Raw genomic sequence first — 57,671 nt, forward strand, 5'->3', positions numbered from 1 at the left:
AGAAAGCTGAGCGAAGCCTCCATAATAATCGTTGTTGCTACATTCATCCCCGAAATAACAATGAACGAGGATAGAATATTCGGCAGAATATGCCTCACGATAATTCGTCCATGGCTAGCCCCTACCGCTCTGGCCGCCTTCACGAAATCCCTCGCCTTAATACTCAGTACTTCTCCGCGGACGACCCGGGTATAGGACACCCAATTGGTAACGCCAATGACAAAAATCAGCGTCGTCATCCCGGGGCCCACAACGGCGAGTACAACGAGCATGAATAAAATCGTGGGGATGGCCATAAAAGCATCGGCAATGCGCATAATGACAGCATCCACCCATTTACCGTAATAACCCGAAATAAGGCCAAGAACTGCGCCGATCATCCCCGATACCAACACGGCACCTACCCCGACAAGAAGGGATACTCTCGAACCGTATACGATTCTGCTCCACATGTCCCGGCCCAAATTATCCGTACCCAGCCAATGCTCCGAGGTACCCCCTTCCATCCATACCGGAGGCTTGAGCCGGTTGAGCGGGTTCACTGCATTCGGATCATGCTCAGTGAGGAGGGGAGCCAGCAGCGCCAGCAAGCATACGATGATCACCAGCACGGCGCCAAGTGCTCCCGTCTTGCTTCTCAGCAGGCTTTTAGTCAGCATGCCCACCCCCGCCGCTCTTTGTCTTTGATCCTGCGCCTGATCCTGCGGCGCGGGCGTCAAGGACGGCATGTCATTCATCACAGCCATATCGCTTCTCCCTTTCCTAGTCGTATTTAATGCGTGGATCCAGCAGACGGTAAGCCACATCCGTTAAAATATTTGTTATGACTACAATAAAGGCAATGACAAAGACCGCCGCCTGTACAATAGCCATATCGTGCGTATTGACCGCGACAACAAGCAGTTGTCCAAGTCCTGGCCAGGCAAATACCGTCTCCGTAATCAATGTGCCACCGATCAGACTGGTGAACTGTAAGCTCATTATTGTCACGACTGGAATCATCCCATTGCGAAACGCGTGCTTGCCGATCACCCATATCTCGCGAATTCCTTTACTGCGGGCGGTGCGGATATAGTCCTGATTGAGAATATCCAACATGCTTGAACGGATTAATCGCGTCATTTGCGCCGCAAGCCCCACACCCAGTGTAAACGCCGGCAAAATAAGGTGGGACAGACCACCTCGCCCCGACACGGGCAGGACGCCCCATATGACCGAGAATAGTAAAATCAACATAATTCCCATCCAGAAGTTAGGCATCGCCTTGCCGATGACCGAAATGCCGGATATAAGCAGATCGACGAACGTATTGCGCTTGACCGCAGAGGCTACCCCCAGCGGCACAGCCATCAATACAGCAAACAGCATAGCCGCGGCGGCCAACTCAAAACTCGCCGGCAGCCGCTCCAGCACTAGCGGCAGCGCAGACTCGCCATAACGGAACGACTTGCCGAAGTCACCCTGCAGTGCACTGCCCAAAAATTTCAAATACTGCACATATAGCGGCTGATTCAGTCCCAATGCCTCGGCAAGCACCGCCCGATCTTCCGCGGTCGCCGTCTCCGGCAGCATAAGAGCAACCGGATCCCCCGTCACCCTGACCAGAACGAAGACGATGATGGAAACGATCAAGAGGACAGGAATGACCTGCAACAGCGATTTGATGATGTATTTTCCCATAGCAGCATTCACCTTTCGTAGCCATTCGCGGGCCCTGCCTCCTCAACTCTCAAGCAGTTCAGCCCGATTTAACAAAGCACGGCCGGAACGAAACCACCGTCCCCGCCGTCCTCCGTTATTGATTTAATCTAGTTTCTGCAACAGGTTACTGCGCTGCCGGTGTAATTTCCTCCGCATAGAACAATTCATCACTGCGCGGCTGGAAGTTAACACGTTGATCTACGCCAAACACCCCTTCCATTTGGTACAAATACACCGCAGGGCGATCTTCAGCGAAGATTTGCTGAACCTGCTGATACTCTAACTCTCGAGATGCCGGATCCATATTCACCAGAGCCGACTGCAGCAGTTGCTCGACCTCTGGATTATCGTAATCAGTCTCATCCTTGGCTTCCTCGAACAAGTAACGGTTGTAGTTATTCGATGCGTCGAACAGCGAGTTGCCAATGCCGATCATGAAAATTTCTTTAAACGATTTGGAGCTGTAGCGTTCACTGAACGCGCTCGGTTCAAGCACATCCAGATTTACTTTAAAGCCAACCTGCTCCAGCATGGCCGCCACGACTTCCGACTGCTCCTTGTACTGGGATGACACGGAAATCGTCAATTCCGGGCCTGCGTCGGCATAACCAGCTTCTTTCAGCAATTCTTTAGCTCTCTCTTGATCGTATAGCGATTGCTTGTAAAGCGATGGATCGGCTCCAAAGTTGCCTGGAGTTACTGACGTACGCGTAACGACTCCTGCTCCACCCGCAATGCTGTCTACAATTCCTTGCTTGTCGATTGCTAAATCAATCGCTTCTCTGACCTTAGGATCAGAAGTGACAATACCTTCGGTATGACGCAGAATCAATTGCAGCACCCGCTGTGTGGGGGCTTTGACAATTTTCTTGCTGTCTGCGTTTTGAATACGATCGATATCGGTGGACGGAATACCGGATGCCACATCAATGCCTCCGGCGAGCAGCTCCGACACGCGCGTCGACGCTTCCGGAATTACGCGGAATACAACCTGATCCCATTTCGGCTGACCTTCATAATAATTCTCGTTCTTCACCAGCTCCACGCGATCATCCTTAATCCATTTACTGAATTTATAAGGGCCTGTACCCACCGGCTCTTTCAAAAATGCTTCGACACCCTTGTCCTGGATATATTTGGACGGTAGAATTCCCGCTCCCATTTTAGACAGCCGATTCAACAATAGCGGATCAGGTTCGCTAGTCACAATATCCACGGTATGCTCATCCACGATGTTCACTTCTACGATATTTTTAAAATATGAGTTCTGTTTCAGCGCTCCATCCTTAGCTACCCGCTCAATCGTAAACTTCACGTCTTCCGCAGTAAAAGGATCACCGTTATGGAAGGTAACACCTTCCCTCAGCTTGAATTGCCAAGTCGTCTCATTCACCTGCTCCCAAGATGTGGCCAAACCGGGAACCTTGTTTTGCTCGCTGTCGTTTTTTAGTAAATAGTCGAACACATTCACGATAACCGCTTCACTGGCCGTATTGTTATTGTTATGAGGATCAAAACTTTCGATATCAGTACCAACGCCAAATGTCAGTGTTTGACTTTTTGTCGCCTCGTACTCAATCTTCTCATCTGCGGATGTGTTAGCACCAGCACCCGTATTCCCGCCTCCGCACGCGGTAACTAGAACCATCGCTGCCAGTAGTGTCATCCATATACCTATCCATTTCTTTCTTTGCATCTCTTCCACTCCTCTAATGATTAATTTCTATTTAAAAATTCAATAGCAATAGCTGATAGCATGCTTACGCCGTAAGGCATTGCTGCTTCATCCAGATCGAATAAGGGGTGGTGCAGTGGATACTGCGTCCGCTCCTCGCCACAATCCGATCCAAGCCGGAAAAACACGCCGGGAACGCGGCCGGAATAAAATGCGAAATCCTCTCCTCCCGTGGAGGGCTTTAAATAACGCCATGTCTTGGTGCCGTATAATTGCTCGCTAACCTCTGTCATAAAGTCAACCATCGCTGGATCATTGATAACAAGAGGATACCCTTCCCCATGCTCGATTTCATACCCAGCCCCGAAGGAGGTGCAAATCCCGCTGACCACTTGCTCAATCAGCCCAGGCAGCTGCTTTCTTACCTCTGGGGATAAGGTACGAACGGTTCCCGTCAGCTCTACCTCGGGCGCCAGCGCCGTTCCCATATAACCGCCGGAAATTTTGCCGATCGTAATGACGGCCGGTTCGAGCGGATCAACCATGCGGCTTGTAATGTTCTGCAGCGCGGTAATAATTTGCGCGGATACAGCAATGGCGTCGATCCCTTCATGAGGGCGCGCAGCATGCCCGCCTCTACCGAGTACCTTAATCTTAAGGGCATCGGCCGAAGCAAAAGCCGCCCCCTTGGTTACGCCAAGCTCGCCTGTCTTCAGCCCGGGATAAATGTGCAGACCTGCCATCGCATCGACCACCGGATTTTCCAGGACACCGTCCTCGATCATTGCTCTCGCGCCTGCCAAGCCTTCTTCCGCAGGCTGAAATATAAATTTGATGTTACCTGCTTTGGGACGCCCAAGACTTGACAGCAATTGAGCTGCTCCCATCAACATGGCCGTATGGGCATCATGACCGCATAAATGAGCTTTGCCTGGGATTCGCGAGCAATAGTCCGATGTCTTCTGGTCTTGGATCGGCAGAGCATCCATATCCGCCCGTAAACCAATCGTCGGTCCCGGCGCATGGCCTTTAAGCAGCCCCACCACTCCGGTTTGTCCTATATTTCTTGTCACCTCTAGCCCCAGACTCTCCAAATGCCTAGCTACGATTTCTGCCGTTCGGAATTCCTCATACCCTGTTTCAGGGTGACGGTGAAAATCTCTCCGCCATTCGGTAAGCTGTTGCTGAAGCGGCTTTGCCAAGTCTAAAAGTTCTTTAATGTCCATAAATCCTGCATTCTCCTTCCTAATCCGCCGCAACCACTCTTTCATAAATAGCCTCTGCGGAGAACCCGGTGTGACGTCTCATCACTTCGCGCGACTTGATGCTGTCATGGGCCTTCAGCGCTGTCAGAATTTCTGTATGCACTTCGTAGTTGATCTTCCGGACTTCCTCGTTATAGGGCATTAGATCGAGAGCTGGGTTAATCTTCGTCCGAATATGCCGCACCGCGGACTCCAAGTAGGGATTTCCCGAAGCTTTGGCAATCGCAAGATGGAATTTGACATCCAGTGCCCGAAACCATTCGCGTGTACATTCCGGTTCCAGGCTCTGATCCAGGTAGTTTTGAAGCAGCTCAAGCTCACCTGCGGTGATTCGTTCAGCGGCCAGAAAAGCTCCCTCCGGTTCAATAATCTTCCGGTACTCAAACACCATCAGCATCTGTTCCCAATCCCGTTTAATCTCCTCTGCCGTCCGTTTATGGGAATTAGCCGTCACTGGCTGAATAAAAGTCCCTCCCTTTGCCCCAACCCGCTTCTGAATCAGCCCCTTACTCTCCAATTCAGCAAGCGCCTCACGCACCGTGATTCGACTGGCATTGAAAATTTCCGCTAGTTCTCGCTCAGATGGAAGCTGTTCCCCGCTCATAAGCTCCTTAAGAATAATCGCTTCTTCCAACTGCTCTCTAATAAATTCACTGACCTTTTTCGTCGATACCTTTTCAAAATGGAGGGGAAAATCAGTAGACATGACAATTCATCACTCCGAATATTTATGGTCTAGACCTTATACCATTACTATAATACCAAGTAAACTTATATGCAATATGTTTATTTATCCGTAGCTCTCCTAATCTTGTTACCACAACATCGTTAATACCCTGAATTCATAGCCCCATGGTCAAAATCGGATTCGACTTAACGAGAATGCATTACTGTAGGAATGGCATGCAAGCGTGTAAGTGAATCGAAAAATAGCGTACGCCCCGTAACTTGGGACGTGCGCTATTGTCATTCAATATGTAACCCCCAGGCAACTAATCTAAGGTCAGCATCCGCCTTAATTGCAATTTGGTGCATTCCAGCGCCTATCCAGGGGAACCTCATCTCCTTATGATGGTCACTCAGAAGACTGCGATGCGGATGCCTCCCGAAGCTCCAAGCTTCTCTACAGTCATCTCCGGCGTAAGCGTGGAATACGGGGAAATAAGCATTACAAATCTTTCGAAAATATTTCTTTTGCAACTGTAATGGCAGACATTGCTTTCGGCCAGCCAGCATAAAAAGCCAGATGAGTAATAGTTTCAATTAACTCCTCTTCCGTGAGACCATTTTGTATTGCATAGTTTAAGTGAAAATTCAGTTGCTCCGTATTTCCCCCAGTAACTAAGCTAGCTACAGTGATTAAGCTTCGATCACGTGGAGAAAGTTCTTTACGTTCCCAAACATCTCCAAACAGAACGCTATCAGTAAGTTCAACTAGTTTAGGCGCAAAGTTGCCGATAGCATTCTGAGCAGCGGTTTGCTCTTTTGAATTTGACATTTAAAGCTCTCCTTTCGATTATTCTAAATCTTCTCCATTGCTGCTAATTACCTTTTTATACCAATAAAAAGATTTTTTCTTACTACGCTTCATTGTGCCATTCCCATCGTCATCTTTATCCACATAAATGAAACCGTATCTTTTACTCATTTGTCCAGAACTAGAGCTTACTAAATCAATGCAGCCCCAGGTAGTATAGCCTAACAAATCTACGCCATCTTCTTCTACGGCCGCTTTAAAGGCGACGATATGTTCACGAAGATACTCGATTCTATAATCATCTTCGATATGTCCATTTTCATCAGGCGTATCTACAGCTCCCAAACCATTTTCAACAATAAAGAGCGGTTTTTGATAGCGGTCATATAATGCGTTCAATGTAATCCTTAACCCAAGGGGATCTATCTGCCATCCCCATTCGCTTGTTTTTAAATATGGATTTCGCAATGTTGGAAACAGATTAGCGGCGGTTTGTGTATTCACCTCGGGGTCAGCGCTTGTTAAGCGAGAACCATAGTAACTAAATGAAACAAAGTCAACAGTATTCTTCTTTAAAAGTTCTTCATCGCCGTCCTCCATTTTCAACTTAATATTCATTCTTTCAAACATTTTTTTCGCATAATTTGGATATTCTCCGCGGGATTGCACATCAACAAAGAAGTAATGTTCCCGATCCCTTTCCATTGCTTTCCATACGTCTTCGGGAGCACATGTATAAGGATAAGTGCTGGCACCCGCTAACATGCATCCAATCTTAAATTCGGGATTTATCTTACGGGCAATTTCAGTTGCTTTTGCACTTGCGACTAATTGGTAATGGGCGGCCTGATACTTCACTGCTTCTTCATTTTCACCTTTTTCAAACACTAAACCGGAACTCCCAAATGGCAGATGCAATAACATATTGATCTCATTAAAAGTCAGCCAATACTTTACTTTATCTTTATAACGAGTAAAGATGGTTTCACAGAGTCTTTCATAATAATCAATCATTTTACGGCTTCTCCAGGAACCAATTGTCTTTACTAAATGCAATGGCACATCAAAATGAGTGATTGTTACCAGAGGTTCTATACCATATTTTAAACATTCATCAAAAACATTTTCGTAGAATTTCAAGCCCTCTTCATTTGGTACCGCATCATCACCATTAGGGAAGATTCGTGTCCATGCAATAGAAAGGCGGTAGCATTTAAAACCCATTTCAGCAAATAAAGAAATGTCTTCTTTATAACGATGGTAAAAATCAATTGCTTCATGACTTGGATAAAAATACTGATCATTGCATTCCAGCATTTTCATTTTGCCTTTCATTACAGAAACGCGATCCCTTCCCGCTGGAATAACATCAACTGTAGATAATCCCTTATTCCCTTCCAAATATCCCCCTTCACATTGGTTTGCAGCAGTTGCTCCTCCCCAGAGGAAATCTTTTCTTAATGCCACAGAAACATTCTCCTTTAATTAAATATTGTTATGCTTTTAAAACTAGCAACTCATTATTAAAATCAACTTGTTGAATATTATGATTTGGTATGATGTCAGAATATTTATGCGTATTGGCAACAATGACAGGCGTTTGAGTTACATAACCCTCTTGTTTTATGTTCTCCAGGTCAAACACCAGCAATGTCTGTCCTTTGGCCACTCTTTGCCCTTCTTCAACGTGAGCTTCAAAATATTTCCCATTTAGTTTCACTGTATTCAATCCAACATGGATGAGTATTTCAGCACCATCATCGGATAGTAAACCTAATGCATGTTTTTTAGGAAATAATGAAACCACTTTGCCATCAAAAGGAGCAATCACTTTTCCTTCACTTGGTTCAATGGCAATTCCCTTCCCCATTGCTTCGGAGGCAAAGGCTGTATCTTCTACATCCTTTAGCGGAATCATCTTCCCTTGGATTGGACTTGTAATGACAATATCTTCAATTGCAATCTCTTCGTTATTTGTAGTTATTTTGTCTGCATCGCTACTATGATTTTGCTGAGGCAACTCTTTTTCGAATTTCAGACTTAAGAGATAGGTAAGCACTGCAGTTACGATAGCTGAAATTCCTAGTGCAATCAGGATGTTATAGAGATTCCAAATGTTTTCTCCGATATATAGTGGAATAGCTGGAATACCTGATGCACCAGTCGCATAACGTGAGACTCCCATTAATCCAGCGTAAAGACCACCAAATGCGCTACCAATCATTGCAGCAATAAGAGGGTATTTTTTAGGTAAATTAACCCCATAAAGAGCTGCCTCTGTAATCCCCATTAATCCGGTTATACCACTGGAGGTCGAGATTTGCTTAAATGATGAATCTTTCGTTCTCCAGCCTACAACTAAAGCTGCAGCACCTTGAGAAATATTAGATATAATTGCTCCAGGACCTAAAATATTCTCATATCCTAAAGTAGTTATTTGAGCTAATGATAATGGAACAATATTATGGTGTAGACCAAACATAACTAGTAATGGCCAAAAAGTTGCAATAATGAAAATGATTAACCAAGCTCCCTGAGACCCTAAAAAGTCAAATCCCATGGCTAAATAAGTTCCGAAAAATGATCCTAGCGGTCCTAATGCAGTTAAAGAAATAATACCCATAACTAAAATTGTAAACATAGGAACAAAGATGATTTTTACAGCGTTTGGTATGATTTTTTTAAAGAATGATTCAATGTAAGATTGCGCCCAAATACTTAATAAAATGGGAACAACAGATGAACTATAAGAGACAAGTGTCAACGGAATTCCGAAAACGCTTACATCTTCGCCGGCTGATCGTAATGCAATCAGGTTCGGATGGAGCAAAATCCCGGCAGTTACCAACGCAAGTACGGGGCTACATTTTAATTTGTTAGCTGCTGAGAATGCCAATAAAAACGGTAAAAAATAGAAGATAGCGTCGGACATGAAATTAACTACATAGTAGGTTTGCGACTCTCTGGACACCAAATTGAATAATAGAAGGATCGCCAAAAGTGCCTTAATCATTCCTGCACCAGCAATAGCTGGTACGATTGGACTGAATGTACCGGAAATGAAATCGATTAATTTGCCGAATACTCCTACTTTTCTATCATCTGAAGAACTCCCATTTGAATGGTTTATAGGGTTTAGATGCTTGATAACCTCTGTGTACACCTCTTCAACATGTGTTCCGATAACAACCTGAAACTGTCCACCACTTTGGATCGCATCAATAACACCATCTAAAGCTTTAATCGCTTGCTGATCGGCCTTCTTATTATCGTTCAGTGCAAATCTAAGTCTGGTCATACAATGGGTTAGTGTAGATACATTTTCACTGCCACCAATTTTATCAACAATTTCCTGAGCTAATTTGTCATATTTTCTGCTCATACAATAAATGACTCCCCTCTTGATTAGTCTAGACATTCTGCTGGGAAAAATAAAAGATAACAATACAAATATTGAAGCTTTCGAAAGCGCTTAATAAAAATAAATAGTCGCTTCCCCCTTATACCTTGTGCACCTCCATAGAATAAATACTTTAATAATTTTCTTACAAAATAAAAAAGTTATTTATCAGCGATAATTCAAAGGTTCATTCTCGTTGACACCTTTATACTATCACCACATAAATAACTATATCCAATACCTATAATTCATACTTTATTATGCCTGCAAGGCATCTCTAATAAATTGTATAAAGCGAGCAGAGGTTTGGCTCAAGATCTTATGTTTTTTCCAAACAATTATAGTTCCGAAATTGAGTTCAGGATAAAATGGTCTGAAACAAAGTTGATCTGAATCCCTTATCCCAAGAGCACCTTCAATACATATTGCAGTTCCCATACCATTTTCTACAAGATTAACTATATTGGAAATCAAATTATAAGTAGCTACAATATGCAAATTAACATATTCATCAGCAAACCAATTAGCTATTTCATGTTGAACTACAGGCCGGCTAGAAATGATTAAGGGCACCCCAACAAGATCCTGGGGAGTCACATTTTCTTTTTTTGCTAGAGGAGCAGATGCCTTTGTAAGAATTCCCCATCGTTCCTTTTGTGGCAATCTGATAAAATCGTATTTTTCAAAATTTATAGGTTCTAGTAGAATTCCTACCTCAAGCAATCCTTTATCTATTCTTTCCTTTATATCATCCCCTGTTCCGCTAAAAATATGATAGCTGACCTGTGGATATTCAACGTAAAATGCTTTTAACAATTTAGCTAACACTTGCGAAGTCAGTGATTCTACACTGCCTATAAATATTGTTCCTGCTACTAAGTTTTTCTGATCTTTAAATTCTTTCTCCGTCTTATCCACAATGGTAAGGATTTCTTCTGCTCTCTGACGCAAAAGCATACCGGCATCCGTTAATGATATCTTTCTTTTTCCGCGTATAAGTAGTTGAGTTCCTAACTCTTTTTCTAAATCCGCCAGTTGTCTGCTTAACGTGGGCTGTGTTACATGTAATATATTAGCCGCATGAGTAATACTTTCTACACGTGCAACTGTAAGAAAATACCGAAGTACCCTTAACTCCATATTTGCCCTCCATTTTTGTGTTCAATATATAAATTTAGTTTATCATGACCTCTTAAAAAAAGAATCTTTGCTTATTGAAAACGTAGACGCGAAAAAGGACAAGGATAACCACCAATTCCATCGATTTCCCCCTCCACAGCCTTAAGGCAAATGGGTGCCGGCTGGAATTTGGTAACACATTGGATCCTATTCCGACGGAAGGATCTTGGAGTCCTCCTGTAAGTTAGACGGATCTGCTATCACTTTAAAGAGAGAGTATCTCTCTGTCCGCATCCGTGATTTTGGCGTTCAAACAACGCTTAGATTCACATTTACCAGAGGTGCAGACCAATTATTGGACTTCATTAAGTATAAAACGCCGGATTTGGCCACAACAGAAATAACGATTGTAAAATTTCTTTTGACTTTCTCTATTCTTCCGCCAAAAAAAAGCAGGGGCCCCATGGCCACCTGCTTCTGAATTTAAGTGCTCACAATTGCTCTCTTGTCTTCTTTGCGTTGTTTAGCATATTCGGCAGTCGCCGTAAATAATACGTCTGAGGATGAATTCAGTGCCGTTTCGAAAGAATCCTGCAAAACCCCGATAATGAAGCCTACGCCGACGACCTGCATGGCGATATCATTTGATATGCCGAACAAGCTGCATGCTAGCGGAATCAGTAGCAGAGATCCACCGGGAACGCCCGAAGCTCCCGTCGCAGCTATAGCGGATAGGACACTGAGAATCAGCGCTGTGCCGAAATCAACTTGAATGCCGAGCGTATGAACGGCCGCAAGGGTTAAGACGGAAATCGTAACCGCCGCACCTGCCATATTGATCGTAGCGCCTAATGGAATGGAGACCGAATAGGTGTCCGGATTCAGCTTTAATTTTTCGCACAGTCTCATATTAATCGGAATGTTGGCCGCGGAACTGCGTGTGAAAAATGCCGTTATCCCGCTTTCCCTCAAACAGCTAAATACAAGAGGGTAAGGATTTTCACGAGTGTTCAGGAATACGATCAATGGATTAACGACAAGGGCTATAAATAGCATACATCCGATCAGGACGAAAAGTAACTTTCCGTAATCGAGCAGTGAGATAAGCCCATTAGTTGTAATCGTCTCGAATACAAGCCCCATAATTCCGAACGGCGCAAATTGAATGACCCAAGTGACAATTTTGGATATGGCGTCCGAGAAATGAGTGATTAAATTCTTCGTAGTATCATTAACCCCTTTTAAAGCAAGCCCAAGCAGAATCGCCCAGGCGAGAATACCGATATAATTAGCGCTTAGCAAGGCATTGGCTGGATTGTCCACAACCTGAAACAGCAGGTTCTTCAACACTTCAACAATGCTTTCAGGTGAAGTCATTTCAGCGGTCTCCGTAACTAGCGAAAGGCTAACCGGAAAGATAAAGCTAGCTCCGACGGCTACAAACCCCGCCAGAAACGTGCCAATGCCATACAGAACGATAATTTTCTTCATGTTCGTCTGAATCCCTTTTTTATGATTGGATATGGTGGACATGACGAGAAACAAAACTAATATGGGGGCGACTGCCTTAAGCGCGGACACAAACAATGATCCGAAAATAGCAATGCCTGTTGCTTTAGGAACAACTAACGCCAAAATAACCCCAAGTATAATTCCCGCGAAAATTCGTTTTACGAGACTTATCTTGTTCCACTTGAGTATGATTGTTTTCATGATTATTCCTCCGGACAGCATGTTATATTTATGCAACGCCTCGACGCTTTAACGAGACATAGCGATAGTTTATCACGCACATCGCCTTTTGTGAATCCATGTAAAGAAGTGTGCAATAAATTTCACAACTCCTCTTTTACAGGTTATGGCCCTATCGCTCCTTCCACCTTGTAATCGTCCAAGGCAATATCGAGATTCATCCCAAGAACCAGCTTGGCCAGTTGACAGCCGATATAAGGACCCATGGTTAGCCCCGATGACCCCAAACCATTGGCAACAAAGATGCCTTTCCAGCCCGGTAAAGCACCGATCACCGGAAGAAAGCCTGGGGTAAACGGGCGAAAACCGACCCTTGCCTCCAAAAAACTACCGCTGGCTAGTCCCGGCGCATACGCTAATGCCTTACTGATCACCTCGTGCAGGCCTCCTGCCGTAACACGGGTATCGTAACCTTGCGGATCATTTTCATGGGTTGCACCAATCACAATTCGACTGCGGTCAAAAGACAGGATATACTGGTCACCTGGCGGTATGATAACAGGCCAACTGCCCGTATCCATACCCGGCAAGGCCAGATGGACGATCTGTGCTTTTTGGAATGTCGCTCTGAAATCCACGCCTAACGGTGCAACCACCGGATTGATCCATGCGCCAGTACAAACGATAACTGCATCGGCAAAAATCATTTCATTCCGTACCCTTACGCCTGTAACCTTATCGCCGTCATGGCACAGATCTGCTTCTCCATCCAGAAGCGTTGCGCCTTTTCGAATCGCAGCGCGAAGCAACGCCTCTCGAAGAGCGCGTCCATCGACGCGGGCAGCCCCGGCAACATGCAGCGCGGCGTAATCATCGGCAAGCGGAGGAAACAATCGCTTCACCTCACACGGAGTGAGCAGCGTAATGTCGCCCATCTCCGGGGCATCCTGCTTGCGCTGATTGGCGCGCTTTTCCAGCTCAATAAGCTTGTCCGTTTCCCGATGGATACGAAGTGCTCCAACTCGCGCGTATCCAGTTTCGGTTTCCCCGTCCTTTTCCAGCTCCTCAATCAATGCGGGATAAAAGCTGGCCCCTTCCCTGGCCAGTCTGTACCAGGCTTGATTGCGTCTCTGCGAAAGCCAAGGGCAAATGATCCCAGCCGCAGCATCTGTTGCCTGTCCTTTGTCCCTTCGGTCAACAATGATGACTTCTGCTCCGTTGTTGGCCAATTGATATGCCGTAGAAGCACCTACTATCCCCGCACCTATCACAATATACTTTGGCATGCTACAACTTCCTTTTGTTTGAGGTCAATGTGTAATTTAGATGTATTTCTAGTATCTATTCTACCTTAAAGACAGTAATCGCAAAAAAAGCTGGATTTCATGTATCTAAAACTTGGTTTTCAGCTATGTTAGCCTTGAAGCCTTAGTTTAAGGACATGAAATCCAGCTATTTGTACATTCAGCAATTGAACGTAGATTTTAAATACAACGGATCCATTTATCAGGTATATTTACATTTTCTGAACCCCTGCATTTAGAGCTTCTACACTTTCAAGAAACCCCTACACCTCCAGAGAGTGCTACGCTCAGAGGAGCTCCTACATCGCCAGAAAATCCGCTCACGGGAACTCCTGCATCGTCAGAGCATCCCACATTTTCAGGTTACCCCACGCCTCTGCAGTTCTATTCCCAATCACCCAGGGAGCGTTACACCTATTTCGGCTGAATATAGCCTTCTGCTTTAAGCAGCTCTGCGATCAGTACAGCGCCCCCGGCCGCTCCGCGCAACGTATTGTGGGATAAGCCTACAAATTTATAGTCGTAGAGCGAATCTTCGCGCAATCTACCCGTCGAGACGCCCATGCCCCGCTCGATGTCACGGTCGAGCCCGCTCTGTGGTCTGTTTTCTTCTTCAAAGTAGGTAATAAACTGCTTCGGTGCGCTTGGCAGATCAAGCTCCTGCGCTCTTCCTCTAAATTGCTGCCAACGAGCAATGATTTCCTCTTTGGAAGGTTTCTTCTTAAAAGATACAAATACAGTCGCCAAATGTCCGTCCGTTACAGGGACGCGGATACATTGCGTCGTAATCAGAGGCGCGCTTGCCTTAATAACCTGGCCATCCTCAACACGGCCCCAGATGCGCAGCGGCTCCTGCTCGCTCTTTTCCTCTTCCCCACCAATATAAGGAATAACGTTGTCCAGCATTTCTGGCCAATCATTGAAATTTTTGCCCGCTCCGGAAATGGCCTGATACGTCGACGCGACCACCGTTGTCGGTTCAAAATCCAATAGAGCATGCAAAGCTGGAACATAACTCTGAATGGAGCAATTGGGTTTAACGGCGATAAACCCGGTCTCCGTTCCGAGCCGTTTGCGCTGAGCAGCAATGACCTCGAGATGCTGCGGATTCACTTCAGGAATGACCATCGGTACATCCGGCGTCCAGCGATGAGCCGAGTTGTTGGAAATGACCGGGGTTCCCGTTTTTGCATAAGCCTCTTCCAAAGCCTGAATTTCAGCTTTTTTCATATCGACCGCACAAAAAACAAAATCAACTTCAGACGTCACCTCTTCTACTTTCGCTGCATCCTGAACAACGATATTCTTCACTCCATCTGGTATTGGCGTAGACAGCTTCCATCTGCCCTGTACGGATTCCTCATATGTTTTCCCGGCAGAGTTCGCGCTAGCTGCAATCGCCGTTACTGTAAACCAAGGGTGCCCATCCAATAACTGCACAAAACGCTGACCGACCATTCCCGTACCGCCAATAATGCCTACTTTTAATTTTTCACCCATCTTTTATCCTTTCCTTTCTACAAGTTTATTTGCCTGAACCTCGAACGAACCTCGCCTATTTGTCTTTTTGAATAAAAAAATCCCACCCCCAAGACTTCTGATCCGTCTTGGGGGCGAGATATGTATGCCCGCGGTACCACCCCAACTTCGTTAATATGTCGCCATATTAACCTCTTCAAGTACAGCATGCCATTTTGCACGCTTATACTCTAGCTCTGTAACAGGAGCTCCTGGCACACCATCCTGACCAATATCATTCCGATGTGCTGCTCAGAGTCTTTTTTCAATAAAGAAATGCTTTGCTCCTTTTCAGCGAACGGAGCTCTCTGTAAAAGATTTCATTTATCTACTCTTCTCATCATCGCATTTAAATATTGCGATTATATTACCAAATAACTGCCCGAACGTAAAGCCATTTATAAAATTTAGGCCTGTTTAGTGCTAAAAATAAAGTGAAAAGGGCCCACTATAAATAATCCAAGCTATTATAAATAAGAATAAGTCCCACGATACACAGCACCCAGGACAGGGCTGAACCGGATGACTTGGCGATTCTCATCTGAAGCTGTTCCAACGGCCTGTGCATCATTCGCCCAAATAACAAATACAGCAGATATAGAATCAACGGAGGCAAAACCATAATGAAATTATATCCAGCCATCACAGGCAGCCACTGATAAGGAATCAAATCAGCCGTCGTCATCAGACCAATGGCAGCAAAATAAGGAAACGCCGTCCCCACCTCAACTAATGCTGTTGTAAAGCCCAATGCAACCATCGAAAATCGGCTTTTGGACTTCGGACGGGGCAATTCCCTTTCACCTTTTTGCGGAGTATAAAAACTGGCTATAAACAAGCCTACCCCAATGATGAAGATGACCCAGCTCACTACCCTGCTCTGGAAAAGAGAAGCCACCGATTCCAGCAGTACCCCCATCCCCAGCATCAGCATAACTCCTACCGAAAAATAAAATCCGGCGACCGTCAGCAAATAAATCAGCAGCCTTGAAGCTAGGTGTTTGGTTTCCGTTAACAGCAAATATACCGTAACTCCTATAGTAGCGGGGCTCAATGTATCCAGTAAGGCCAGTCCACCTATCGAAAGCAGCAGCTCTATGCTCACACTTCTTCCTCTCCCTGATCATGTTGAGGAGCCAACCCTTCTGTCAGCAATGATATATGGTATTCATAGGCTTGCTCCATAAATTCGAGTACATCCCGGTCGATCGGATAAAGTCCAAGCTCTTCCGATTGAGTGGGTGACATCCTTGCGTCCCATAATTTTTGAATAAACTCATCCTCACCCGAAAAATTCTCCTCCTGTTTTTCAAGCATACGTCGGATGATCTGCTGCACTTTGGGGGACGATACGCCCTGCTTCATATGCTGCTTAAGTTGACCTAACAACGCTATCCATTCCAAAGAGTCGGGATCATCTCCACTCATACTCGGAACCTTCTGCAAGAGCTCCAATTCTTTATCGTTAAACAGGCTCTCTTTAAAAATATGTCGCCTTCTCTTATCCTGACTAGATAATTGAATGAACTTCTGAATCGCAAGTGCATCCTCTCCTCCCTCCACAACAAGCCCGCTAATTAGTTCACGCAGGCCCTGCTCGATTACTTTAAGCCTTGACTGCTCCTCCATGATATAAGCCAATTGGGCCTTCAAGCTGGTTGACCAATTCCACTTGGGGTCGGCAAGCATTTCTTTTATATCCTTCAGACTGTACCCGACCCCTTTAAAAAACTGGATCTGTTGAAGCTTGCGCAAATCATTATCTGTATAAAGCCGATGTCCTCCTTCCGTTTTGGACGAAGCTGCCAGTAATCCAATCTGGTCATAGTAACGCAGTGTCCTTACCGTAACTCCGGTCTGTTTTGCCACCTTTTGAATCGGAATCAATCTCAGACACCTCCCCACCATCCGTTTATTCTTCTTTATCCTTATACAAAGCCTGCTTGATCAGATACCCTACGCCTAAACCGACCAAGACGCCAGGAAACGCTTGATGAAAAATCAATCCGATTCCTGCTCCTATAATGACGCACGCATAAATTATAATATCCCCTTTGTTCACATCACTCTCTCCTTCATCCCAGCGGTTTTCCATCTGCCAAGACATGAGCATTTTAATTGAAGCAATGTTGATACATACTGCATAACGGTCAGGTACATTATACAAAATGACGTAACGTCACTTTCAAGCCTTTTTCAAAAACTACTTGAAACTGACGCCGCGTAACCTTATATCGCTGCGGGGACGAGCAGCAAGACAGCAACAAATCGACTGAAGGACTTAAGGATAACGGATCCTTTGAGGTAAATAGTGAAACGCGTTCAGGAAGGATAAACATTAAGGAGTAATGCAGCAGACATAAATTCGTAAGCGAAGCAATACTACAGGGGGATGATAAGAAAAAAAAGAGCCTGCCCTGGGCAGACTCTTGGATCGGACTTGGAACAGGCGTGAAGCCGATCTCTCCGCGCTATTCCTGAATTATACTTTCAGCAATCGTGACGAGATCTTCTTTCGTTAAAGGACTTTTCCTATAGGTAGCAATCTCGTATTCTAGTTGGTTCTCCGCATCCTCCCAGATTAGCTTGGTCGAGTAGACAGCATTTGAACCCGTAGAATAGATCGCTTCGATCCCGTCTATACTCACCTTTTCAAATTTCTCGCCCTTACCTGGTACCCGGGTGCTCTCTGTAATCAGCGGCTGAATTCTTTTGGCACTGATCCGAATGATGTCGTTCCCTTTCGCGTAGACAATGGCCGTTTCCCCCGCTTCGCTCCAATTTACTTTTTTAGCGTAATATTTTTTCCCTTTTGCTTCCGCTTTGAGTTCATCTAACAAAATTTGATACCCTTCACTAAGAAAATGGAAGCATGGAGGTATGATTTCCCCCGACTGAAAAACATATCCTTCCGGAAGCCATTCCGGCTGCTGTAAATCCGGCGCTTTATGTTTGATGGACAGCTGTGTATATTCTTCGTGATCTAAACTCGTTATGGAGCGGTACGTATAATTTAGTATATTGTTAACTCCGTCATACATGACCCTTAAACCGCCTTGCTCATCAACTTTTCTGTATATTGCTTCCGCCTCTTTTTTCTGCCGCTCAAGATTGTTTTTGCTCGAAGCTGCCTGTGTCGCAGGCTTTTTCACCGGTTTGGCAGCAGCTTCGGCAGTAATTACGCTTGCTGAGCTTAGCGCAAGCAGGATGCTTGCAGTGGCGATCATCGTTTTTGTCGTAAGATTCATGAATAAATCTCCTTTCGGCCAATAGGCACTATGTTTGGTTTACTTGTATAACGCCTGATCTTACAGAAAAGGGACACTCCTGCACGAAGTTATTTCACCATGCTCTCGACGATACGAATAAATTCAGACTTGGATAGAGTAGTCCCCGGGTTATCGTAAACGGAATAAAAGACCTCAGCCTCCTCATCCAGCCATTCCAATTTGTGCTTGTAGTAGTCAGCCTCATCCGCCGCCTCTGCCTCCATATAAACCATCTCTTGCCCGCCTACCGTCAGTTTCTCGACGATCACATCTTCAGGATGCATCGTTGTTACCGAAGATGTGCCCTTTTTTCGTACATAAGCATTGATATTGATCATGTCCTCTCCATTGGCATACCTCGCATTTGCACTGCCCGCTATATTCCAGGACAACGGTTTGAGGAACAATTTAGAGTCACTGGCGGAGGACTCGGCCGTACGGATAAACTCCGGCTCCAGCTTTTTCAGATTCTCTAGGCTGGCCTCTCCTTCCATCACACTTGGGAATACCCTTCCCGATTCAAATGAGAGCCCTTTAGGCAAATACTTAGGTTCCACAAATAATGGCCCATTCGTCGCTTCTAGTTGCTTCGCAAATTTCTCGTAACGGCTATGCTCGATCGGCTTATATACGGTTTGAACCATATTTCCTGTGTCATAAGCATTCAGCATATCGTCATCGACATAGTAAGCAACGAGTTCACCCGGCTGAAGCAGTGCTAAGACATGCTCCTTGTAGGCAGACCTCATTTCGTAATAAGTCTTGGCATGGGGAGTATAAGCATCTTCCCTGATTTCCTTCGTTTCAACGATCACTTCGCCCTTGGGGTTCTTAATTTGCACAAATCGCGTTGCCGCATAGCCTGTTAAGGAGGATAGTACAAGAATGAAGCAGATGATCGCGACAATAGCACTGGTGCGTTGTCGGGAAATTTTTTTACCGCTATTTTGTTCATGAATTTCCCTGACCCGGTTCATAACGCTCAGCCGTACATCGATGATTCCCGGCTCATCCTGGATGACAAATTCCTTTATCGTATCATCATGAAGTGTGATTTTGGCCTTTCGCATACTCCGCTCCCCCCTTCTGCTCCATCAGTCTCTGCAGCTTCAGCTTCAACCGGCCGTATTTCTTCTTGACCGCTTCCATGCTTTTCCCTGAAATTTCTCCAATTTCAGCAAATGATTTTTCTTCAAGCGCCCGTAATATCAGTAGACTTCGCTCCTCCGCGCTTAAAGATGTTATGGCGGACGCGAGCGGCTCTCCGAATAATTGGCTCATCATCGTTTGCTCCGCGCTTTCGGTAACAGCGTCCTGACGGAACCAACTCTGAAATTTACGTTGGACACTGCGTTTGCGAAGCAAATTCAAACAATGGTGGTGGGCGATCTTATATAACCAAGATGAAAAGCTGCCGTTCGGTTCAAATAGCTCTATTTTTTCGAACGCTTTGACCAGAATGTCCTGCACCGCATCCTCCGCTTCTTGCCGGTTTGAAAGCATTCGGCTGCAATAGCGGAACATCGGAGCCTGGAAGGCTTCGACGATATGTACATACTGATTGATTTCGCCCGCTTTGACTTCCATGACGCATTTTTCCACAAACTCCATGTAAGCAGCTCCTCCTCTCTATCTACTGTATAAACACTTAAGCAACAGTAAAAGGGACACTATTAGCAAAAACATTTTTATAAAGAATCCTCCTGACTTCCGGGGTTTATTGACTAACATTTTATTAATTGGTATATTTTACAATAATTCTTCAATTGCAGCTGGAGAAATACTTGTTGGTAAAGCTTGTGACTACATGCTCAATAGAGTGATAAGTTCTCAAATCAAAGGTATTCATTTATATCTATTTGGAGGTAATGTTTATGGGTTCTGCTCAATCCGTTCAGTCATTGTTTAAACCATTTTCCTTCGGGGATACAATCTTATCGAATCGCATTGTGATGGCTCCGATGACAAGACAATTTTCTCCCGGTGGGACTCCGGGCCCGGACGTGGCTGCTTATTATCGTCGCAGGGCTGAAAACGCTGTAGGGCTTATCATTACCGAAGGTACAGTGATAAATCATCCTGACGCATCCAATCAAAGCAACGTGCCGCACTTTTTTGGCGCAGATGCCTTGGACGGTTGGGCAAACGTAGTCACTGAAGTACATAACGCAGACGGGAAGATTGTACCTCAGATATGGCATATGGGTGCTCGAGGCCATGTCAATGATTACTCCGTATCGGATATTGAAGTAATAATCCAAGCCTTCTCTCAAGCAGCATTTGAAGCGAAGCGTTTAGGATTTGACGGTATCGAACTTCACGGCGCACACGGTTATTTAATCGACCAATTTTTCTGGAAGGAAACAAATCAACGCACGGATCGATACGGAGGGGACTTCGTAGGACGTACCCGGTTTGCGACTGAGGTCATCTCAGCTTGTCGTCTTACTGTCGGACCAGAGTTTCCCATCGTGCTGCGCTTCTCGCAATGGAAGGGAACGGATTACACAGCCAAATTAGTGAAGACGCCAAATGAGTTGGAAAGCTTCTTGGCCCCATTAGTTGACGCAGGTGTTGACATATTCCACTGCTCCACTCGCCGATTCTGGGAACCTGAATTCGAAAGCTCCCAGCTCAACCTTGCTGGCTGGACAAAAAAACTGACGGGAAAACCAACAATCACCGTAGGCTCGATTGGTTTGGATCGCGATGTGACGAGTTTCTTTACTGAAGGAAAAGGGGCCAGTCTTAGTCGAGTCGACGAACTAATCGAAAGACTTGAACACGAAGAATTCGACCTGGTAGCCGTAGGGAGGGGATTATTAGCTGACCCTGCTTGGGCCAGTAAACTCCGCGAAGGTAGAATTGACGACTGGATTCCTTTTGATCCCGAAGCGATAAAGCAACTGTATTGAGACTGTATTGAATAAGTCGCCCTTGGAATTCTTTTCTAAGCGTGGCTTCACTTCACAAGGATAAACTGTCATATTTCATAGCTGTTTTTGTGAAATTAATTCAATCGCCAGAATGCCCCCTGATCACAAATTCATCAGGGGGCATTCTGGCGATTAGTTCATTCCTACTTCAGTTTAGCTACACTAACAGCGACCTGCTCGATTTGACCGCTGCTCAGAGAAGCGTCTGGGGAGCTAATCGTCACCGTCCGGTCATCCAGTCGGAAACCCAGCATCGGTGTACCGGAAGGTGTATACCACTTCGCGCTGGCGCCGTTGGACAACTTGACCTCCCTGGATTCATATTCATAAGAATAATCCCGTGGCGACACAGAAATCAACATATGCTTAAAGGTCAAATAGACTGCGTCGTCCGAAGCTGCCACTTTAACGAAGCTATCGTTTGAGACCATTTGCTTTGGAGCATAGGCCGTCTCAAAGGATTCGAAATTGGCGTAAGCCTTTTTGATTGCCTTAATCTGTTCTGCATTGTAATTGACGGTCTTCAATTCACCTGCAGGCTGGTTATCGCCGCCCTGTTTCGTTTCCAGGCGAATCTGCTGGCTGGCGGCATCGAACTGTACATCGATTCCAGCCATGTTGGAAATGACCCGCACCGGCAAGTACGTCGTATTTTGGTAGGTGATTGGCACAAGTTTTTTGCCATTACTGTCTGTTAACGACTGAACGGCTCCGTTTACTTTAAAGGTAATGTTGTGATTCAGATAAGCGCTGATCTTCTCCAGCTTGCTTCCGGCATACACACCAGCGGCACCCGATAAAGTCATTCCCATAACGATGAGGGACAATAGTCTTTTTTTCATCACGATCTCTCCTTTTTTTCCGACATAATCATTGTTTGAAATCGACAATATGTGTTACGCTAAGCTTTTCTTTGTCATCCACTGTGATACCGAGCCTTGTGCCAGAAGGGTTCCAGCTTAACGGATATACCGGATAATACGATAAACCTAACGGCGATACCTTGCCGGAGACAGTATCAAAAATATACATACCGTTCATGCCGCCGTGATCCTCGGTATAAACCGCAAAGGCCAGCTTAGAGGAATCTGGGGACCAGGATTGATCCGACACTAAATCACCTTTTCCGATCTGTAAACCTTGCACATGACCACTCGTATCATAAATAAACAGGCACTCTTCTTCTTTCCCGCTGCTTCTTGTGGTGGTGACGGCAATCCGCTGACTGTCAGGAGACAGGCTCAAGGTGGAGACATTCGTGGCAAGCAGGGTTGGTCGAGCCTGTGTGGGGCTGAAACTTTTTAGACGTTTTTTGTTATCTGTGTAATATATTTTCCCATTACCTACAGCAAATTGGCTGAAATAATCTACCTCGGAATCCTGCAACTCAATCTTTTCCCGGGTACCGTCCAATGAAATCTTCCAGATCCCCCCTAGATCCTCCCTCGAGCCGGCGGCAAGAATATAGGAGTCGTTATTGAGCCAACCGCCTACTTCCATATAATTATCAACCATGACTTCACGCCGTTCACCTGTAGCCATATTTTCAATCGCATTCACGGCCGTATATTTATTCTCCCAGGTCTGAATAAAGCTGTATTTCCCATCCGGTGATAGGAATGATTTGATGACCTCTCCGCGACTCGCTCCCGCTTGCTCCGCGATGCTCTGACGCTGGCCTGTCTCCAGGTCATACCGAAACTGACGATAACTAAATTGCGCTTCCTCCGTAGCAGTTGCCTGCTTCTCCACCGTGGTCACCTCGATCTCCAGCTCATGGTCTGACAGCCATTTCTTTATATTTGCACCTTCAATCCGGTGTATGCGCTGCACGGAAATTCCCTGCTCAGCAGGCGGTTTACCTTCTTTGACTACGGTCAGTTCACGTTTTCCTCCTCCCGTCTCGGTACTGGTGCGGCTCCCTACATCAGGCGTGCTGCGAACCGGTGCTGTCATTCCCTCCTGCACTACATTGCAACCCGATATCATGCCGGCTGACAGCAAGGCCGCAGCAAGCAGTCCAGCGATGCTGTTCCTTCTGTTCATCTTCATCGGGCCCTCCTTCTCAAAAATATAATTTAGACTCCGGACGCTTGATCCGGTTGTGTGGTTGTGGTCTGCTTCACTTACTGCAAGCTCCCCCACGCCCCTTAGTATAGAGAGACATTATTTCGTAAAAATATCTGACTTGTAACGAACTTGTAAACAATCCATGAATCACTTTTGGGGCTCAATCATGTCAAAAAAGCCCGGATGATCCTATTCATTCCGAGCTTCGCCTTTGTTAGTTTGTGTATACTTTATTCCTTCCAATCCTGAAGCATACAGTGGAAGCTCCACCATGAAGCGAGACCCGTCCGGCCCCGTCCCGGCAAGCTGTACCGTTCCTCCTTGCTTCTCGGCCAGATTACGAACCAGAGCCAACCCAAGTCCTGTTCCACCGCTGGCTCTTGAGCGATCTTTGCTGACTGTATAAAACGGGTCGAAAATACGTAGTACAGCTTCCTTTGGAATGCCGATCCCCGTATCAGCTACTTCGATGATCATCCGCTGTGTCCCATCTGCTTGTGTTGTAATGTAGTTAAGCAGATGGACTTGTCCGCCTGGTCGGTTATATTTTACCGCATTGTCCAGTAAATTAAGTACTATGTGCATCACGTTCTCAGGATCAGCCCATACCTCACCTGCTGCAAGCGAAGTATGGATGGTGACCCCGCAGCTGTCCGCCTTTCCTTGCAGCCGGGCTACAGCTTCCTCCAGCAAAGATCGCAATGGAACCGCCTCCGCTTGTGTCCCAAACTCGTAAACATCCATCGCCGATAATTGTAGCGCCTTCTCTACAAGACCATCCAGCCGCTGCGCCTCCACCTGGATACGCCTCCCGGCATCGTCCAACAGAGCAGGATCATCACTGTACATATTCAACAGGTCGGCGTACGCGATGATCGAGGTTAACGGTGTCTTTAGCTCATGGCTGATATTGCCGATGAACTGTTTCTGCTGTTGCTCCAGTTCTCGCAGTCGTCCCACCGTATCGAGAAGCTTCTGCTTCTCTTCATGCAAAGCACCGACTGACGTGGAGATACTGCGGCTCATTTCATAAATCCCCTGGGCAAGCTCGCCCAGCTCATCCTTTCTGATGACCGAATGGGCCGATAGATAATCGCCTTGGCCAATTTGCGATGCCGCCCTGTTCAACCGGCTAATAACATCGACCTGGCGCCGGACATAGACGTAACCGATGAGGAAACCAACAGCGAGCACAATGACTCCGGCAAGAAGAAACAACCAACGGGTTCGGGCATAAAAAGCATTCTGCTCAGCGAGCGAGGCATGAAACTGCACCGTGCCCAAACGCTGATCGGCATTGTACAGAGGAGCGAGAAACAATAGCTGATCTCCTTCGGTAATGTACGCCGACTGCCCTTGGGCTGTAAAACGCAGAGCATCCTGCACATCAGCCCGGGGCTGAAATGGCAGCGAGGTGCCGGCAATGGAACCGTCCACCGTATACAACGTCACTGCCATACCGCTTTGTGCGCCCAAATCCACAGCCAGCCGTTGCCCCCTCAGCTTCATAAACTCGTCCGGCTTCATCCTGCCTCCAGTCAGATATTCCTCCCGCACTTGCAGACTGGCAGCTTCTGCTTGCCGGGTAAAAGACTGCTCCAGCAGGACTCGCTGGTTCTCCCGGATACCGCTCAGCACCAGCACACTTAGGCAGGTCACGACAAAAACGAGCAATAGGGCGAGCATCAAAGAGATCTTCCCCTTAAGGCCTATCCGAAATTTGTCGATCATCTAGGGTAACCCCGTACTTTTATAGCCGATACCGTAGACGGTCTGAATGATACCGTGGAGACTGCCCAGCTTTTTGCGCAAACGCTGGACATGGATGTCCACAGTGCGGGTGCCACCTGCAAAATCCATATCCCATACCTTCTCCAGTAGCACCTCCCGTGAATAGACCCGACCCGGATTACGCATTAGCAGAACTAACAGATCAAATTCCTTAGGTGTTAAATCGAGCAACTTACCTTGAATCGACACCGTGCGGCTGGATACCTCTGCGGTCAAATCACCTAGTCTCAGTACATCCTCCTGCTCCTGCTGTATTGGCTGCACATACCCGCCCCGACGTGATAAAGCCTTAACTCTGGCCAGCAGCTCTCGCATATCAAAAGGTTTTGTCATGTAATCGTCAGCGCCGAGCTCCAATCCCAGCACTTTATCGACAATATCATCTTTGACAGTGAGCAACAGAATCGCCGGCCGCGGCTGTCCCCCCAGCTTGCGGCATACATCATAACCACTTACACGAGGCATCATGATATCGAGCACCATAACCGCAGGCCGGAACGTCTCCATCTTGTCCAGGGCCTCCTGGCCATCCGTAGCCATCTCCACCTCATACCCTTCCCTACGCAGCGCATATGCAACAGCCTCCCGGATGCTGCTCTCATCATCCACCACAAGTATTTTTATCATGAACTTCTCCTCGCATGCTTTTGTACCAAGTATTATATCAGCAAGAAACGTTCTTAAAAAACATTAAATGTTGTGCATCTCACCTCTTTCTTATAATAAGCTAATATATTTTTAACTTGACATTCATTTAAGAAAAAAGCGTCTCCCCATGAAGAAAAGATCTTCAACTTTTATTTCTGGTTATGGATACTCTACTGCTGTTTCTTTCTAGAATTCATTTTCACGGGTGAAGTGTGTCAAAGCGAATGAATTAAGATGGCTAAATATTTATATTTTGCGGAGGTGCTAATATTAATGGAGATTTCCATTCTAATGTGAGGGGGTTATCAATAAGCTATTTTCCAAATAGCGTTGTATAACAAATAAAGGTTCCCAATCTGCTCAGATAAGCTGATCAGAAACCTTTTCTGTATAACTTGATGCGGTCGAGAGGAGTCGAACCTCCACGGGGGTAAGCCCACACGGACCTGAATCGCGTATGCGATTCGGAACCAAGCGGAATATAAGTCAATGGAACGGAATTAAAAAACCGTCAAAAGCCTTGTAGAATCTAGGCTTTTGGCGGTTTTTTTGTTCAAATCCAAGCGCCGCAAGGGCTCCCGGCAATGCCCTAAAATGCGGTCGATTTTAGACGTTTGAGAGAACTCGGAGAGAACAACGACCAACCCAACCCAGCCCACTTCACTTCCAAATATTCCCAATAATATTTCATAAGTCTGAATTATATCCCCCTTGCCCCGTATAGCCCAGCGTTGATCCAGGCAAATCGACCGCCGTCAAACATATTGAATCTTTCTGATTCCTTCAATCTTTAATCATCTATTCTTTAATAAATGCTACAAAGTTCGCTTCATTATCCAGTACAAAAATATGTTGAGGATAATCCTTTGAAAGGTAGACATTACAACCAACTAATTCATCAATCCCACTAATTTGCATATCCTTTTCAGCTACTTTCGTCCCATCAACAGCCTCTTCAATCACCCCTACAAGTTGCAGTTTACTTCTATCATCCAAATTAAAAGTACCGTTCTTTTCGGGTGAAATACTGTAGAGCGCACCATCATACATTAGAGAGGGTTTATGGGCACCACTATCACTTCCTTTTTCGGAGCATGCAACAAATGATAATAAAAGAACGGGGACTAAAACCAAGATAAAACCTTCTTCATATAGAAACAACCACCTTTTTTGCCTTGGGGAATTACCCTATTACTCTGAATTTTGTGTCTACTGACGCATGAAGGGGCTGCCCGAAAAGTAAATAATTAATACCCTCCCTGAAAAAACAAACGCCTAAGAATGCTGGTTATACGGCATTCCTGGGCGTTTGCTTTGGGTTCAATTAACTCAAAACGGACTTTCTAGACAGCCCCTTGCAGGATTAGTTAACAAATATTTCAGTTATCGAAATAACCTTGTCTCCTTCTATCACCATCTCAAAAGGAGTGCGCGAGGGAGTGTCATCGCCTCTATACAAAAACAACTGAAATTGATTAAGGTCTGTCGTTGAATACTTCTTATCATCCTCTTCCTTTACGAAAAGATTGGAGGTGTCATAAAAATGGTACTGGGTATTCTCATCAAGCGTAAAGCTTTTGAGCTCTTCCGACTCGTTGTAAATCTCATAGCCATTAGGCATATCGGCTTCTGTTAGTCCTAATTCTTGCATTCTTTCTTTGTCTTTTGAAGTTATAAATTCAAACTCATCGACTTTCAGAGTATTGCCCTCCAAAAAAAGGTACCCTGTAAGAGTCTGCTGCTCCGGCTGTAAAGGCTCTTTGTTGTCTGTACTGCAAGATATCAACGGCATACTAAAAGCTAAAATGAAAATCAACACGATAACCTTTTTCATTCTCGAACTTCCTCTCTAGCTGTAAATCCTTATTTTAGAATGGAACTGGACGGCTTATAAAAAGAAGCATTTTCTGTTCTGTACACAGTATCCTTTGTTTGAGAAGCACCATGTTGTGTGTATTTTATCGTACTACCATCCCCATATGTCACCAATGCAACGTGGCTTTTCTTATTCCAATACATGATACTACCAGCATTGACAGTGCTCTCTTTTGATTCCTTATAGAAGTACCCCTTGTCTTTCATGTAGATCACAACACCGGTTTTTCCATTGTACCCTGTTCTAAACCAATGATCTCCAGGCCACCCTCCCCAAGTAGCAGCCTGATACCATTTGCCTTTCTTGTCTTGAGGAATCCCACCATTATGAATAGCTTTGGATACAAAATTTGCACAATCTGTACCTTGAACATCATCAGAAGGAAATTCTGGATCTGCATCATAATTGTCACGCGCCCAATCTCTGGCGGCAATCCGGTCATACGTGAATGATGCAAACAAAGCATTGGTAGCATTATATGACGGTTCAATGCTTTCAAGCATACTGTATCCTTGTTGGAATTTCTCTGCCGAGTTCTCTACTTCTGCGAGCTTGTCATTTTCAGTCAGAATAGTTCCTTCTTCAGTGTCTGTCCGATGGATGTCTGGTTAAGGTCATATCCACGTAGATATTAATAGCAAAAAACTCATCATTTTGGTCATCTCGTGCCTCAAAATCATACGTAAAGTTATCCAGCTTGTAAAGCTCTTGGTAATCTTTTACGATTTGACCCTTAATTTCATTGTATGCTGCTTCAACAAGCTTGATTTCCCATTCATTTTTCTCATTTGAAGCATTTGAATGACTTGCAAATACACTTGTACTCATACCAATTATCATAACAACTGCAATAACCAGAGAGAATGATTTCTTCAACATGGATTTCATCCTTCTTTCCATTATATTTTTGGATATGAATTAGTATGAGTCACCAGATGTGAACTTGTGAAAAAAATAACAATTTCTATCATATGAAACCGGTAAAATAAACTACAAATTAATATATTGGCATATCACTCCTCAGTCTGTCTACAACGATTACAACTGTGAAAGGATGCTTTCAATGAAAGAGACAGCAGCATGGATTATCACCGCGGCCTTAGTTATATCCTAGCTGGATACCAAGAAGCTGCTCTTCCTGAAACAGAAGATCCCTCTCTACTCTGCTGAGACTCTATTCCCTTCTTCTTCTATTACTCCTACTAAAACTCTTTTAAATCCCCCCAATAAAAAAGGATAAATCCCTTTATAAGGATATACCCTTTGCAAATTGCCAAGGGAATAGTACCCGGTTCATAGCCAAGATATTAGGTCGACATCACGCCACCATCAGCCGTGAATTACGTCAACATTCAGTAGCAGATGGCTATTAGACGGAACAAGCTCGGATCCGTAGCTAATTTCTCACATTATACTGTTTCTTTGTTATTCTCAGTTGTCTTTTTTTAAATAATACCTATTTAGTAATAGCAAGGCACAAGGATTATCATGTTCTTGCTCATCATTTGTAATAATGAGTCCTTTGAAAATTACATACCGCTATTTCAGGCACGTTCCTCTTACCGCTGCGAAAGCAGAAGCAACCCAGCAGAAGCGCCAAAACGGTTTCCAGTTCAATTATCTAACCTGAGCGACTATCTTCTTGCTGAAATCAATCTGTGGTGGATTGAATTGCGATGACCGGCGGTAAGAGTCTCTAATGATACTTCTGCCTGGCCTGCGTCACTGCATAGGGGGCAGTCCGCTCGGATGAGGGGGAGTTTCGCACAAGCAACGAAACTATGATGTTGACCAACCATCAACAGCTTGAAATGGCTCTTATTTATCCAATGAGAATTGGTAGAAGTCTGTTATGCTTTCGTTCAGCTACAACGGCATCTCACCCATACATATTTTTGAAGGGAGGCATGTAGCGTGTCAGATCAACCCATTCCATTACTCCACTACGGCGAACATTTATGTCCATCTTGACTATAGCTCGAAAATTTCTTCAGCCCAGGTGATGAGCGCTACATTGCAAATTCCAAATATGCAAAAAGCTCCTGAATCTCCACAAAAGGAAACTCAAGAGCTCGTTCATTATTAATTGGTGCGGTCGAGAGGAGTCGAACCTCCACGGGGGTAAGCCCACACGGACCTGAACCGTGCGCGTCTGCCAATTCCGCCACGACCGCATATTATGTTGTCTTGCAGAGTGTGTTCCGCAGCGACAAGATATATAATAGCATGCCAGATCAAGAGAGTCAACCACCTTTTTGGGCCAACTTGTAATGTTCGGATTTGCCACAACCTACGAGCTTTTAACCCGTCATCCCTCATCCCCTGGAGCAATTGGAAGGTAATACCTCATTCAGATTGATACAACTTGATCTAGTCTTCATAATCCGCGCTGGCTCACTCCAGATCCTATCTTTCAAAAAACTGTCCTTCAGGCTTTTAGAGCCTTTGGACAGCTTTTTAAAGTACATTACACGTTACTGCACTATTGAACCCGTTGTAGACAAAACCTGCTGCACACGGGTTACTCCCTGCGATAAGGCGTTGCCAGCAAGCGCAGCGGAAGCTACCGCGACCGTCTCCAAGATTTCCGCGTCTGTAGCTCCTTTGGCTCGCGCCTCGTTCACGTGATAGAACGTGCAAACCTCCTGATTCATCGATAACGCAATTCCAATCGCGATAAGCTGCTTTGTCTTGGCATCAAGCGCGCCATCGTTGAAGCTCTCCCCGGTAAAAGCGTGGTAGGCCTCTGTCACTCCGGGCATCACCTCTCCGTAACGATGAATCTCCTGTTTGTATGTGGCTATTTTATCGCTGACAAGCGACATGGACGGACATCCTTTCCTAAGTAAAGTGAATTTACAGTGTGCAACACAAAGTGCATTAACTCACACTTACTACGATAACCCTGTCCGCCCAAAAATATGCTATTCCTCCAGCGAAATTCGCGGTTCACTGGTGGGTTGAATGATGTAATTTCTATCCAGCTTAACAACATTGCGATTCGGTCTGCGGATTAATACGTGCGTATCATCCCAAGCCACGACGATGCCCCGGATGTCATTCTCTGGTATGGCATCCCTCACAACCCGCACTTTTTTGCCGGATAATCGATATTCGTTCAATTGTTCATCAGAAATCACGGGGACAATCACCTCCTTGCTCATATCTTAACATATCATCCACCGGTTTTATGCTTTATTTTTCGTTCTTTTCAACCCCTCAAAGGCACAGAAAAAGACCCCGCATTGTAATTCGCGGAGTCTTCATATATCGCGCGCACCTATCGATCAAACTGCAAAAACTAATCGATATATCCCTGATTTAACGTTGTGCATGCTCCCGACTGTCATTCTTCTCAAACCAGAAATCAAGCACTTTGGCTGACATCACCCGCTGCTCCAGATAAGCTACCTGCTGAGGACTAAACTCATCTTTCCAAGGAATAGACAGCTCCTCGCACAGGCCTGCAATCGTTAGAAGCTGAGACCAGGCTACATAGCGTTTGTACCAGAAGAACTGGGGATGTTCAAGCATGTAGGGATAAAGGTCGTCAAATTCCGTATGTTTACAATCCAGGGCACGCTCAAAGATAACCTTTGCATCGGACAGTTTAGAAATAAAGAATTTCACGTCGACAACAGATTGATTTTGATCCCCCATTGATTTGCCTCCTCTCCCTAGTGCTCCCATTATATCGAAAAAAAACAGCCCTGCAAAGGACTGTTGCAAAATTGGTACTATTTTTTAGTCAGCAAAAGTGACTTTTCCATCGGAAAGCGATGCAATCTGCACGAGTGACTCCAGGCGGATTCCCTGCTCACGAATAGCCTTTCCCCCGGACTGGAACGTTTTCTCCACGACGATCCCCGCTCCAACTAATTCAGCTCCCGCGCGCTGAACAATTTTGATGAGCCCGCGTGCGGCATCGCCGTTCGCGATTATGTCGTCTATGAACAGAATGCGATCATGCTCCGAAATGAAGTTGCGCGAGATCAAAATGTCCGTTACAATCCCCTTCGTAAACGAGGGTACCCGTTCACAAAGCATATCGTCCTCTGCGAGCAACGTCTTCTTCCGACGCGCAAACACAAGGGGAACACCAAGCTCGTAAGCAGTAGCAAATGCGACGGAAATCCCGGATGATTCGACCGTAACCACGCGGGTAATGTTGTCTTCCTTGAAGCGCTTGGCAAATTCTTTGCCCATCTCCATCGTCAGCTCAGGATCAACTTGGTGATTGAGCAGAGCGTCAAGCTTAAGGACTTGCTCCGAGACAATAACTCCTTCTCTAGCAATTCGCTGTTTTAATTTTTCCATACTTTTTCCTCCCGGGTCATCTCGTTTGTAACAAATTAACACAATCATTTCTTCGCTTCAATAAGGAATTACTCAAGACAGCAGGACAAGATTAGTCATGTCCCCTTCCCTGGCAACATACCTTGTACTAATATATAGCACATCAGCCAGGGGGAAAACCATGAAAAATGCCTTTGATGTTCTTAAAATTGCTTTTACTTTTATCGGTACCGTAGTTGGCGCTGGCTTTGCCACGGGTCGCGAAATCCTACAATTCTTCACCCAATACGGCAAATGGGGGGCGGTAACCATCCTCCTGACAACCGTACTGTTTATGTGGCTTGGCACGAAAATGATGCTCCTGGCTCATAGTATCAAAGCAACTTCCTATGAAGATTTAAATCGGCATCTATTCGGAGATTATTTCGGCGGTTGGCTGAGCATCTTTACTTTAATCATACTGATCGGAGTGAATAGCGTCATGCTTGCCGGGGCTGGGTCCGTCTTTGTCGAACACCTCGGCATGAATTACCAAATCGGGCTTTGGTTTACCTTGACTGGAACCTTCTTACTGCTGCGCAGAGGCATTGAGGGTGTGATGCAGCTCAACACAATCGTCGTACCGATGATGCTCCTGCTTTCCATTGCGATCATCGCCTCGACTGCATTTTCTCCAAGCGCCATGAGCTTCATAACGCTAGGCACCGATAAAGGGATATTTACAGCCTGGGCTTCACCCCTACTCTACACCGCCTTTAACCTGTCCATGGCTCAAGCCGTGCTTGTTCCCATTGGAGGCCATACAACAAATCGACGTACGATTATTTGGGGTGGAATCATTGGCGGCCTGGGCATCGGCTTCATGCTAATGGCCGCCCACTTTGCGTTATCCGCCTTCATGCCAGGGATAAGCCAATATGAAATTCCAATGGGGAGCATTGCTGCCCAGTTGGGAATCATCATCCAGTTCATCTACATTATTTTAATTTTCATGGAAATATTCAGCACCTTCGTCGCCGACGTATACGGCGTTACCCTGCAGCTCAAACAGCGGCTCAACGTTCGACCTTTCATAATTTCTATAGCCGTACTCATGGTTTGTTATTTCACCAGTCAATTCGGATTCAGCTCGCTTCTATCCGTATTATATCCGGCCTTTGGCGCCTTCTCCCTGCTCTGGGCTTGCGTCCTTGCCTCCTACAATCGAAATCGGGTTTAAGCAAGATTTACGATTTGAGCTTTGGGAATTTGTGCTAGTATCCCTTCAACGACATGGGAATGACAAGTCATCATCACGATCTGGCGTTTGGAAGCGACCTCTTTCAGCACAGAAATAACGCCATGCAAACGATTTGCGTCGAAATTTACAAACAGGTCATCTAATAAAATAGGAATGCTGCGATGATGCGATACTGCTTCAGCAAGAGCCAGCCTCATGGATAAATATAGCTGTTCAGCCGTTCCGCGGCTTAGTGCGGTGCTTCCGATCGGGCCATAGTCGCTATGCTCCGCCTGCAGCTCCTGGCTGCCCATCTTCAGAACAATACGTTCATACCGTCCATCCGTCATCTGTCGCAAATATGAGGATGCCAGCTTCAGGACTTCCGGCTGACGCTCCTCTTCATACACTCTTCGGACTCGCGAAATCAATTCCTGAGATACGGCCATTACTGCATATTTATCCAGTATTTCCTGGAGCGCCGCCTCTTGCTCGGCGAGCTGCTGGTTGACATCAAGCTGCTTCCCCCGCTGCTCCAGGCTTTCCCGCTCCTGCAGCAATCTTCCTTTGCGTTCCTGAAGCTCTCTCCAAGCCCTCTCCTTGGCTTCGATCGCCTTCTGAGCCGCCGTCAACTGTCGCTGCAGTTCTTCCTCTGAACAGCTGCTCAGCAGCTCCTCCAGCTGGCTTTGCTTTGCAGGCTCAAGTCCGGAGAACATCACCGTTTCGAGCTGACGAATTTCTGTCTCCAACTCGGCACGGCGGCTGACCGCTGCGCTCCGGCGAAGAAACTCCTCTCCGTTTGCTGCATTCCCTTCCGCCAGCAACGACCGTTCTAATTCCTCTAATCGGCTCAACCGATCACGAAGCCGTTCCCGCTCTTCTTTGAGTGCATCCAGCTTGGAAGAGTTCAGCTCGCGCTGAGCCAATGTTTTCTCCGCAATCGAGAGTTGTGATATCGCCTCCAGTATCAGCCTGCCGTACGTTGCCTTGTGGTGATCCGCCAATGCCGCTCCCTGCTCTGATGCTTCGCTGTCCAGAGCGCTGTCCAGATCGTTCGATAGTTCCATGACCTCTTCTTGAAAAGCCGCATTCTCCGCATTTAACATCGACAGCCTAACCGACAATTGTTCTAAACGGCTCTGCCATTCTCTTCCTTGTTCCACCAGCCGGAACACGTCAAGCGCCGCTTCGGGCGACAGGCTCGACGAAAGCTGGCGTATCTGCAGCCACTGCTCCCATTCCTGGGCGAGCTCCCTAAATTGAGCCTCGCGCCTCGCCATTTCCCGCCCAGAATGCTCGCAGCGATTCACCGCAGCTGCTGCACGCTGGCAGAACAGAGCCGTCTCTTCCGTGAGCGCAGCATGCCTCTGCTCCCACAGCTGCCATTGTTCCATGAGCTGGCGAAGCTCCCGTTCCTTGCGCTCCCACTCTTCTAAATACTCCGATGACGACGACGTTCTAGGCTCGCGCCCTGCCGCGGTCAACGGATCGGATACGAGCTTGGCAAACAGCCCGCGCAGCCTCGCCTCACCTCTGGATAATTCATCCTCGCCTGGATAGCGCCGGGCATGGCCCTGCCGCTTTGTTTTCGACGTTTGTTTCAGGCCAAACCATAAATACACATCCATCCCGGCAAGAACGGCAAGCGTAGCCAGCGCCCCCCACAAAGAGCCTAATGATATCCAAATCGCACCGGGCAAAGCAATCGTCAGAGCAGCACAGCCGACCAGCAGCTTGCGGTACAACCCCTGAACTTGCCGGTTCGCCAGCACCTCCGCTTCCCTGTCACGCGTTTCGTTCAATCGGAACGAGGTGGCTTCATGCCAACGTTCCAGTTCCAATCTCAACTCACCCCAGGTGCGACGAATTTCATCCGGATGCTTCGGGGCAATCATCGCAAACTCTCGTCGGCCAGTTTCTGCGCTCTGTTCCAAGCGCGACATTGCCGCGGAATAAGCTTCCTCAGCAGCGGCAGCTTCCTGCTCTAACTTATATCGCTCATTTTGCAGCAGCTCCATTTCTTTATCATAAGCAGAAAATCGCATGCCAAATTGCCGGACGGCCTCCCGCTCGCCTACCGTACCCGCAAAAGAAGCCAGCTCCTGTTCCGTCCAATGCGCATCTATGCTGCGAAGACAATGAACAAGCCGCTGGCGGAGCGTTTGCTCCTCCGCTTCCAGTGCCGTGATTTCTTTAAGACGCGTCTCATAGCCCGTTAATTGACCATGAAGCATTCTGACAGCCTCCGCCCTTGCCAGCAATCGCCGGTTGGGGGTGAGCCTGTTTATTTCTTCCACAATAGCATCCACGCGACGCGTTAAATCAACTTGTTCGAGCAGCAGCCGCTCCTTGTCCTCCTGCAAAGCAATCCAGCGTGCATAACCCTGCTCGGGAAATGCCTCGTAAATAGGAAGCGACTCAAGCTCCATCTGTAACTTCTCACGATCCAACCAATCCCCGCGTATCAGCCAGGCCTTCTTCAGCTTCGCCAGCTCCTCGCCGCATTCTCCCCGTTCAGCCTCGCACCTGTCTAGCTCGAGCATGGTCTGCTCCAGCGCCTCAAGCACCTCATTGTAGCGGGGCAGCAGCAAGCTTGCAGCTTCTGCTTCTTGCTTCAGCCGCTCATAGCCTTGCAATAGCTGCGCCATGACCTGCGTACGCCCGCGGGGACGATAAAGCTTGTCCATCTCTTGGACAATTTTTTTCTCCCCGCGAAGCACGGCTGTACCGCCGCCAATGCCAGCATAAAATAAAAATCGGCTCAGTTCATCCGATTGAAGCGCCGCTACCTCCTGCAGTTCAGTCAAGGATATGGCGAACAATTGCTTGAACATATCGCTGGACATACCTCCTAGCAGTTCGCGCTGCATCTCGTCCGGCGTTACTTCAAACAAGCTCCCCTCGCGATTGGTTCTAGTAATACGCAACCGTTCGCCCCGCATTCCCGGAGTCCTTCCTTCCGGCGGCTGCGCATAGCGCTCAATGACCCAGTGATCGCCTTCCTCATCCAACAAGCTCAGCTGCCCGCCATGCGCACCGCCCCGGATCGGCTCATACCGCAGGGGGCCATACGTCCGCGCAGGAATGCCGAAGAGCATGGCCCTGACAAAACCGAGCAAGGTGCTTTTTCCTGCCTCATTTGGCCCATATAAGACAGTGACACGCCCCTCCATTTGCAGATCTAGACCGCTCAAATGACCGAAGCCGCTGACCTGCAGCTTGTCCAGCCTCATCGCCGAGCACCTCCCTTCGCCTCTTGCTCCGTTAACAGGCTCACCGCCATTTCCGCTGCCTGACGCACAAGTGCAGCCTTCTCTTCGCTTCCCAGTTCCCAGACAAGCTGGCGAAGTCTGCGGTGATCATGGACGGAGGACAGGGCAGTACCGACGAGCTCTTCCAGAAGCGCCTCCTCATGCTCCACAGAGTCCGCCAATCGCAGCAGTTCGCCGAGAAAGCTATCCTCCTGCAGCAGAGCTGTCCGATCTATCTCCGGACCTGTCCTTATTTTCAGGCCGGCAGGCCATACGACCTTAGAAGCCGACAACCTGTCCAAACCAATCTCCTCGCCCTCTAACCGCTGACTTTCCCTGCGTCGCAATTCCTGGATAAGCTCCTCCCCCTCGGTGCCCGTTTGCAGCAGCGTGTGAAGCGCCCCCCTGCCCGTCAATACAAAACGGACAATTTGAAGCCTGCCGTCCGACTGCTCTCTCAGTTCATCGAGCTTCTCATTAGCCTGATCCCGCAATTGCTCCTCGCTGCTTAGACCAGTAATCGACAGCTCAGCTTCCAGCCATCGAACGTGATCCAATGCTCGAAATGACAGCTCAGCTTGTCCATGCTGATCAACGTCCACGACGTAGCAGCCTTTCGCTCCGGTCTCCTTCAGACTGCGCCCTTGAATATTTCCGGGATAAACAACCCAGGGCGCTTCATGCAGAACTTGGCGCTTGTGAATATGCCCCAAAGCCCAATAATCATATCCGCTTTGCTGCAAATCCCTAAGCGAACAAGGAGAATAAGCATCATGCCCCTCCTGTCCATCCACATTGGCATGAAGCAAGCCGATATGATAGAGCTCGGACGAAGGGTCCCTATGAAATTGCAAAGACGTATTTTCCGTAACCGCTGAAGTCGGATAAGAAATGCCGCTGATTACAGCCACGGGCTGACCATCGCTCCGCCGCTGCGCAATTACGCTTTCCACTGTAGAACCGAACACTGTAACATGCTCAGGGTGAGCCAGACGCAGCCTGCCCACATTCAGGGGGTCATGATTGCCATGAATTACATAGACGGAAATGCCGTGAATCCCAAGCAAATCCCAGGCTTCCCGTAACCGCAACTGTGCGCGCAGCGAAGAATCAGAGGCGTCGTACACGTCCCCGCTCACCACAATAAAATCCACTTGCTCGGCAATCGCCAGCTCGACCATGTAATGTAATGCGGCAAAAGTGGACTCCTGCAAATGCTGACGCAGCTTGCCAGGCACCCCGGACATGCCTGCAAAAGGGCTATCCAGATGCAAATCTGCCGCATGAATAAATCGAAATGGTATCATACATCCTCACTCGCTTTATCGCTTATAATGCAAATATATATTTTTCAGCTCATGGACGACCCTCTTTAACGAATAATAGTTCTTGGCCTTGTCTAATCCCGCTCCAGCGAGCTGACACCGGTACTCCACATCAACAATGACCTTCTCCAAAGCCCCGGCCAAAGCCAGGTGATTCTCCGGTTGAACAAGCAAACCGTTCACTCCATCTTCAATCTGCTCGGCAATTCCGCCGATGTTCGTGCCGACTAGCGCCAGATTGCACAGCGCGGCCTCCGCAAACACCGAGCCGAACGCTTCAGCCCGGGACGGCAGCACAAAAATATCAAAGAACGGCATAAATTCCTCGGGGTGAAGCGTATAACCGTAGAAGATCGTTTCATCATATATACCGAGCTCTTCAGCGAGCTGCTCCAGTTCCTCCCGGATAGGCCCATCGCCGATAATGTGCAGCACATAGACAAGCCCCCGCTTTTTGAGCTCCGCACATGCGCGAAGCAGCACGTCCAGCCCCTTGGCGGGCACGAGCCTGCAGACAGTCACCAGCTGAACGACTTCATTATGGTGCGGGATAGGCTTGAACCTCGTATCGTCAAAGCCGTTTCGGATCACGCCGATCCGTTCCGGATGTTGCACATGCGGGGATAAATATTCGCGAAAAGATTGGGACACTGTCAACATACGATCGGTGCGAAGCTCTAATTCCTTGTAGAGGGAACATAGGAAGCGGTGCTCTAGGCCGCCCTCCTTGATTTTTCCGTTCAGAATAAGCTCCCGTTCATAACTGGAATGGATGCTCTGCACAACCGGCGTATCAGGAAAGACCTCCTTCATGACAAGGCCGGCAATTGGATGGTGTGCATGAATCAAATCGTAGGATTGTTGCAGCCGCAGCTTGGTCCACCACAAATAATCGCGGTAGGTTTGTATATACTTTCGCACAATTGAACTTTGATCGTACTGATGCCAGTCAAAGGTATGGAACTTAATCTGATCCGTTCCTTTGCCCCGAATTCGCTTCGGCAGGGAGAACAATTCCATCTCCCATTCAGGAGGATTAAACTTATCTTGCAGGTAGGGAATCATCGAAGATACGCCTCCAGGCTGCTCTGGAGGGAAGAATAAAGCCTGCAGCAGTTTCATACTCGTTCTCCTTTGCACTTTATTAATCTCTCTATTCATTTGTTTAAAAATAACTACTTCATTAATTATGACATATTGAAGAAGGAACATCCATTCCCCTTTTGAGATCAAATCGCGTTATGGTAAAATTTCCGAAGGACATTTTTACAGTGATGAAAAGGAGTTTCACGAAGCTATGTCTAAGACAGCATTGCCAACTTCCTTTCGCAGCATAATGATTTCCATGCTCGGTGAAGTGGAAGGACAAGCATTTCTTGCCAGCTACGACAAGCCGCGGACTTACGGATTGCGAATCAATACGCTTAAAATCCAGCCTGGTTCGATAGCAGAGCGTGATATCAAGCAGCACTTTGGACTAAAGGAAGTTCCCTGGTGCGAGGATGGCTATTACTATGACCAGGCCACCCGTCCAGGCAAGCATCCTTACCATGCCGCGGGATTATATTATATTCAAGAGCCCTCGGCGATGTCTGCCGTAGAATGGTTAGCTCCCCAGCCTGGAGAGACCGTGTTGGATCTGGCCGCCGCTCCGGGTGGGAAAACGACGCAAATTGCCATGAAAATGGCAGGCAAAGGACTGTTGATCAGCAACGAAATCCATCCCCAGCGTGCTAAAGTATTAGCCGAAAACGTCGAGCGCTTCGGCGCACGGAACGTAGTCGTTACGCAGGCGACCCCGGACGAGCTGTCCGCACGCTTTCCGCTTGCCTTTGATCGCATTATGCTGGATGCCCCCTGCTCAGGTGAAGGTATGTTCCGCAAGGATCCCGATGCCATATCGGAATGGTCCCCGCAGGCAGTAGACCTGTGTGCGGCAAGGCAATGGGACATCCTCAAGGAGGCGGTAGCCATGCTAAAGCCTGGAGGCAGGCTTGCTTACTCCACATGCACCTTCAACCGCCAAGAGAACGAAAATACGATCGCACGGCTGCTGGAGCAATATCCCGACCTGAAGCTGCTGAGAGAGAAGCGGATCTGGCCGCATAAGCATCAAGGGGAAGGTCACTATGTCGCTTTGTTACAGCGGGATCAAGCCCATGCTTTAACCAACGATATTGTTCCTGATCAGGTCCGACTAAAAAGCAAGCAGCGTGGAAAAAAGGGCCATAAAGAGAGTTTTCCTCAAAAGGTGGCCACCGCTGCCTATGAGGTTTTCCTCGACTGGGCAAAAAACGATCTTCCAGGGCTCGTAGACTATCTCGCCGAAGGCATGCCCATTTTATTCGGAGAGTCTTTGTACTGGCTGCCATCCAGTGCAGGATTGCAGCTTACTCCTCAAAGTCTTGAGGGCTTGCGGATTCCCCGCGCAGGTCTGCACCTCGGGGATCTGAAGAAGGGTCGCTTCCAGCCTGCACACGCATTGGCCATGGCCACAACCCCAAACGATGCCGCTCAGGTCTGGATTCTAAAGATAGGCTCTACCGAGCTTTCCGCTTATTTTCACGGGGATACTCTGACCGTTCCTGAGCACTACCGCGGCTGGTGCCTCGTTGCGGTAGAGTGCGATGGGGAAGCCTTTCCGATCGGCTGGGGCAAAGCTAGCGGTGGTCAGCTTAAGAATCACTTACCAAAAGGACTGCGCCAGCCAGTAAAGCCATAAAAAAGCCGATCCCCCTCGTACACCTAACGAAACCATAAAACACGGAGCTATGTCCGGATCGGACAAAAAAGGAGGAGGAGCCTAGCGGCTCCCCCTCCTTTTTGATCATCTGCCTGCAGCTTCAAGCTAGCACAGCATGCCATATTTTTTAAAGCAAAGATTGCTCGAGACAGTGTTTCTCCAGAGCCAGCCTTACTCCTTCTTCATTGTTCGAGGCCGTCACCTCTTTGGCCGCGGCTTTAACTTCTAAAGGAGAGTTGTCCATCGCGATGCTGAGCCCTGCATAGGTAAGCATCGAAATATCGTTATAGTAGTTCCCAATGGCCATGACGTTATCTGCGGTGATCCCACGCTTTTCCGCTAATTTCTGCAATGCCGCCCCCTTGGAAGAGTCTTTGTGAGTAATGTCTATAAAGAAATCTCCGCTGCGTAGAATGGTAAACTCTGAATTATCCCACTTGCTCAGCTCGGCATGCACCTGATCCATCTCGTCTTTCTGACCAGTAAGCGTCACTTTTACGATCGGCTCGCTTAAGTCGGCCCAACGAGGCAGCTCCTTCGGTACAACCAAGAATTGCTTGTAGAGGTCAAGAGCTTCCTGACTAAGACCAGCGGCTCCCTGAACATAAAGAGCGAAGGTCGTATTGACGTCGAAATGAACACCATTTTCACGGCAATAGTCCAAATAAGGGGTCAATGCCAACGGATTTAATTCGAATTCATGGACAACCTCCAAGGTTTGAATATTTACCGTCGCTGCCCCATTATGCGTAATAATGTACCCATCCAATCCGATTTGCTTCATAAACGGTATAGAGCTTCCCGGAGCACGGCCGGTGCAAAGGACGATTTCCGTGCCCTGCTCCGCAATTTTCTTGATCGTCTCCGCCGTTGCGGGCGTTAACTCGTGATTATCATTCAACAAAGTACCGTCTACGTCCAAAGCGATCAGTTTGTATTTCATCTCCATGTCTCCTTTATTTATCTGCAACGTTTTCTTTATATCTCATAACCTCGTATTAAAATAATCATTTCTTGTACGTCTTCAGCAGCTCTACTTCAGCACATTCAAGCTCGCGGAACGAGCCAAGTGCCAGTGAATCGTCAAGGACCAGCGGCCCCATACTGATACGCTTCAAATATATGACCCTTGAGCCTACAGCCATGAACATGCGTTTTACCTGATGAAACTTGCCTTCCGAAATCGTGAGGCGAATGCGGGACTGGACTCCTGCCTCCCCATTCATATGTTCCAGCACTTCCAATTCAGCCGGAAGCGTAACATAGCCGTCATCCAAAGTAACTCCTTGGCGGAACAATGCGATTTCCCGTTCTCCTACCTCGCCCAGCACATGGGCTTCATAGGTCTTCGGCACACGCTTGCGCGGAGATAGCAGTTCATGCGCCAATTGTCCGTCATTGGTCAGCAGCAGAAGCCCTTCCGTGTCCTTATCCAAACGACCAACCGGAAAAGGAGAGAATACACGAAACTCCGCTGGAATCAAATCCAGGACCGTCCTGTCCCTGTGATCCTCTGTTGCAGAAATGACGCCCTGCGGCTTATTCAGCATTAAATATATAAATTCGCGATATGTGATTCTTTCGCCATCTACTGCAATATCGTCCTCGTATGGGTTGCACTGCATGCCGCTATCCTTTAGTACAAGACCATTTAAGATAACTCTGCCTTGCTTCACCATTTTTTTTATATCTGATCTGGAACCATATCCGAGATGGCCCAAAACTTTATCGAGCCGCTGTGTTTTCTTGCCTTTACTCACTGTATCTAAGTCCACCTCCACCCTGCTGGATATTCGTTCTTGAGCATGCCGTCAAGCCATTTCCCCCAACCCAGCGAAATCCCGTCTACACAGACAAGCACATATCCTTTAGGGAAACCCTGGATATCCCGGCATTCAATTCTGGATGCCGAGACATTCAGGGTTTCCCCTTTAAGATATCTGACAGCTTCACCTTGCTCCTTATCTAAGTTCAGCACTCGACTGGCCTCCTTCGCGGATAAAGCCGTTGCGAGGGGATGCCCTGGAGCAAAGCGGCCATTCTTCACTGTACCAACGTACCATCCGGGTCTTACGGTTTTCAGGCCGGCAAGCTGCTCTTTGGGGAGCGGAGACAGGTACACATGGCTGCCGAATAAAAGCGGCTGTCCAGGGAGCTCCACGGTCACATGCTGACTTGCAAAATGCTGCCAGCATTCCAGAAGCTCCCTTTCAACGGGCACCTTGACAACATTCTCCCGCCCTTTAGAGGCATGCCCCCGCTGATCCCCTTTATGCTTCTTGCTGATTTTGCTCGGCTTAGTGCTGGTACCCAGATATGCCTCTGTACCTGAATCCGCTCCTGCATATCTTCCGGCTTGCCCAGCCCGCTCTGCTCGTCCTGTCCATTCCTCCCGGTCTCCCTGCCCAACTCGTCCAGCCTGCTCAAAATTTACGGCCGATGAAGCTTCGCTCTTTTGCTGAAGCACCGCCAGGAAATGCCCCTCGCCTTCAATCAAGTGTGGCCATAATCTGCCGCATTGCGCGGTCAGACTTGCGGCTTGCGAGGAGAAGACGGCATCACCGCCTTCGGCATTCAACCGGTACAGCCACTCCGGACGGCCTGGGGCGAAGCCAAGTTCCTGCGGAAGTGGAACAAGCTCAAAATCCGCATGCTGATCCAGAAACCTGGCGATCATCGCCTCATTTTCTTCAGGAGCAAATGTACAGGTTGAATACACAATTCTGCCACCAGGTGCGAGCATCACCGCAGCCGAATTCAATAAATCATGCTGCATCACGGTGCACTTGGAGGTAGAGTGAACCTCCCACTGCCGCGCCATGTCCTCGTCTTTCCGGAACATACCTTCCCCGGAGCAAGGAGCATCGATTAATATTTTATCGAAGTAGGCCGGAAAGCTGCGAGCTATGTGCTCCGGAGCCTCATTAAGCACCACTGCACTCCGAACGCCGTATAACTCCATATTTTTGGCCAAAGCTCTCGTGCGTTCCGCGTTAATGTCGTTTGTGACGAGCAGTCCTTCACCCTGCAGCTTAGCTGCAATTTGTGTAGATTTGCCTCCGGGCGCGGCGCATAGATCCAGCACTTTCTCACCCGGCACCACATCCAGCAATTCCACAGGAGCCATCGCGCTCGGCTCTTGAATATAATATAGCCCGGCGTGATAGTAAGGATGCTTGCCCGGTTTCAGGTCTGTCTGCACATAAAATCCGGTAGAACACCAGGGCACAGGCTTCAGCTCAAACGGAGATATGCGAAGGAACGACGAAACGCTTATTTTAAGCGTATTGACCCGGATACCGACATAACGGGGGTTGTCATAAGAGGATCGAAAGGCGTCGTAGTCACTGCCCAGCAACTGCTGCATCCTTTCCAGAAAAGCATTCGGTATATGAACTGCCATATATTTAAACCATCCATTCTTATCAAGAATAAACCCATTGTAACATAAAGCCATCTTCGGAATGTAAAATATATGATCCAGGCTCGATTACAATAACGCCGAGCAACAGGAGCTACCCTCAAAAAAAGCCCTCTCACCATGGCTATGTGAAAGGGCTTTGCTATTCACCTTTTTTCCCTTGCATTCGCAGCTCATGCTTGGCTCCCCGCTCGGGACCTCTGCGCTGTGGATTGTTTGGCGAAATTTCCAGTGATGTTTTCTCCACAAGCTTCAATAATTGCGCATCCTGAATTTCGATTTCTAAATCATAATAAGAAAATGGAGAATTCTCATAGCTCGCCAAGGCCATAGCATATTGTTCCGCCTCACGACGCAGCTTCCCCAGGTTAATCCCCAACGAATCAGGTGAATAAGAGCTAAGTCTCCGCACAGCGGATTCCATCATTTTCCGTCCGCCAATCACATTGCCGTTACGGAAATGGTACAATCCAACTGCCACCTGCAGCAACCCCTTATAAAGCGGATCCTTATCCAGCTTCAGCCATAGCTCTTCCATCACTTCATGACATTCGAAATAATCCTGGTCACGATTGAAATAAATCAGGAAGGCTACGTACAGGCGATCATATTTCATCGCCGGGCTCCACTGCTTTTTTGGCGGCTTTAATCATTTGCGTAACTTCGGCATGCATTTCCTTCAACCCATCCATGTTCCGGGCCTCCCAGAGCTCATTAAAGCGCTGCTGTGACTCGATCGCCTCTGTGACCTTATGGTAAAAGTAAAGCTGATGAATCGCCGACAATAAATGGTTCACAATGCTGGATTCATCCTCAAAGCTCTTTTGTGCAAGGAGAATTTCCTCGCGGATGCTGGACATTTCATTATCAAGGACAAAGGCAGCCTCCGCCGCCTTTTTCAGCCTCTTGCGCATTTCATCCGGCAGGCTTTCTCGATATTTATAGTTCAAGGAGTGCTCTATCGTCGCCCAAAAGTTCATCGCAAGTGTTCGAATCTGGATTTCTGCCAGTACATTCTTCAACCCTAGTGCAGTCTGAACAGGATACTCCACGATCATATGAAAACTGCGATAGCCGCTCTCCTTATAATTCGTAATATAATCTTTCTCGTATATCACCTTGAGATCTTTGCGGGCACGAATATATTCGGCTACTCGACGAATGTCCTCCACGAACTGGCACATAATACGAATGCCGGCAATATCCTCAATCCCCTGCTCCAGTTGATCCATAGGCACATTTAGGCGCTTAGCCTTATCGAGAATGCTAGATATTTTCTTAACCCTTCCGGTTACGAATTCGATCGGTGCATACTCCTCCAGCTTCTTGAGCTCGGAGCGCATCGTTTTGAACTTCACCTTCAACTCTTCAACCGTTTGTTCATAGGGCAGCAAGAATGCTCCCCAGTCTCTACTATCCATCCACTGCGCCTCCTGTCTTCTGTGGCCCGGTTAGCGATGATCTGCTCCAACTGCTTCGGAAATATGGTTAAATCCGTCGCGGCGCAGCAGGTCCAATAAACCGCGATGCACTTCGCGATTCACCTCGGGACCTTCATATATTAGTGCGGTATATATTTCTACCAGACTTGCGCCGGCACGAATTTTTTCATAGGCATCCTCGGCGTGGAAAATCCCCCCGGAACCGATGATCGGCAGTTTGCCTTCCGTCAATCGATAGACATGGGAAATAACTTCTGTCGCTCTTTCCTTCAACGGCTTTCCGCTGAGGCCGCCAGTTTCCTTCGCGTGCGGATGATTGATCCCTTCACGGGAAATCGTCGTATTCGTAGCTATAATGCCCGATACACCGCTATTCATAATCGTCTGCACCATAAATTCCAGTTCAGTCATACTGACATCGGGTGCGATCTTTACAAGCACATGCTTCTTCATGCCATGCTTTGCTGCCTGGTTTGCCATCTCCTTCTGCACGGCTTCCAGCAGGGAAGCCAGCTCACTGCCGTGCTGGAGATTTCGCAGATCCGGCGTATTTGGCGAACTGATGTTCACTACAAAAAAATCCGCATACGGATACAGCGCAGAAATACACTGTTCGTAATCGAGATGCGCCTCCTCATTGGGAGTTACTTTATTCTTACCGATGTTGACAGCAATCGGAATCCGCCTGCTGCGAAGCGCCGCAAGCTGCCGAGCCATGTAATCCGTTCCCTCGTTATTGAAGCCCATCCGGTTAATTAACGCTTCTTCCGGCTTAAGCCGGAACAGTCTTGGCTGCTCATTGCCAGGCTGTGCCTTTGGCGTGACCGTCCCAACCTCCATAAATCCGAACCCGATGGCCGAGAACGCTTCAACTGCCTCGGCGTTCTTATCGAGTCCGGCTGCCAGTCCTACCGGGGTAGGAAAATGAATATCGAACAAATCAACAGCCAATTCAGGAATCTCCTTCACCCCGTACATTCCATGCATCATTGAGATAAAACCCGGTACTTTCGCTGCTTTATGTAATCCTCCAATCATGAGATGATGAGCCTTCTCAGGATCAAGCTGGAAGAACAGATGCTTGCCAATATTGCGATATAGCACGTTTAACTTCACTCCGTTCATAACTTATGCAATAAATGCCCTGCTTCCAGTTTATCGTTTTCTCGTTCAAAAGAAAAGTTTAACCTCTGGAAAGCGTAACGAATTCGCCTCCAGTAAGTAATGGCAATTTAAAATGAAAGCCGTTACAATTAAAATATAGCTCTTTGAACAAATTTAGAAAGGAATGATTGTCATGGCTGCCAAACGTAAACCACCGACGCTCCAGCAGAAAAAGGAAGAAGTGAATAAGAAAGGCCTCATTTGGGCCATTTCCATTGTTGCTGGACTCATTATATTGTTCACACTAGCAATCATATTCAAATAATGGCTACTGCAGCCAGCGATATGTCCGGTGAGGGTTGCTCTGATCCGGCCTATCCCCCAGCTTGAATCGCTTGGTCGGGGTAAGGTCTTGATCGGGCAGCCCTCCTTTTCCTAGGGTCACCTTCGTTCCAACCGGAAGCAAATCAAACAGTTCCTCAACATCCTTTTTGCCCATCCGCACACAGCCAAGGGACTCATCTCCGCCGATGCTCTCGGGTTCATTCGTGCCATGGATGGCGTAATTCGTATCGGACAGCTGCATTCCCCGGGTGCCAAACTCCCCATCCGGCCTGCCGTTTGGATTCACTACTTTATCCGTTATCCGGTATGTTCCCTCCGGCGTCTTGTCGCCGCCAAGCCCAACCAGATAGCTTCTTAGAATAACCGGACCGCTCACGACCACCAGTCGATGACTGGAAGTATCGACAATGACTTCCAGCGGTTGCGTGAAAAATAGCTCGTCCCCCTGCTCAAACGCTAATTCGATGCTTCCAGACTCAGCGTCTCCAGGCGTTTCCCCACCGGACTGCTCTCGCTTGGCGAGCTCCCTCAGCATCGGCTCAAACGCTTCCTTCATATGGATATTGGTTCCAGCCAACCAATTGTTAGGGAAGGGCTGCGTCAGATCATCCAGACTGCTCGGCCAATCGCCCTTCTTCTCTTTGTAATGCAGCATCGCCGAAGAAAGTACGGCCAGGGATTCCTGCCGGGCTATCCATTTGACCGCCTTGTTCTTCAACTTGCCGGGATCAGGCGGTGTGCATAAGCATGCTGCCTGATCGTAAGACTGTACACTCGTACGACCATTTCCAAGCGACTGGACTTCATATACAACCGGCATTTGATGAGACCAATTCAGCCATTTCCCCTTCTTATCCATCGCTAGCAAAACCTGATGATGGTCTTTCGTTTCGCTCCCTGCAAGCAAACTGCCAAAATCGTCCAACACGCCCCGTCCTCCAGGAGTATACCCAATCGCCGTAAAACGAGGAGCTGCTGCTCGTTGCTTTGTGCTTGCAGCGTGTACATCCGCTCCCACTTCTCTCTTTGTCGACTGTTCATCCCTAGGACGGCTATCCACGGCGCCAGCGACAGGCTTGTTCGAAGTCGTAGCCCACGGTCCAGGAGCCTGTGCAGAAGGAAGCCATAGAAACAGCAAAAGCAGCAGGGCGAGGCCAATTTTTCGAATTAAGCGGCTCCGCTGCTCCTGTCTTTGCGACGCATGAAGAAGCTCGGCCTCGTATCCCATCCATAAATCCTCGGGTATTTTGCTGGATTCAAATGCTTCATACACACTTCCAGCCTGAATATAGCAGTAGCGTGCCTTTCCTTCCTGTCCGTTCTGCTCATATTCCTTACCGAGTAAATACCAAGCCATTTTATTATTGGGGTGATTCTCTACATATTTTTTGAGGTAAGCCGAATTTTTCATCGTGAACCTCCACATGGTCAACTTGTAAATATACAGACAACCTTACTTAATATATCGGCTGCAAAACGTTTGTTTCAAACCATTTTTTCCTCCCTCGGCAAAACTCATGACTAAATACCTAGTTTGGCTTCAATATTCCATTCAGAGCTGTACACACACGGCAAAAAGCATCCCATGTCATCAACAGCGGGATGCTTCTCTAAATACGTGGATGCAAATCATCTTCCTAATACTAACCTTCCATATTAAACGGGGTATCTGCAATCTTGATGGAATCCGTTGGGCACCCGTCAGCTGCATCCTGAAGGTCATCATGCAAATCTTCCGGAATTTCCGTTACACCGCGGTTACCATCTTCGTTATAGATAACTTCGGCCAAGCCTTCATCATCGTAATCGTAAATATCCGGTGCCGTAGCGCCACAAGCGCCGCAAGCGATACAAGTATCTTTCTCTACCCAAGTATATTTCGCCATCTTAATCTGCCTCCTGATAAACGGTACAAGTGCGGTGAAATTGCTACCACCATGACCAATATAATATAAAAAGAAAGCAAATTCAAATCATTTGTTATCCTTTTCCATTGATAATCGTTATCATTCCTCCCGTTTTTCCCGAAGAAAATCGGTTTGGAGAGATGTTCCACGGATTTTATGGTTCCGAATCAGTGCTGAAGGGTCATCACTTAGCATTCCTGCCGTGAGAATGGCATCCTCGCCAAACTTGTCGCGCAGCAGATCCATCGTTTTCGTTAGCGATTCCTTCTTCGGCTGCTGTTTGTAGTCAAATAAATCTAACTGTAGAGCCGAATTCTCCCGTGGCACCAAATTTTGCAGCGTGATGCCCAACAGTCTGACCGGCTTCCCTTGCTTCCAATGACGAAGGTACAGCTCGCAGGCTTCTTTATAAATATCATCCGCCTGCTCCGTTACATTTCCGAGAGTATGAGAACGAGTAATGGTCTTCATATCCGGCGTCCTGATCGTAATTTGCACGGTTTGCGCCATAAGCTGCTGTCGGCGCAATCGCCTCGCTACCTGATCCGCCAAGTTAAGCATAATCCGTTTCACATCTTCCAACTCAGTAACATCTCTAGGAAGCGTCGTGGTATGGCCGATGGATTTATTCTTCTCCCGCTCCTCTTGCACCGGCGAATTATCGATGCCGTGCGCAGCCTGCTTCATCCACAAGCCGAGCACGCCGAATCGTTCAGACAGCAGCTGCTCATCAGCGGCCGCAAGCTGTCCGAGGGTGTAGATCCCCAGCCTCTTTAACTTTTCTCCCGTTTTGCGCCCGATACCGAACAGATCGCTGCACGGCTTGTCCCAAAGCAAAGAAGGTACATCGCGCAAACGAAGCACCGTAATACCGTTTGGCTTTTTCATATCCGAGGCCATCTTGGCCAGCAGTTTATTGGGAGCGATTCCAATGGAACAAGGGAGTCCTAGCTCTGCTGCGATGCGCGACTGAATCTCATGCGCAATCTCCAGCGGCGTTCCAAACTGCTTCGACCCGGTAATATCCAAGTAGCATTCGTCGATTGAGGTAGCCTGCAACAACGGAGTATACCGGTAAGCAATGTCCATAAAGGCTCGAGAATAACGACGGTATAAATGGAAGTTCGGAGCAATTAAAATAAGCTGCGGGTATTTCTTAAGCCCTTCCCTCACGGTCATCCCTGTCTTAATTCCCTTCGCCCTTGCAGCATAGGAACAAGTCACAATAACGCCTTTACGCAATTCTACGCTTCCCGCCACAGCCGTTGCTTTATTCCGGTATTTCTCAGGTTCCTCGGCCTCATGCACGGAGCAATAAAATGCATTCATATCGATGTGGAGCACAACCCTGCCATTGACAGGATAATAATCGTCGATATTCCTCACTAGCGTTCCCTCTTTTAAACTAAATAATAATTAAGCGTAAGCTATAATAGATTTTTGAACTTCTTCATAGTATATAGTTGCAAAAAGATCTTGTGTTGCAAATTGGCTTTTTTAACTTCCCCTATAGAAAAAGCATACCTTTTATAGCTATATAGGGTCAACAACCCTATACAAATTTCCAAAAACGGTGTTACATTTAATTTTCAGATGCTATAATTAGAAATTATATTAATCAGAGCTCACACTCAGATGATATCCAAAAGGGGGACATTTTCACTATGTCAAAGGCTGTAACCATCTTCGACACTACATTACGTGACGGCACTCAAGGCGAAGGCATTAGTCTGTCAGCGGACGATAAGTTGAAGATAGCCAAGAAGCTGGATCAACTGGGTGTTCACTATATCGAAGGCGGTATTCCTGGCAGCAATAGTAAAGATATTGAGTTCTTCAAGAGAGTACAGGAATTCGGATTATCTGCAACAGTTACCGCTTTCGGCAGCACCCGGCGCAAAGACAGCATCGCCGAGCATGATCCTAACTTGAACCGCATTCTTGAATCCGGTGCCAAAGCAACATCATTGGTCGGCAAATCCTGGGATTTCCATGTGCATACCGCACTCCAAACAACATTGGAAGAAAATCTGGCCATGATCTATGATTCCATCGCTTATTTGAAGCGGCAGGGCATGGAGGTATTGTTTGATGCAGAGCACTTCTTCGATGGGTATAAGAATAACCCGGAATACGCTCTAGCGGTCATGCGCAAAGCCGAGGAAGCCGGCGCGGACTGGCTTGTCATGTGCGATACGAACGGCGGCACGATGCCACATGAAGTATATGACATCGTCTCAAATCTGGCGAGCCGCGTAACCACCGCCCGCCTTGGTATCCACACCCACAATGATTGTGAGCTGGCCGTGGCCAACGCATTAAATGCAGTACGAGCAGGTGCAGAACAAGTTCAAGGAACTATGAATGGGTACGGTGAACGCTGCGGCAACGCTAACCTGTGCTCGATTATTCCTAACCTTCAGCTAAAGTTGGGGTATAATGTCATTGAAAATGATCAGCTGAGCCAATTAACGAACACAGCACGTTACGTCAGTGAAATTGCAAATGTGCATATGCCGGTTGGTCAGCCATTTGTCGGTACAGCTGCTTTTGCCCATAAAGGCGGAATTCACGTCTCGGCGATTATGCGCGACTCCCGCACTTACGAACATATTGCACCGGAGACGGTCGGCAATCGCCAGCGGGTGCTCGTTTCAGAGCTTGCTGGGCAAAGCAACATCCTGTCCAAAGCACAGGAGATGGGCATCAAATTTGATCCGGAGAATGAAGAAACCCGCCAGGTCATTTCCAAAATCAAAGACCTGGAGCACCAGGGCTACCAGTTCGAGGGCGCAGATGCCTCATTAGAGCTGCTGCTCCGTCAAGCCAACGGCGAGATGAAGGAACTTTTCGTCTTCGAATCGTTCAAAATGCTTGTTGAGAAGTCCGCAGGAAAGCCTGTCGTCTCGGAAGCCTTCATTAAACTGAAAATTGATGGAAACAGCCTGTACACGGCTGCGGAAGGGAACGGCCCAGTTAATGCGCTCGATAATGCACTCCGCAAAGCATTAATCTCTTATTACCCCGCACTGAAGAATATTCATTTATCCGACTATAAAGTCAGAGTACTCGACGACAAAGATGCAACTGCGTCCAAAGTTAGGGTATTAATTGAGTCGAAGGACGCATCAAATTCATGGAGTACGGTTGGCGTTTCCGGCAACGTCATTGAAGCGAGCTGGGAGGCACTGGTTGACAGCCTTCGTTACGCTTTGCAAGGCCAAATAAAGCTGGAGCATACAGAGGTTATTTCTGCAGGGCAGGGATTGGTCAATCATTAATTCGATACAAATAGCAGCGATCACGCATGAAGACCCGGTGAGGTTCCTTTGAATGAGGACATCCGGGTCTTCTGTCTTCTGTGCATCATCTGTGTTTTGTGCATTATGAGGATTTTAAGATCTTTTTGATTTTAGCCTCAAGGTCTTTCGGCGGAAGAATCCCCACAATCAGGTCCTGAATTACGCCATTCTTATCGATCAACACGTTCGTTGGAAATGCCATGCCGTTGAATTTTTTGTATGCTTCTTCCTTCTTGTCAAGCAGTACGGGAAATTCGATGCCGTATTCCTGGACGAACCCCTCAGCCTTCTCCACAGTATCATATGCCGTAACATTGACCCCATAAATATCCAGCTGATCACCGTATTTTTCGTAAAACCTGACGAGATCAGGCGCTTCCTCCTTGCAGGGATCACACCAGGAGGCCCAAAAGTTCACCAATACCGGCTTGTTCCGCTCTCCCCCTACCTGATATGTGGTTCCATCCAGTCCCTCCAAGGTGAAAGATGGCGACAAAGAGCCGGGCTTGGGTGCCTCTTCAGCCAGAGCTGCTGTTAAGGTTTGCGCTTGTTTCGCCTGACTCCCCCCAAAAAACGGGAACAAGCCCTTTCCATAATTTTGGTACAGCGCGACCCCAAGCAATACGAGCAGGAGCGCAAGTATCGGTATATTTCTTCTCATGTTCTTCTTCCTTTACTTGATGTAATCGGAGATGGCAAAGCAAGAATTATTATATGTATTGTACCCTTAATTTATATTTAGTTACAAATCAATGATGATGAAAGTGAATTTACTCGGACAAACTCGTTACAGTATAACGCAAAATAATAACCAGCGAAAGTAACTAGCGAATAGAAAGCATAACGTTTGACTGTATACTTATGTATCAGGTATCATTATTTCTAGAAAAATAGATATACTAATATATCCTTAGGAGTGAGGTGAGCCTATTAGGATGATAAAACTATACAGAATTGGTGAATTGGCCAAGGCAGCTAACGTAAGTGAGAGAACGATTGATTATTACACCAAGCTAAAGCTCATTACACCAGAAGCACGAACACAGAAAAATTATCGTTTATACAGTGCTGAAACCTTAAAACGTTTAAAACGTATTAATGAATTAAAACAGGAGAAGTATACGTTAAAGGAAATCCGCTCAAAGCTGGAATTGTGGAACACGGTAAGCGACGAAGAACAGGTTACCGAGAAATTAACCTCGCTTGAAATCCATATGCAAAGATTAGAGCGGGAAGTCAAGGAGCTTGAACCGCTCATTTCAAATTTGAAGCCTGGCCAGGCTAGAAAAATGTTCTCTACCCTGATGCCAAAAAGCGTTGCCTGTATCGATGCCTTATACCTTCTAATTAATCAAGGTCCTTTTACCTAAGCAACTCGCATATCGAATCAAATAATTCAACGAATTCAACAATGATACTACTAAATTATAGGAGGAATTTATTTTGATAAATTCGAGTACGATTTTTATACTGCTTCTGCTGGCGATTGGACTTTCATTCTGGGCGCAATTCAAAGTTAAAGGAACGTTTAAGCGTTATGCAAAGGTCCCCAGCTCTTTCGGCTTAACTGGCCATGATGCAGCAAGACGCATGCTGGATGCCCACGGGCTCTACGATGTTCCTATCGAACCCGTACGCGGAACCCTTTCCGACCATTATGATCCAATCAAACGCGTAGTCCGTCTATCCGAACCTGTTTATTTTGAAAGTTCGATTTCCGCCGTTGCCGTGGCATGTCATGAGGTGGGTCATGCGATCCAGCACAAGGAATCTTATCCCATGCTCGTGCTGCGTCACAAAATGTTTCCTATCGTTAACCTAACTTCACAAATTTCCCCGTTCCTTATTTTAGCCGGCTTCTTATTTGGTTTATTTAATCTAGCCGGACTCGGCGTTGCATTCTTCTCGTTGGCCGTGCTCTTTCAACTGGTTACACTGCCGGTGGAGTTTGATGCTTCAAACCGTGCTCGCCGCGAAATGTTAAACATGGGACTTGTCTCACAGAACGAAGAACAGCAAGTTGGAAAGGTTCTAAATTCAGCTGCCCTAACCTATGTGGCAGCGGCGCTCATTTCCCTGCTGGAACTGTTCCGATTCGTATTGATTTTACTCGAAAGCCGTAATCAAAATTAACGTTCTGCTTTAAGAACGAAATAACTATGGAGAATAATCGCTCAGGCTGAGCCGATTATTCTCCATTTTTTCTGCTTGAATGTCTCTATCGATAACATCCTCATTATATTGACAATGATAATCATTTTCAATATTATCTTATAAAGGCGATTGCTTTTTAACATGCATTTGAATGAGGTGAGTCATCATGAATTCGTTAGTACGGCTAGAAACCTTCCTCGTTCTTGTCGAATGTGGCTCGTATACAGAGGCGGCCAAACAGTTGTACTGTTCGCAGCCTACCATTAGTAATCATATTCGGCAGTTGGAGGAACAACTTGAGACCGTCCTTTTTCATCGTAATAGTAAGAGGCTAGAATTGACCGAACAAGGACAAATTTTGTTAACATATGCTCGGCAAATAACCAAGCTTGCAGATGAGGCGGCCGCAATGGTAAAGAAATCTACGCTTCAGCAGGATCGTATTCTCTCCGTTTATGTAAGCAATTATATATCCGAATATTATTTTTCGAAAATTTTAGCGAGTTTCCATCAGCGCTTCCCTGCTCAAATGCTGGAAATTCACACCTATTGTTACAATGAGTTACGCCACTTTTTAATGGATGGTAAATCTAATTTTGCTCTTCTCCCTCTTTATTTGGAAGATGAACAGCTACATGCAGAATTTGATTATATCGTTTTGTTCGAGGAGCGATTTTCATTGGTTATTCCCCCTAATCATCACTGGAGCAGCCGAAAATTATTATACCCGAGAGATTTCGACCGTCAAACAATTTTGCTACCTCAAAGCCTATATCTTTGCCAATATATGAAGAAACAATTAGCCCAGCATAATATCCATATACGTTATTTGCAAATGAGCAATTTTAGCACCATTAAGCAATCGGTCAGGGCCGGACTCGGTATTTCATTCCTACCCGACGCCGTAATCCAAGCTGAACTGGAGCAAGCCCAACTTGAGACGATCCCCGTTTCGGGTCTGCAGCTCAAACGTAAAAACGGCGTTATCCTCCGCAAGCAGCAGCAGCTTACTGAAGCAGAGCAGGCTTTTTGCAACGAAGTTCAAGCTTTCTTTCATGCTAAGAATAGTAGCCCACACTATGCAAATGAACAAGCTTTCAGTAGAGCGCGGGTGTAATCGGTCTTTGGTGCTTGTAAAATTTGTTCGCACTGCCCCTCCTCCACAATCAAGCCATCCTTCATCACGGCCATCCGATCCGCAAATCCGCTAATTGTCTCCAAGCGATGTGTAATGTATAGAATAGCCATGCTCTGCTCGCGCTTCAATGCGACAAGCAGCTTCAAAATGTCCTGCTCGGTTTCCGGGTCAAGCGCCGATGTTATTTCATCGGCAATAAGGACGGCTGGAGCAAGAGCTATAGCTCGCGCAATAGCTATACGCTGCTTCTGCCCTCCGGAACATTGTCCGGGACGACGCGCCAGCATCGAGAGTGGCAAGTGGACTCGTTCCAGCAATTCCGCTGCATGATGATAGGCTTTGGTAGGCGATACCCCTTTTAAAATCAGCGGCTCAGCGACAATATCTTTTACGTCCCAATAAGGATTCAATGAACGATCTGGATTTTGAAACACCATCTGGGCTTGTGTACGCTGCCGGGGATATATGCGTTCCTTCACAGGTTCATTCTGAATATTCCGCCAAACGATCTTGCCTTTCGACGGCTGCTCCAAGCCGGCAATCATGGCAGCCAAAGTGGACTTGCCTGAGCCACTTTCCCCAATCAGTGCGAATATTTCATGCTCGCGAATTGTAATTGTAACATCGCGTATAGCAGTAACCTTTTGCTGACGCCTCCCATATTGCTTCGTAACCTTGTCGACCTCTATCATGTAAACCTCCAAACCTTATGTTCCTGAACCAATCCCTGCCACACGATCCACTCATCCTTATTTAGGCATTTGACCATCTTTCCGCTGTGAAGCACCATGATTTTATCCGCGGTGTGAACAGCTGCAGGGATGTCATGTGTAATCAGTAGAAGCGTCATGCCATATTCACGTACCTTCTCAACCATCAGCTCCAATATTTCTCGTTTTAAAATAGGATCAAGCGCAGCTGTCGGTTCATCGGCAATTAGTACTGCTGGTTTATTCAGCAGCGCCAATGCAATGAGCGCTCTGCTGAGCATCCCCCCGCTTAACTCATGAGGATAATGCTCGAGCAGCCTTTCATTAAGCTGTACTTCCCGTAAGGCCTCGGCCGCTATCCTTCGCTTTTCTTGCTTGGTGATTAGATCCGGGATCGCTTCGGTAAATTGTTGACCGACTGTCAGCAGTGGATTGAAGCTTGAGCTAGAGTCTTGAAATATAAAGGCCGCATCAACCCAGCGCCTCATCCCTATCCCTGCTTCGCTTTTGTCGCCTTGCCCCCAGCCGTAAACCCGCTTGCCGTTAATATGCACACTTCCTTGTACAGCAGCATGTGGAAGCAACCCGTACAAGGCTCGAGCCAGCGTTGTTTTTCCCGAACCGGATTGTCCAATCAAAGCGGTCACAGTCCCTGATTCCACAGACAGAGATAGAGGCTCTATAATGACTTCCCCCGCATACGTTACGCAAAGATCATCTGCCGCTATAACCGCCTGCGACGCCCAGGAATCAGGTGTATCGGCAGTCTTTTTGCTCAAGACAGGTTTAGGTTTATGCGCGATTGCTTTTTCAGCAACAATTCTTTCACTACTAGCGCTTGCTACATCCGCCTCTCCCATCAAAGCAAGTCCCAATGTAATGAGCAATATAGCCATTGTCGGAGGAAGTACCGTCCATTGCCATGCATCCGTCATCCATGTTTCACTCGTGCCGAAAGCTTGCTGCAGCATTTTTCCCCATGAAGGACGGTTGGGGTCTCCAACACCTATAAACGATAAACTCGCTTCCATGATGACGGCTTGCCGAAAAGATAATATAAATTTCGTCTTTAATATCGGCCATAAGAATGGAAGCAAATGCTTGCGTAAAATATAGAATGTACCGCCGCCAAACAACTGGGCCGATTTAACAAATTCCCTTTCCTTTAACGACAACACCGAGGCTCGTATGAGCCGCATGTACCCAGGCCATGTCAACAGGCCAAGGGTAATGATCAGCTGCCACATTCCCCCTCCGGTAAATGATGCCACAATTAATATGAGCAGCAGCGAAGGCAATACCAGAAGCATATTGGCCAGCGAGTTAAGCAGCGGATCAAGCCGCTGCGAATATCCGGCAAGCAAACCGAGGAGCGCGCTTAGAAATGTACTGAGCAGGGCTACTGCGAGTCCGATAAACAAGGTGATTCTTGCCCCATGCACAATGCCGCTAAATATATCCTGGCCAAGTGAATTGGTACCGAGCCAATGAACTCTGGAGGGAATGGTGAAGCGTTCGCCCTCCAGAGCGAATGGCGCAAATTGCGCCAGGGACGGTCCAATGATAGCTGTGG

At 47.1% G+C, this 57,671-nt stretch carries 54 protein-coding genes, 1 tRNA gene and 1 other annotated feature (2 of these 56 cut by a window edge); of the genes, 9 read left to right on the top strand and 46 right to left on the bottom strand.

Translation table 11 applies throughout. The annotated features are described in order from the left end of the window. From EIM92_RS18755 to EIM92_RS18845, 18 genes are all read right to left on the bottom strand, one after another. Nucleotides 1–746: the 5' portion of an ABC transporter permease gene (locus tag EIM92_RS18755; RefSeq protein ID WP_125084121.1), read on the bottom strand. It extends 190 nt beyond the left edge of the window; only the first 746 of its 936 coding nucleotides appear in the window; the start codon lies at nt 744–746; its stop codon lies beyond the left edge, outside the window. A 16-nt stretch (nt 747–762) separates the two neighbouring features. Beyond that, a complete protein-coding gene (locus EIM92_RS18760; RefSeq protein WP_125084122.1) occupies nt 763–1,680 on the bottom strand; it encodes an ABC transporter permease in 918 nt (305 codons plus the stop codon). Between the two features lie 145 nt (nt 1,681–1,825). Next, on the bottom strand, nt 1,826–3,397 hold the full coding sequence (locus tag EIM92_RS18765; RefSeq protein ID WP_125084123.1) for an ABC transporter substrate-binding protein: 1,572 nt from the start codon (nt 3,395–3,397) through the stop codon (nt 1,826–1,828). 20 nt (nt 3,398–3,417) lie between these two features. Continuing rightward, nucleotides 3,418–4,647 carry a M20 metallopeptidase family protein gene (locus EIM92_RS18770; protein WP_425464166.1) on the bottom strand — a complete coding sequence of 410 codons (1,230 nt, stop codon included), beginning with the start codon at nt 4,645–4,647 and terminating at the stop codon, nt 3,418–3,420. Further along, nucleotides 4,622–5,347 carry a FadR/GntR family transcriptional regulator gene (locus EIM92_RS18775; protein WP_125084124.1) on the bottom strand — a complete coding sequence of 242 codons (726 nt, stop codon included), beginning with the start codon at nt 5,345–5,347 and terminating at the stop codon, nt 4,622–4,624. The genes EIM92_RS18770 and EIM92_RS18775 overlap by 26 nt, the downstream gene beginning before the upstream one ends. Nucleotides 5,348–5,809: 462 nt before the next feature. Then, nucleotides 5,810–6,139 carry a carboxymuconolactone decarboxylase family protein gene (locus tag EIM92_RS18780; protein ID WP_125084125.1) on the bottom strand — a complete coding sequence of 110 codons (330 nt, stop codon included), beginning with the start codon at nt 6,137–6,139 and terminating at the stop codon, nt 5,810–5,812. Nucleotides 6,140–6,157: 18 nt separating this feature from the next. Next, nucleotides 6,158–7,585, bottom strand: coding sequence for a 6-phospho-beta-glucosidase (locus EIM92_RS18785; RefSeq protein ID WP_125084126.1), 1,428 nt, complete (start codon nt 7,583–7,585; stop codon nt 6,158–6,160). A gap of 28 nt (nt 7,586–7,613) precedes the next feature. Continuing rightward, complete coding sequence (locus EIM92_RS18790) at nt 7,614–9,500, bottom strand: beta-glucoside-specific PTS transporter subunit IIABC (RefSeq protein ID WP_125084127.1); 1,887 nt, start codon at nt 9,498–9,500, stop codon at nt 7,614–7,616. Nucleotides 9,501–9,776: 276 nt separating this feature from the next. Then, nucleotides 9,777–10,658 carry a LysR family transcriptional regulator gene (locus EIM92_RS18795; protein ID WP_125084128.1) on the bottom strand — a complete coding sequence of 294 codons (882 nt, stop codon included), beginning with the start codon at nt 10,656–10,658 and terminating at the stop codon, nt 9,777–9,779. 462 nt (nt 10,659–11,120) lie between these two features. Next, entirely contained in the window at nt 11,121–12,350 is a 1,230-nt protein-coding gene (gene sstT, locus EIM92_RS18805; RefSeq protein ID WP_125084129.1) for a serine/threonine transporter SstT, read from the bottom strand. Between the two features lie 143 nt (nt 12,351–12,493). After that, entirely contained in the window at nt 12,494–13,615 is a 1,122-nt protein-coding gene (locus EIM92_RS18810) for an NAD(P)/FAD-dependent oxidoreductase (RefSeq protein ID WP_125084130.1), read from the bottom strand. A gap of 432 nt (nt 13,616–14,047) precedes the next feature. Continuing rightward, the gene (gene asd / locus EIM92_RS18815; RefSeq protein WP_125084131.1) at nt 14,048–15,133 is read right to left on the bottom strand and encodes an aspartate-semialdehyde dehydrogenase; all 1,086 of its coding nucleotides are present in this window, start codon (nt 15,131–15,133) and stop codon (nt 14,048–14,050) included. A gap of 106 nt (nt 15,134–15,239) precedes the next feature. After that, nucleotides 15,240–15,504: a binding site (T-box leader), on the bottom strand. A 95-nt stretch (nt 15,505–15,599) separates the two neighbouring features. Beyond that, on the bottom strand, nt 15,600–16,256 hold the full coding sequence (locus EIM92_RS18820) for a GAP family protein (protein WP_125084132.1): 657 nt from the start codon (nt 16,254–16,256) through the stop codon (nt 15,600–15,602). Then, complete coding sequence (locus EIM92_RS18825; RefSeq protein ID WP_125084133.1) at nt 16,253–17,038, bottom strand: MerR family transcriptional regulator; 786 nt, start codon at nt 17,036–17,038, stop codon at nt 16,253–16,255. The genes EIM92_RS18820 and EIM92_RS18825 overlap by 4 nt, the downstream gene beginning before the upstream one ends. Before the next feature lie 25 nt (nt 17,039–17,063). Continuing rightward, a complete protein-coding gene (locus EIM92_RS18830) occupies nt 17,064–17,318 on the bottom strand; it encodes a hypothetical protein (protein ID WP_164514983.1) in 255 nt (84 codons plus the stop codon). Between the two features lie 304 nt (nt 17,319–17,622). Further along, a complete protein-coding gene (locus EIM92_RS18835) occupies nt 17,623–18,399 on the bottom strand; it encodes a DUF4367 domain-containing protein (RefSeq protein ID WP_125084135.1) in 777 nt (258 codons plus the stop codon). 89 nt (nt 18,400–18,488) lie between these two features. Further along, nucleotides 18,489–19,490: a DUF4367 domain-containing protein gene (locus EIM92_RS18840; RefSeq protein ID WP_125084136.1), complete on the bottom strand. Its 1,002-nt coding sequence runs from the start codon at nt 19,488–19,490 to the stop codon at nt 18,489–18,491. After that, nucleotides 19,462–20,031: an RNA polymerase sigma factor gene (locus EIM92_RS18845; protein ID WP_125084137.1), complete on the bottom strand. Its 570-nt coding sequence runs from the start codon at nt 20,029–20,031 to the stop codon at nt 19,462–19,464. Before EIM92_RS18845 ends, EIM92_RS18840 begins: the two co-directional genes overlap by 29 nt. A 263-nt stretch (nt 20,032–20,294) precedes the next feature. On the opposite strand from EIM92_RS18845, the gene EIM92_RS18850 reads away from it, so the two are divergent. After that, nucleotides 20,295–21,335, top strand: a complete 1,041-nt coding sequence (locus EIM92_RS18850; protein ID WP_125084138.1) for an NADH:flavin oxidoreductase — start codon at nt 20,295–20,297, stop codon at nt 21,333–21,335. Nucleotides 21,336–21,499: 164 nt separating this feature from the next. On the opposite strand, the gene EIM92_RS18855 is transcribed toward EIM92_RS18850, so the two are convergent. The 8 genes from EIM92_RS18855 to EIM92_RS18890 all read right to left on the bottom strand — a co-directional run bounded on the left by EIM92_RS18855 (nt 21,500) and on the right by EIM92_RS18890 (nt 28,620). Further along, nucleotides 21,500–22,198 carry a stalk domain-containing protein gene (locus EIM92_RS18855; RefSeq protein ID WP_125084139.1) on the bottom strand — a complete coding sequence of 233 codons (699 nt, stop codon included), beginning with the start codon at nt 22,196–22,198 and terminating at the stop codon, nt 21,500–21,502. Nucleotides 22,199–22,226: 28 nt separating this feature from the next. Continuing rightward, nucleotides 22,227–23,408, bottom strand: a complete 1,182-nt coding sequence (locus EIM92_RS18860; RefSeq protein ID WP_125084140.1) for a TolB-like translocation protein — start codon at nt 23,406–23,408, stop codon at nt 22,227–22,229. A gap of 207 nt (nt 23,409–23,615) precedes the next feature. After that, the gene (locus EIM92_RS18865; protein WP_125084141.1) at nt 23,616–25,157 is read right to left on the bottom strand and encodes a sensor histidine kinase; all 1,542 of its coding nucleotides are present in this window, start codon (nt 25,155–25,157) and stop codon (nt 23,616–23,618) included. Beyond that, nucleotides 25,158–25,844 (bottom strand): response regulator transcription factor, encoded by a 687-nt coding sequence (locus tag EIM92_RS18870; RefSeq protein ID WP_125084142.1) that lies wholly within the window; start codon nt 25,842–25,844, stop codon nt 25,158–25,160. An 819-nt stretch (nt 25,845–26,663) separates the two neighbouring features. Further along, nucleotides 26,664–27,026, bottom strand: coding sequence for a hypothetical protein (locus EIM92_RS18875; RefSeq protein ID WP_125084143.1), 363 nt, complete (start codon nt 27,024–27,026; stop codon nt 26,664–26,666). Nucleotides 27,027–27,228: 202 nt separating this feature from the next. Beyond that, nucleotides 27,229–27,699, bottom strand: a complete 471-nt coding sequence (locus EIM92_RS18880; protein WP_125084144.1) for a hypothetical protein — start codon at nt 27,697–27,699, stop codon at nt 27,229–27,231. Between the two features lie 29 nt (nt 27,700–27,728). Further along, nucleotides 27,729–28,244: an amidase domain-containing protein gene (locus EIM92_RS18885; RefSeq protein ID WP_125084145.1), complete on the bottom strand. Its 516-nt coding sequence runs from the start codon at nt 28,242–28,244 to the stop codon at nt 27,729–27,731. A gap of 79 nt (nt 28,245–28,323) precedes the next feature. Further along, nucleotides 28,324–28,620 (bottom strand): hypothetical protein, encoded by a 297-nt coding sequence (locus tag EIM92_RS18890; RefSeq protein ID WP_125084146.1) that lies wholly within the window; start codon nt 28,618–28,620, stop codon nt 28,324–28,326. Between the two features lie 377 nt (nt 28,621–28,997). Between EIM92_RS18890 and EIM92_RS24775 the strand changes: the two genes are divergently transcribed. Next, nucleotides 28,998–29,114, top strand: coding sequence for a helix-turn-helix domain-containing protein (locus tag EIM92_RS24775; RefSeq protein ID WP_425464213.1), 117 nt, complete (start codon nt 28,998–29,000; stop codon nt 29,112–29,114). A 714-nt stretch (nt 29,115–29,828) separates the two neighbouring features. On the opposite strand, the gene EIM92_RS18905 is transcribed toward EIM92_RS24775, so the two are convergent. From EIM92_RS18905 to EIM92_RS18925, 5 genes are all read right to left on the bottom strand, one after another. Next, nucleotides 29,829–29,915: transfer RNA gene (locus EIM92_RS18905), tRNA-Leu, on the bottom strand. Between the two features lie 300 nt (nt 29,916–30,215). Next, nucleotides 30,216–30,566, bottom strand: coding sequence for a carboxymuconolactone decarboxylase family protein (locus EIM92_RS18910; protein WP_125084148.1), 351 nt, complete (start codon nt 30,564–30,566; stop codon nt 30,216–30,218). Nucleotides 30,567–30,665: 99 nt separating this feature from the next. Then, nucleotides 30,666–30,881: a hypothetical protein gene (locus EIM92_RS18915; RefSeq protein ID WP_125085274.1), complete on the bottom strand. Its 216-nt coding sequence runs from the start codon at nt 30,879–30,881 to the stop codon at nt 30,666–30,668. A 181-nt stretch (nt 30,882–31,062) separates the two neighbouring features. Continuing rightward, a complete protein-coding gene (locus EIM92_RS18920; protein ID WP_125084149.1) occupies nt 31,063–31,401 on the bottom strand; it encodes a hypothetical protein in 339 nt (112 codons plus the stop codon). An 84-nt stretch (nt 31,402–31,485) separates the two neighbouring features. Next, complete coding sequence (locus EIM92_RS18925) at nt 31,486–32,058, bottom strand: xanthine phosphoribosyltransferase (protein WP_125084150.1); 573 nt, start codon at nt 32,056–32,058, stop codon at nt 31,486–31,488. A 160-nt stretch (nt 32,059–32,218) separates the two neighbouring features. Between EIM92_RS18925 and EIM92_RS18930 the strand changes: the two genes are divergently transcribed. Next, the gene (locus EIM92_RS18930; RefSeq protein ID WP_125084151.1) at nt 32,219–33,256 is read left to right on the top strand and encodes a YkvI family membrane protein; all 1,038 of its coding nucleotides are present in this window, start codon (nt 32,219–32,221) and stop codon (nt 33,254–33,256) included. Here the strand turns inward: EIM92_RS18930 and EIM92_RS18935 are convergent. The 3 genes from EIM92_RS18935 to EIM92_RS18945 are packed head-to-tail and all read right to left on the bottom strand — an operon-like array spanning nt 33,253 to nt 38,954. Then, complete coding sequence (locus tag EIM92_RS18935; protein ID WP_125084152.1) at nt 33,253–36,489, bottom strand: AAA family ATPase; 3,237 nt, start codon at nt 36,487–36,489, stop codon at nt 33,253–33,255. The two genes, EIM92_RS18930 and EIM92_RS18935, sit on opposite strands and share 4 nt — an antisense overlap. Beyond that, complete coding sequence (locus EIM92_RS18940) at nt 36,486–37,814, bottom strand: metallophosphoesterase family protein (protein WP_125084153.1); 1,329 nt, start codon at nt 37,812–37,814, stop codon at nt 36,486–36,488. Before EIM92_RS18940 ends, EIM92_RS18935 begins: the two co-directional genes overlap by 4 nt. Nucleotides 37,815–37,829: 15 nt before the next feature. Beyond that, a complete protein-coding gene (locus tag EIM92_RS18945) occupies nt 37,830–38,954 on the bottom strand; it encodes a glycosyltransferase family 4 protein (RefSeq protein ID WP_125084154.1) in 1,125 nt (374 codons plus the stop codon). 175 nt (nt 38,955–39,129) lie between these two features. On the opposite strand from EIM92_RS18945, the gene EIM92_RS18950 reads away from it, so the two are divergent. Continuing rightward, complete coding sequence (locus EIM92_RS18950) at nt 39,130–40,554, top strand: RsmB/NOP family class I SAM-dependent RNA methyltransferase (RefSeq protein WP_125084155.1); 1,425 nt, start codon at nt 39,130–39,132, stop codon at nt 40,552–40,554. 148 nt (nt 40,555–40,702) lie between these two features. Here EIM92_RS18950 and EIM92_RS18955 read toward each other — a convergent pair whose 3' ends face one another. The 6 genes from EIM92_RS18955 to EIM92_RS18980 form a co-directional block, all read right to left on the bottom strand. Further along, complete coding sequence (locus EIM92_RS18955) at nt 40,703–41,518, bottom strand: Cof-type HAD-IIB family hydrolase (RefSeq protein WP_125084156.1); 816 nt, start codon at nt 41,516–41,518, stop codon at nt 40,703–40,705. A gap of 64 nt (nt 41,519–41,582) precedes the next feature. Beyond that, nucleotides 41,583–42,335, bottom strand: coding sequence for a pseudouridine synthase (locus tag EIM92_RS18960; protein ID WP_125084157.1), 753 nt, complete (start codon nt 42,333–42,335; stop codon nt 41,583–41,585). 5 nt (nt 42,336–42,340) lie between these two features. Then, nucleotides 42,341–43,978, bottom strand: coding sequence for an RsmB/NOP family class I SAM-dependent RNA methyltransferase (locus tag EIM92_RS18965; protein WP_125084158.1), 1,638 nt, complete (start codon nt 43,976–43,978; stop codon nt 42,341–42,343). Between the two features lie 160 nt (nt 43,979–44,138). Then, nucleotides 44,139–44,612 (bottom strand): DUF309 domain-containing protein, encoded by a 474-nt coding sequence (locus tag EIM92_RS18970; protein WP_125084159.1) that lies wholly within the window; start codon nt 44,610–44,612, stop codon nt 44,139–44,141. Next, nucleotides 44,602–45,417 carry a GTP diphosphokinase gene (yjbM, locus tag EIM92_RS18975; RefSeq protein ID WP_125084160.1) on the bottom strand — a complete coding sequence of 272 codons (816 nt, stop codon included), beginning with the start codon at nt 45,415–45,417 and terminating at the stop codon, nt 44,602–44,604. The genes EIM92_RS18970 and yjbM overlap by 11 nt, the downstream gene beginning before the upstream one ends. A gap of 30 nt (nt 45,418–45,447) precedes the next feature. Next, nucleotides 45,448–46,542 carry a quinone-dependent dihydroorotate dehydrogenase gene (locus EIM92_RS18980; RefSeq protein ID WP_211344390.1) on the bottom strand — a complete coding sequence of 365 codons (1,095 nt, stop codon included), beginning with the start codon at nt 46,540–46,542 and terminating at the stop codon, nt 45,448–45,450. Between the two features lie 193 nt (nt 46,543–46,735). Here EIM92_RS18980 and EIM92_RS24520 point away from each other — a divergent pair, with 193 nt between their 5' ends. Beyond that, the gene (locus EIM92_RS24520; protein ID WP_281279635.1) at nt 46,736–46,867 is read left to right on the top strand and encodes a hypothetical protein; all 132 of its coding nucleotides are present in this window, start codon (nt 46,736–46,738) and stop codon (nt 46,865–46,867) included. 3 nt (nt 46,868–46,870) lie between these two features. On the opposite strand, the gene EIM92_RS18985 is transcribed toward EIM92_RS24520, so the two are convergent. The 3 genes from EIM92_RS18985 to EIM92_RS18995 all read right to left on the bottom strand — a co-directional run bounded on the left by EIM92_RS18985 (nt 46,871) and on the right by EIM92_RS18995 (nt 50,180). Then, nucleotides 46,871–48,298 (bottom strand): L,D-transpeptidase family protein, encoded by a 1,428-nt coding sequence (locus EIM92_RS18985; protein ID WP_125084162.1) that lies wholly within the window; start codon nt 48,296–48,298, stop codon nt 46,871–46,873. 232 nt (nt 48,299–48,530) lie between these two features. Next, nucleotides 48,531–48,773, bottom strand: a complete 243-nt coding sequence (locus tag EIM92_RS18990; RefSeq protein ID WP_125084163.1) for a ferredoxin — start codon at nt 48,771–48,773, stop codon at nt 48,531–48,533. Between the two features lie 120 nt (nt 48,774–48,893). Then, nucleotides 48,894–50,180 carry a DNA polymerase IV gene (locus EIM92_RS18995; protein WP_125084164.1) on the bottom strand — a complete coding sequence of 429 codons (1,287 nt, stop codon included), beginning with the start codon at nt 50,178–50,180 and terminating at the stop codon, nt 48,894–48,896. 278 nt (nt 50,181–50,458) lie between these two features. On the opposite strand from EIM92_RS18995, the gene cimA reads away from it, so the two are divergent. Next, nucleotides 50,459–52,075 carry a citramalate synthase gene (gene cimA / locus EIM92_RS19000; protein ID WP_125084165.1) on the top strand — a complete coding sequence of 539 codons (1,617 nt, stop codon included), beginning with the start codon at nt 50,459–50,461 and terminating at the stop codon, nt 52,073–52,075. Nucleotides 52,076–52,178: 103 nt separating this feature from the next. On the opposite strand, the gene EIM92_RS19005 is transcribed toward cimA, so the two are convergent. Then, nucleotides 52,179–52,757 carry a TlpA family protein disulfide reductase gene (locus tag EIM92_RS19005; RefSeq protein WP_125084166.1) on the bottom strand — a complete coding sequence of 193 codons (579 nt, stop codon included), beginning with the start codon at nt 52,755–52,757 and terminating at the stop codon, nt 52,179–52,181. A 274-nt stretch (nt 52,758–53,031) separates the two neighbouring features. On the opposite strand from EIM92_RS19005, the gene EIM92_RS19010 reads away from it, so the two are divergent. The 3 genes from EIM92_RS19010 to EIM92_RS19020 all read left to right on the top strand — a co-directional run bounded on the left by EIM92_RS19010 (nt 53,032) and on the right by EIM92_RS19020 (nt 55,367). Continuing rightward, the gene (locus tag EIM92_RS19010) at nt 53,032–53,466 is read left to right on the top strand and encodes a MerR family transcriptional regulator (RefSeq protein ID WP_125084167.1); all 435 of its coding nucleotides are present in this window, start codon (nt 53,032–53,034) and stop codon (nt 53,464–53,466) included. 76 nt (nt 53,467–53,542) lie between these two features. After that, a complete protein-coding gene (locus EIM92_RS19015; RefSeq protein ID WP_125085275.1) occupies nt 53,543–54,229 on the top strand; it encodes a zinc metallopeptidase in 687 nt (228 codons plus the stop codon). A gap of 187 nt (nt 54,230–54,416) precedes the next feature. Further along, nucleotides 54,417–55,367: a LysR family transcriptional regulator gene (locus tag EIM92_RS19020; protein WP_125084168.1), complete on the top strand. Its 951-nt coding sequence runs from the start codon at nt 54,417–54,419 to the stop codon at nt 55,365–55,367. Here the strand turns inward: EIM92_RS19020 and EIM92_RS19025 are convergent. Both EIM92_RS19025 and EIM92_RS19030 read right to left on the bottom strand, forming a co-directional pair. Beyond that, nucleotides 55,328–56,080, bottom strand: a complete 753-nt coding sequence (locus EIM92_RS19025; protein ID WP_125084169.1) for an ABC transporter ATP-binding protein — start codon at nt 56,078–56,080, stop codon at nt 55,328–55,330. The genes EIM92_RS19020 and EIM92_RS19025 overlap by 40 nt on opposite strands. Beyond that, nucleotides 56,077–57,671 carry the 3' portion of an ATP-binding cassette domain-containing protein gene (locus EIM92_RS19030; protein WP_125084170.1) on the bottom strand. It continues 76 nt past the right edge of the window, so the window shows 1,595 of its 1,671 coding nt (coding positions 77–1,671); its start codon lies beyond the right edge, outside the window — the gene reads right to left on this strand; its stop codon occupies nt 56,077–56,079. Before EIM92_RS19030 ends, EIM92_RS19025 begins: the two co-directional genes overlap by 4 nt.

This window comes from Paenibacillus lentus (genome assembly GCF_003931855.1).
GTDB classification, from domain to species: Bacteria; Bacillota; Bacilli; order Paenibacillales; family Paenibacillaceae; genus Fontibacillus; species Fontibacillus lentus.

Coding starts and splice junctions, on each gene's coding strand:
- EIM92_RS18965 (WP_125084158.1), bottom strand. CDS start 43,978: ATGGCAGTTCATATACCGAATGCTTTTCTGGAAAGGATGCAGCAGTTG.
- EIM92_RS19005 (WP_125084166.1), bottom strand. CDS start 52,757: ATGAGAAGAAATATACCGATACTTGCGCTCCTGCTCGTATTGCTTGGG.
- EIM92_RS24520 (WP_281279635.1), top strand. CDS start 46,736: ATGGCTGCCAAACGTAAACCACCGACGCTCCAGCAGAAAAAGGAAGAA.
- EIM92_RS18775 (WP_125084124.1), bottom strand. CDS start 5,347: ATGTCTACTGATTTTCCCCTCCATTTTGAAAAGGTATCGACGAAAAAG.
- EIM92_RS18765 (WP_125084123.1), bottom strand. CDS start 3,397: ATGCAAAGAAAGAAATGGATAGGTATATGGATGACACTACTGGCAGCG.
- EIM92_RS18935 (WP_125084152.1), bottom strand. CDS start 36,489: ATGAGGCTGGACAAGCTGCAGGTCAGCGGCTTCGGTCATTTGAGCGGT.
- EIM92_RS18795 (WP_125084128.1), bottom strand. CDS start 10,658: ATGGAGTTAAGGGTACTTCGGTATTTTCTTACAGTTGCACGTGTAGAA.
- EIM92_RS18790 (WP_125084127.1), bottom strand. CDS start 9,500: ATGAGCAGAAAATATGACAAATTAGCTCAGGAAATTGTTGATAAAATT.
- EIM92_RS18850 (WP_125084138.1), top strand. CDS start 20,295: ATGGGTTCTGCTCAATCCGTTCAGTCATTGTTTAAACCATTTTCCTTC.
- EIM92_RS18885 (WP_125084145.1), bottom strand. CDS start 28,244: ATGCTTGAAAGCATTGAACCGTCATATAATGCTACCAATGCTTTGTTT.
- EIM92_RS18920 (WP_125084149.1), bottom strand. CDS start 31,401: ATGGGGGATCAAAATCAATCTGTTGTCGACGTGAAATTCTTTATTTCT.
- yjbM (WP_125084160.1), bottom strand. CDS start 45,417: ATGGATAGTAGAGACTGGGGAGCATTCTTGCTGCCCTATGAACAAACG.
- EIM92_RS18950 (WP_125084155.1), top strand. CDS start 39,130: ATGTCTAAGACAGCATTGCCAACTTCCTTTCGCAGCATAATGATTTCC.
- EIM92_RS18910 (WP_125084148.1), bottom strand. CDS start 30,566: ATGTCGCTTGTCAGCGATAAAATAGCCACATACAAACAGGAGATTCAT.
- EIM92_RS18890 (WP_125084146.1), bottom strand. CDS start 28,620: ATGTTGAAGAAATCATTCTCTCTGGTTATTGCAGTTGTTATGATAATT.
- EIM92_RS18760 (WP_125084122.1), bottom strand. CDS start 1,680: ATGGGAAAATACATCATCAAATCGCTGTTGCAGGTCATTCCTGTCCTC.
- EIM92_RS18865 (WP_125084141.1), bottom strand. CDS start 25,157: ATGATCGACAAATTTCGGATAGGCCTTAAGGGGAAGATCTCTTTGATG.
- EIM92_RS18970 (WP_125084159.1), bottom strand. CDS start 44,612: ATGAAATATGATCGCCTGTACGTAGCCTTCCTGATTTATTTCAATCGT.
- EIM92_RS18770 (WP_425464166.1), bottom strand. CDS start 4,647: ATGAAAGAGTGGTTGCGGCGGATTAGGAAGGAGAATGCAGGATTTATG.
- EIM92_RS18955 (WP_125084156.1), bottom strand. CDS start 41,518: ATGAAATACAAACTGATCGCTTTGGACGTAGACGGTACTTTGTTGAAT.
- EIM92_RS18880 (WP_125084144.1), bottom strand. CDS start 27,699: ATGAAAAAGGTTATCGTGTTGATTTTCATTTTAGCTTTTAGTATGCCG.
- EIM92_RS18925 (WP_125084150.1), bottom strand. CDS start 32,058: ATGGAAAAATTAAAACAGCGAATTGCTAGAGAAGGAGTTATTGTCTCG.
- EIM92_RS19010 (WP_125084167.1), top strand. CDS start 53,032: ATGATAAAACTATACAGAATTGGTGAATTGGCCAAGGCAGCTAACGTA.
- EIM92_RS18940 (WP_125084153.1), bottom strand. CDS start 37,814: ATGATACCATTTCGATTTATTCATGCGGCAGATTTGCATCTGGATAGC.
- EIM92_RS18860 (WP_125084140.1), bottom strand. CDS start 23,408: ATGAAGATGAACAGAAGGAACAGCATCGCTGGACTGCTTGCTGCGGCC.
- EIM92_RS18985 (WP_125084162.1), bottom strand. CDS start 48,298: ATGAAAAATTCGGCTTACCTCAAAAAATATGTAGAGAATCACCCCAAT.
- EIM92_RS18930 (WP_125084151.1), top strand. CDS start 32,219: ATGAAAAATGCCTTTGATGTTCTTAAAATTGCTTTTACTTTTATCGGT.
- EIM92_RS19020 (WP_125084168.1), top strand. CDS start 54,417: ATGAATTCGTTAGTACGGCTAGAAACCTTCCTCGTTCTTGTCGAATGT.
- EIM92_RS18990 (WP_125084163.1), bottom strand. CDS start 48,773: ATGGCGAAATATACTTGGGTAGAGAAAGATACTTGTATCGCTTGCGGC.
- EIM92_RS18845 (WP_125084137.1), bottom strand. CDS start 20,031: ATGGAGTTTGTGGAAAAATGCGTCATGGAAGTCAAAGCGGGCGAAATC.
- cimA (WP_125084165.1), top strand. CDS start 50,459: ATGTCAAAGGCTGTAACCATCTTCGACACTACATTACGTGACGGCACT.
- EIM92_RS19025 (WP_125084169.1), bottom strand. CDS start 56,080: ATGATAGAGGTCGACAAGGTTACGAAGCAATATGGGAGGCGTCAGCAA.
- asd (WP_125084131.1), bottom strand. CDS start 15,133: ATGGGTGAAAAATTAAAAGTAGGCATTATTGGCGGTACGGGAATGGTC.
- EIM92_RS18870 (WP_125084142.1), bottom strand. CDS start 25,844: ATGATAAAAATACTTGTGGTGGATGATGAGAGCAGCATCCGGGAGGCT.
- EIM92_RS18835 (WP_125084135.1), bottom strand. CDS start 18,399: ATGAATCTTACGACAAAAACGATGATCGCCACTGCAAGCATCCTGCTT.
- EIM92_RS18945 (WP_125084154.1), bottom strand. CDS start 38,954: ATGAAACTGCTGCAGGCTTTATTCTTCCCTCCAGAGCAGCCTGGAGGC.
- EIM92_RS18840 (WP_125084136.1), bottom strand. CDS start 19,490: ATGCGAAAGGCCAAAATCACACTTCATGATGATACGATAAAGGAATTT.
- EIM92_RS18780 (WP_125084125.1), bottom strand. CDS start 6,139: ATGTCAAATTCAAAAGAGCAAACCGCTGCTCAGAATGCTATCGGCAAC.
- EIM92_RS18855 (WP_125084139.1), bottom strand. CDS start 22,198: ATGAAAAAAAGACTATTGTCCCTCATCGTTATGGGAATGACTTTATCG.
- EIM92_RS18810 (WP_125084130.1), bottom strand. CDS start 13,615: ATGCCAAAGTATATTGTGATAGGTGCGGGGATAGTAGGTGCTTCTACG.
- sstT (WP_125084129.1), bottom strand. CDS start 12,350: ATGAAAACAATCATACTCAAGTGGAACAAGATAAGTCTCGTAAAACGA.